The sequence below is a fragment of the Alteromonas sp. ASW11-130 genome, from assembly GCF_026183735.1.
Classification (GTDB): Bacteria; Pseudomonadota; Gammaproteobacteria; order Enterobacterales; family Alteromonadaceae; genus Alteromonas.
Window position 1 is genome coordinate 57,457 of record NZ_JAPFRE010000032.1, and the last position, 47,167, is coordinate 104,623.

At 43.8% G+C, this 47,167-nt stretch carries 43 protein-coding genes (1 of these 43 cut by a window edge); 28 read left to right on the forward strand and 15 right to left on the reverse strand.

The annotated features are described in order from the left end of the window. A protein-coding gene (locus tag OPS28_RS12145; RefSeq protein ID WP_265609732.1) for a DUF3336 domain-containing protein crosses the window boundary here: on the reverse strand, positions 1 to 72 show its 5' end (the start). 1,380 nt of this gene lie to the left of the window's left edge; only the first 72 of its 1,452 coding nucleotides appear in the window; the start codon lies at positions 70 to 72; the stop codon falls past the left edge of the window. 217 nt (positions 73 to 289) lie between these two features. Here OPS28_RS12145 and OPS28_RS12150 point away from each other — a divergent pair, with 217 nt between their 5' ends. From OPS28_RS12150 to OPS28_RS12160, 3 genes are read left to right on the forward strand one after another with little or no spacing between them, the layout of a single operon-like run. Then, on the forward strand, positions 290 to 1,498 hold the full coding sequence (locus OPS28_RS12150; RefSeq protein ID WP_265609733.1) for a DUF445 domain-containing protein: 1,209 nt from the start codon (positions 290 to 292) through the stop codon (positions 1,496 to 1,498). Beyond that, complete coding sequence (locus tag OPS28_RS12155; RefSeq protein WP_265609734.1) at positions 1,499 to 2,158, forward strand: TetR/AcrR family transcriptional regulator; 660 nt, start codon at positions 1,499 to 1,501, stop codon at positions 2,156 to 2,158. 11 nt (positions 2,159 to 2,169) lie between these two features. Further along, positions 2,170 to 3,609, forward strand: coding sequence for a wax ester/triacylglycerol synthase domain-containing protein (locus OPS28_RS12160; RefSeq protein ID WP_265609735.1), 1,440 nt, complete (start codon positions 2,170 to 2,172; stop codon positions 3,607 to 3,609). 386 nt (positions 3,610 to 3,995) lie between these two features. Here the strand turns inward: OPS28_RS12160 and OPS28_RS12165 are convergent, their stop codons facing one another. Together OPS28_RS12165 and OPS28_RS12170 are read right to left on the reverse strand one after the other, a co-directional pair. Next, complete coding sequence (locus OPS28_RS12165) at positions 3,996 to 4,763, reverse strand: PEP-CTERM sorting domain-containing protein (protein ID WP_265609736.1); 768 nt, start codon at positions 4,761 to 4,763, stop codon at positions 3,996 to 3,998. Positions 4,764 to 5,367: 604 nt separating this feature from the next. Then, complete coding sequence (locus OPS28_RS12170) at positions 5,368 to 6,096, reverse strand: DUF1439 domain-containing protein (RefSeq protein WP_265609737.1); 729 nt, start codon at positions 6,094 to 6,096, stop codon at positions 5,368 to 5,370. A gap of 133 nt (positions 6,097 to 6,229) precedes the next feature. Here OPS28_RS12170 and OPS28_RS12175 point away from each other — a divergent pair, with 133 nt between their 5' ends. Beyond that, positions 6,230 to 7,852: a GMC family oxidoreductase gene (locus OPS28_RS12175; protein ID WP_265609738.1), complete on the forward strand. Its 1,623-nt coding sequence runs from the start codon at positions 6,230 to 6,232 to the stop codon at positions 7,850 to 7,852. Between the two features lie 8 nt (positions 7,853 to 7,860). Here OPS28_RS12175 and OPS28_RS12180 read toward each other — a convergent pair whose 3' ends face one another. Further along, positions 7,861 to 8,469 (reverse strand): TetR/AcrR family transcriptional regulator, encoded by a 609-nt coding sequence (locus OPS28_RS12180; RefSeq protein ID WP_265609739.1) that lies wholly within the window; start codon positions 8,467 to 8,469, stop codon positions 7,861 to 7,863. A gap of 122 nt (positions 8,470 to 8,591) precedes the next feature. Between OPS28_RS12180 and OPS28_RS12185 the strand changes: the two genes are divergently transcribed. Beyond that, positions 8,592 to 10,631: an NADPH-dependent 2,4-dienoyl-CoA reductase gene (locus OPS28_RS12185; protein WP_265609740.1), complete on the forward strand. Its 2,040-nt coding sequence runs from the start codon at positions 8,592 to 8,594 to the stop codon at positions 10,629 to 10,631. A 44-nt stretch (positions 10,632 to 10,675) separates the two neighbouring features. On the opposite strand, the gene OPS28_RS12190 is transcribed toward OPS28_RS12185, so the two are convergent. The 5 genes from OPS28_RS12190 to OPS28_RS12210 all read right to left on the reverse strand — a co-directional run bounded on the left by OPS28_RS12190 (position 10,676) and on the right by OPS28_RS12210 (position 15,979). Then, complete coding sequence (locus OPS28_RS12190) at positions 10,676 to 12,379, reverse strand: serine hydrolase (RefSeq protein WP_265609741.1); 1,704 nt, start codon at positions 12,377 to 12,379, stop codon at positions 10,676 to 10,678. 673 nt (positions 12,380 to 13,052) lie between these two features. After that, complete coding sequence (locus OPS28_RS12195; protein ID WP_265609742.1) at positions 13,053 to 13,613, reverse strand: type 1 glutamine amidotransferase domain-containing protein; 561 nt, start codon at positions 13,611 to 13,613, stop codon at positions 13,053 to 13,055. Positions 13,614 to 13,711: 98 nt separating this feature from the next. Next, a complete protein-coding gene (locus tag OPS28_RS12200; RefSeq protein WP_265609743.1) occupies positions 13,712 to 14,821 on the reverse strand; it encodes a retropepsin-like aspartic protease family protein in 1,110 nt (369 codons plus the stop codon). Next, positions 14,821 to 15,279, reverse strand: a complete 459-nt coding sequence (locus OPS28_RS12205) for an acyl-CoA thioesterase (RefSeq protein WP_265609744.1) — start codon at positions 15,277 to 15,279, stop codon at positions 14,821 to 14,823. Before OPS28_RS12205 ends, OPS28_RS12200 begins: the two co-directional genes overlap by 1 nt. Next, a complete protein-coding gene (locus OPS28_RS12210; RefSeq protein ID WP_265609745.1) occupies positions 15,272 to 15,979 on the reverse strand; it encodes an FFLEELY motif protein in 708 nt (235 codons plus the stop codon). The genes OPS28_RS12205 and OPS28_RS12210 overlap by 8 nt, the downstream gene beginning before the upstream one ends. Before the next feature lie 120 nt (positions 15,980 to 16,099). On the opposite strand from OPS28_RS12210, the gene OPS28_RS12215 reads away from it, so the two are divergent. The 6 genes from OPS28_RS12215 to OPS28_RS12240 all read left to right on the forward strand — a co-directional run bounded on the left by OPS28_RS12215 (position 16,100) and on the right by OPS28_RS12240 (position 20,910). Then, positions 16,100 to 16,660, forward strand: a complete 561-nt coding sequence (locus tag OPS28_RS12215) for an elongation factor P hydroxylase (RefSeq protein WP_332017859.1) — start codon at positions 16,100 to 16,102, stop codon at positions 16,658 to 16,660. Then, positions 16,657 to 17,790 (forward strand): ATP-NAD kinase family protein, encoded by a 1,134-nt coding sequence (locus OPS28_RS12220; RefSeq protein ID WP_265609746.1) that lies wholly within the window; start codon positions 16,657 to 16,659, stop codon positions 17,788 to 17,790. The genes OPS28_RS12215 and OPS28_RS12220 overlap by 4 nt, the downstream gene beginning before the upstream one ends. Positions 17,791 to 17,811: 21 nt before the next feature. Then, positions 17,812 to 18,087, forward strand: a complete 276-nt coding sequence (locus tag OPS28_RS12225; protein WP_265609747.1) for a YfcL family protein — start codon at positions 17,812 to 17,814, stop codon at positions 18,085 to 18,087. Between the two features lie 223 nt (positions 18,088 to 18,310). Next, positions 18,311 to 18,928: a FlgO family outer membrane protein gene (locus tag OPS28_RS12230; RefSeq protein WP_442863995.1), complete on the forward strand. Its 618-nt coding sequence runs from the start codon at positions 18,311 to 18,313 to the stop codon at positions 18,926 to 18,928. A gap of 5 nt (positions 18,929 to 18,933) precedes the next feature. Further along, positions 18,934 to 19,773 (forward strand): FlgO family outer membrane protein, encoded by an 840-nt coding sequence (locus tag OPS28_RS12235; RefSeq protein ID WP_265609749.1) that lies wholly within the window; start codon positions 18,934 to 18,936, stop codon positions 19,771 to 19,773. Between the two features lie 15 nt (positions 19,774 to 19,788). Then, on the forward strand, positions 19,789 to 20,910 hold the full coding sequence (locus OPS28_RS12240; protein WP_265609750.1) for a FlgO family outer membrane protein: 1,122 nt from the start codon (positions 19,789 to 19,791) through the stop codon (positions 20,908 to 20,910). Positions 20,911 to 20,929: 19 nt separating this feature from the next. On the opposite strand, the gene mnmC is transcribed toward OPS28_RS12240, so the two are convergent. Further along, positions 20,930 to 22,894 (reverse strand): bifunctional tRNA (5-methylaminomethyl-2-thiouridine)(34)-methyltransferase MnmD/FAD-dependent 5-carboxymethylaminomethyl-2-thiouridine(34) oxidoreductase MnmC, encoded by a 1,965-nt coding sequence (mnmC, locus tag OPS28_RS12245; protein ID WP_265609751.1) that lies wholly within the window; start codon positions 22,892 to 22,894, stop codon positions 20,930 to 20,932. Positions 22,895 to 23,082: 188 nt separating this feature from the next. Between mnmC and fabB the strand changes: the two genes are divergently transcribed. From fabB to OPS28_RS12275, 6 genes are all read left to right on the forward strand, one after another. Then, positions 23,083 to 24,297, forward strand: a complete 1,215-nt coding sequence (gene fabB, locus OPS28_RS12250; RefSeq protein WP_265609752.1) for a beta-ketoacyl-ACP synthase I — start codon at positions 23,083 to 23,085, stop codon at positions 24,295 to 24,297. Between the two features lie 92 nt (positions 24,298 to 24,389). Then, on the forward strand, positions 24,390 to 25,541 hold the full coding sequence (locus tag OPS28_RS12255; protein WP_265609753.1) for a 4-phosphoerythronate dehydrogenase: 1,152 nt from the start codon (positions 24,390 to 24,392) through the stop codon (positions 25,539 to 25,541). Positions 25,542 to 25,600: 59 nt separating this feature from the next. Continuing rightward, entirely contained in the window at positions 25,601 to 26,617 is a 1,017-nt protein-coding gene (locus tag OPS28_RS12260; protein WP_265609754.1) for an aspartate-semialdehyde dehydrogenase, read from the forward strand. A 413-nt stretch (positions 26,618 to 27,030) separates the two neighbouring features. Next, complete coding sequence (locus OPS28_RS12265; RefSeq protein ID WP_265609755.1) at positions 27,031 to 31,116, forward strand: FimV/HubP family polar landmark protein; 4,086 nt, start codon at positions 27,031 to 27,033, stop codon at positions 31,114 to 31,116. Positions 31,117 to 31,167: 51 nt separating this feature from the next. Beyond that, entirely contained in the window at positions 31,168 to 31,752 is a 585-nt protein-coding gene (locus OPS28_RS12270; RefSeq protein WP_265609756.1) for a pyridoxine/pyridoxamine 5'-phosphate oxidase, read from the forward strand. 137 nt (positions 31,753 to 31,889) lie between these two features. Beyond that, the gene (locus OPS28_RS12275; protein ID WP_265609757.1) at positions 31,890 to 32,168 is read left to right on the forward strand and encodes an integrase core domain-containing protein; all 279 of its coding nucleotides are present in this window, start codon (positions 31,890 to 31,892) and stop codon (positions 32,166 to 32,168) included. A 140-nt stretch (positions 32,169 to 32,308) separates the two neighbouring features. Here the strand turns inward: OPS28_RS12275 and OPS28_RS12280 are convergent, their stop codons facing one another. Both OPS28_RS12280 and OPS28_RS12285 read right to left on the reverse strand, forming a co-directional pair. Continuing rightward, entirely contained in the window at positions 32,309 to 32,749 is a 441-nt protein-coding gene (locus OPS28_RS12280) for a hypothetical protein (protein ID WP_265609758.1), read from the reverse strand. A 60-nt stretch (positions 32,750 to 32,809) separates the two neighbouring features. Beyond that, entirely contained in the window at positions 32,810 to 33,307 is a 498-nt protein-coding gene (locus OPS28_RS12285; RefSeq protein WP_265609759.1) for a GNAT family N-acetyltransferase, read from the reverse strand. Between the two features lie 117 nt (positions 33,308 to 33,424). On the opposite strand from OPS28_RS12285, the gene truA reads away from it, so the two are divergent. From truA to purF, 6 genes are all read left to right on the forward strand, one after another. Continuing rightward, positions 33,425 to 34,219 (forward strand): tRNA pseudouridine(38-40) synthase TruA, encoded by a 795-nt coding sequence (truA, locus tag OPS28_RS12290; protein WP_265609760.1) that lies wholly within the window; start codon positions 33,425 to 33,427, stop codon positions 34,217 to 34,219. Between the two features lie 125 nt (positions 34,220 to 34,344). Continuing rightward, positions 34,345 to 35,190, forward strand: coding sequence for an acetyl-CoA carboxylase, carboxyltransferase subunit beta (gene accD, locus OPS28_RS12295; RefSeq protein ID WP_265609761.1), 846 nt, complete (start codon positions 34,345 to 34,347; stop codon positions 35,188 to 35,190). Then, positions 35,191 to 36,456: a bifunctional tetrahydrofolate synthase/dihydrofolate synthase gene (gene folC, locus OPS28_RS12300; RefSeq protein ID WP_265609762.1), complete on the forward strand. Its 1,266-nt coding sequence runs from the start codon at positions 35,191 to 35,193 to the stop codon at positions 36,454 to 36,456. A 21-nt stretch (positions 36,457 to 36,477) separates the two neighbouring features. Next, on the forward strand, positions 36,478 to 37,059 hold the full coding sequence (locus OPS28_RS12305; RefSeq protein WP_265609763.1) for an SPOR domain-containing protein: 582 nt from the start codon (positions 36,478 to 36,480) through the stop codon (positions 37,057 to 37,059). A gap of 169 nt (positions 37,060 to 37,228) precedes the next feature. Further along, the gene (locus OPS28_RS12310; RefSeq protein WP_265609764.1) at positions 37,229 to 37,717 is read left to right on the forward strand and encodes a CvpA family protein; all 489 of its coding nucleotides are present in this window, start codon (positions 37,229 to 37,231) and stop codon (positions 37,715 to 37,717) included. A gap of 15 nt (positions 37,718 to 37,732) precedes the next feature. Next, entirely contained in the window at positions 37,733 to 39,253 is a 1,521-nt protein-coding gene (gene purF, locus OPS28_RS12315) for an amidophosphoribosyltransferase (protein WP_265609765.1), read from the forward strand. Between the two features lie 84 nt (positions 39,254 to 39,337). On the opposite strand, the gene OPS28_RS12320 is transcribed toward purF, so the two are convergent. Next, the gene (locus tag OPS28_RS12320) at positions 39,338 to 39,937 is read right to left on the reverse strand and encodes a Yip1 family protein (protein WP_265609766.1); all 600 of its coding nucleotides are present in this window, start codon (positions 39,935 to 39,937) and stop codon (positions 39,338 to 39,340) included. Positions 39,938 to 40,156: 219 nt separating this feature from the next. Here OPS28_RS12320 and miaE point away from each other — a divergent pair, with 219 nt between their 5' ends. Together miaE and OPS28_RS12330 are read left to right on the forward strand one after the other, a co-directional pair. Further along, entirely contained in the window at positions 40,157 to 40,948 is a 792-nt protein-coding gene (miaE, locus tag OPS28_RS12325; protein WP_265609767.1) for a tRNA isopentenyl-2-thiomethyl-A-37 hydroxylase MiaE, read from the forward strand. 89 nt (positions 40,949 to 41,037) lie between these two features. Further along, positions 41,038 to 41,595: a hypothetical protein gene (locus OPS28_RS12330; protein ID WP_265609768.1), complete on the forward strand. Its 558-nt coding sequence runs from the start codon at positions 41,038 to 41,040 to the stop codon at positions 41,593 to 41,595. On the opposite strand, the gene lpxH is transcribed toward OPS28_RS12330, so the two are convergent. Continuing rightward, complete coding sequence (gene lpxH, locus OPS28_RS12335; RefSeq protein WP_265609769.1) at positions 41,579 to 42,319, reverse strand: UDP-2,3-diacylglucosamine diphosphatase; 741 nt, start codon at positions 42,317 to 42,319, stop codon at positions 41,579 to 41,581. The genes OPS28_RS12330 and lpxH overlap by 17 nt on opposite strands. Before the next feature lie 54 nt (positions 42,320 to 42,373). Further along, complete coding sequence (locus OPS28_RS12340; protein ID WP_265609770.1) at positions 42,374 to 42,871, reverse strand: peptidylprolyl isomerase; 498 nt, start codon at positions 42,869 to 42,871, stop codon at positions 42,374 to 42,376. Positions 42,872 to 43,021: 150 nt separating this feature from the next. On the opposite strand from OPS28_RS12340, the gene cysS reads away from it, so the two are divergent. The 3 genes from cysS to OPS28_RS12355 all read left to right on the forward strand — a co-directional run bounded on the left by cysS (position 43,022) and on the right by OPS28_RS12355 (position 46,567). Beyond that, the gene (cysS, locus tag OPS28_RS12345) at positions 43,022 to 44,398 is read left to right on the forward strand and encodes a cysteine--tRNA ligase (RefSeq protein WP_265609771.1); all 1,377 of its coding nucleotides are present in this window, start codon (positions 43,022 to 43,024) and stop codon (positions 44,396 to 44,398) included. Positions 44,399 to 44,455: 57 nt separating this feature from the next. Next, entirely contained in the window at positions 44,456 to 45,328 is an 873-nt protein-coding gene (locus OPS28_RS12350) for a hypothetical protein (protein WP_265609772.1), read from the forward strand. Positions 45,329 to 45,664: 336 nt separating this feature from the next. Beyond that, positions 45,665 to 46,567, forward strand: a complete 903-nt coding sequence (locus OPS28_RS12355) for a S1 family peptidase (RefSeq protein ID WP_265609773.1) — start codon at positions 45,665 to 45,667, stop codon at positions 46,565 to 46,567. Positions 46,568 to 47,167: the final 600 nt, after the last annotated feature.

Sequence of the window (47,167 nt, forward strand, 5' to 3'; positions counted from 1 at the left end):
GTACTCTGTATATGATTGTGCATTTTCAATAGCCGCTGCGATGCTGGCCAGGCGACGGTCAAATAATGCCATAAAATCCTCCTGATGCTTAGCGGGGATGCTGGGCGATCGCTAAGTGTAGGTAAACCTTTTAGAAACCACTATCTAATTCTAACATTTCTAATCAAATCGCCTGAATTCATGTTCTTGGTAACATTAAAGATTGATTATTGCTTACGCAGCCAGTAGCCTTCAGGATGAACTTATAAAATATTTATCATGCAATTACCTTTAAGTGACCTCGCTATAAATGGAATGGAATGTTGAAACACTGAGCCTGTTATCTATCCCGCTGATTAGCGCTATTGTCGGCTGGGGGACAAACTATCTTGCAGTAAAAATGATGTTTTATCCGATTGAATTTGTCGGTATTAAACCTGTCTTTGGCTGGCAAGGGTTGATCCCTGCCAAACGGCGGGAGATGGCAGAAATTGAAGTGGAGCTTGTGTTAGGCAAGCTTCTTAGCGTAGAAGAGCTAGCGCATCGAATTGAACCTGAAGCCCTGACGCACGCCATCGAGCGACGGTTGAATCAAGTTGTCAGGCGAGTAATTAACGACGTAATGCAAGAGTCTGCACCCCAACTGTGGGCATCACTACCGGTACAAGGCAAGAACTTAGTCTACAAACGAATCGAAAATGATTTGCCCCATGTGGTCTGTAAAATGGTGGAAGACTTCCAACATAATGTCAGGGAAATATTGGACATTAAAGAATTAGTCGTTCAGCAACTGGTAAGCAACCCTGAGTTAATTAATGAAATATTTTTAACCGCAGGCGCGCGTGAATTTCCTTTTATAGTCAAGTCGGGCTTTTATTTCGGATTTTTGTTCGGATTGCCCACTATGTTTTTGTGGCATTTTTATCAGGCTTGGTGGATATTGCCGTTAGGTGGCTTATTGGTGGGTTATCTAACGAATTGGATTGCCATCAAAATCATTTTTGAGCCGAAAAAACCTGTAAAAATAGGCCCTTTGACCATTCAAGGCATGTTTTTAAAACGCCAACGTGAAGTGTCCATTGTTTATTCAGATATTATTGAGCGCAAATTAATTACGCCTCACAATATCACTCAAATTATTTTGCGTGGGTCGGGTTCCGCGCAGCTTCTTGAGTTGATTGAATTACACGTGAATGACGCCATAGAACGTTATATAGCGGTCGCACAACCTTATTTTGCATTAGGGGTTGGGTCGGAGAATTTCTATAAAATGAAAGCGTTGGCAGTTCGCTTAATATTTGATAATTCTGAAAAATATCTACTTTATGCCTCTGATTATGCAAATGGTGCGATGCGTATAGGGGAAGATTTGAGCCAACGTATGCAGGCGCTTTCTGCCGCTGAATTTGAAGGGGTTTTACGTCCCGCCTATCAACAAGACGAATGGAAACTTATTGTAGTGGGGGCTCTATTGGGCATGATGGCAGGGTTTGCGCAGCTATATCTGGTGTTTATGTAAATGAAAACGGCAGAACGAATATTGCTAACGGCTTTAGAGCTGTTTAACGAGCACGGCGAAAATGCGGTAACCAGCGTCGATATAGCGCTGGAACTCGATATCAGCCCCGGGAATCTTTACTATCACTATAAGGGCAAAGAAGTCATTATTGATGCACTAATGGCGTTGCACAAAAAACAGCTTCTCGGTTCGCTTAATCGCTCTCTAGTAGAAGACCTCCACGCAGAAGATTTGTTCTATTATTTCTATATTCTGGTCGAGAAGCTGAGTTTATTTCGCTTTCTTTACCGCAGTCCGGCGGATATTGTTGAAAAATATCCTTCAATTCAATCCCCTCAACAACAATTATTAAAAGCACTGGAAAATCAGCTCGATGCGATTTTCAAAAAGCTGCAAAGCAGGGCTGAGATAATGCTTACAGGTTACGAACGCCCTTTGATGGTTGAATCGCTAATGCTATTAATGACACAGGTAGGTCAACGTCGCGCTTCATTAAAGCAACAAAGTACAGAGACAAAACTGTATCACGTGCTCTCTTTAATAATGGTTAACCTGTTGCCACGTCTAAAATTAAAAGAAGCCGCAATAAAACAAATTCTTGACGCGATTCAATCACACAGTGTGAGTAACATTAACTCTAATCTTCCAGACTTAAGGTAGGAGGCTCCCGAATGGGAAAGTCGCTTTCATTTTTGGACAAATCGTTTTGGTTAACCGAATCTGATGCCAATCCCAAACATGTTGGTTGTCTTCAGCTGTTAGCAATGCCTGAAGGGGTTGATGGAAAAAATTATCTTACGCAGCTCTACGGGGAGGTGAAAGCATTTTCCCGTGCATGCCCACCTTTCAATTGCAGGGTGAAGACCGTTTTAGGATACCCTATAGGCTTACAGCCAGTTAAGTCACTGCAAATGGATTACCATGTGCAATTGCACCAGGTAAATTCAATTGACGATAAAGTCGCGTTAGATAATTTTGTTGCACGTATTCACGAATCGCGACTCGATTCTGACAAACCTCTTTGGCAGTACCATTTTATCTACGATGGTAAAAGTAACCTGTTCGCTATTTATGCAAGGGTTCATCATTTGTATGGGGATGGGGCGACGTTAGTACGCTGGTTTCAGGGCGGTTATCTTCCTGAGGCGCAAAACGAAAGCTTCCTGCCTGTATGGGCCGTGAAACGTATGAGAAAGCGTAGACCGAAGGCTAAACTTTGGCGACGGGTGTTAGCAAGTATTAAGAACTTTTTACACATTACCATAGATCTCATCGTCATCTTTGTGCGGTTATTTCTAAAGATTATTCGTATCAATAGTCACTACATGCCTATACCCTTTACAGGTACAAATACGCTTTTAACGGGTCAAGTTAAAGCGGGAAGGGCCGTAGCAACCATGGATTTGGATTTTGAGCGGGTTAAGGCGGTGGCGAAAAGAACACGCTCATCAGCTAACGAGGTGCTGTTATGCGCGTTCGATATCGGCGTGCATCGTTTGTTGCAAGACAATGGCCATGTATTTAAAAAAGCACTGTTCACAAATATACCGATCAATCTAAGAAAACCAGGTGAAAAAACCTCTGGTAATAAGATTGCTATTGTACCGGTTCAATTGGCGCATGGTGAGCAAGATCCGTATCTAAGATTACGCCAAATCATCATTAACCACCGTATTGTCAAATACGCAGCGCAAAATGCTCATCCAGGCTCCTTTAGCGCCTACACTATTGTTATCCAGTCCATAGCGCTGGTATTTGAATTGCTGCGAATGTCCTCGGTAGTGAAACCAATAGCTAATGTATTGGTGTCTAATATCCCAGGCCCACGAGAAGTGCGATATCTAAAAGATAGTAAGTTGCTCGCGTGTTATCCCATTTCCACCATGACCCCGGGGGGCGGAGTTAATATTACATTGATGACCTATGCAGGAAAAGCCAATGTGGGAATGGTTTGCTGTAACAAAAACATCAAATCACTACAGCCTTTAGCAGATTATTTCGCAGAAGCTTTCTCCATGCTGGAAGCCAGTCTGGATGATCCGACGCTTAGTATTGAAGATATTGGCGAGCATAGTAATGATTCGCCCGTTTCTATTGTGAGTGATGAATAGAAAATTTTTAAACCTGCTGGCTTTTAACCGACTTAGGTAATCTCGTTTCGATTTATATGGTTAGTTTACTCAAGGGGTAATTCCCGACCATAAACCATGTGTGGCAAGAATCCCAGTGGGAGCGTGGTCCAGTCCAACCCTTTCCCAAACGAACGATTCTAATTCCGTTCACATATGCACCGCTCAGCCGTCCCAGACGTGTTTTATCAAAGTTGAAAAATCTTGAGCTAAGGAAAAATGGTTATCACGTGCGGGTCTCAAAAGACGAACGCTTTATAGCCATGTTATACAGGCCAGGCGTTAAAAAAAAAGGCATCACTTTAGAGGATGCCTTTTATAGCTTATTTGTTCCGTATGTGAAATGCAGATGGTTACTTTTAAATTACTTAACGTCGACGAACAGCCCGGACAGCTAGCAGACTAATTAGCATTAACATTAACGTTTCCGGTTCGGGAACGTCGGAATCACCGTTATCACCGTCATCAATATCGATATCTCCTACACCACCGAATCGGATATTGTCGATTGCAAACCCGAAAGGCTCTGAGCCAATTAGATCCAAAAATACTCCAGCAATACTAGCAGTGTCATCGTCTGTTACCAGACCAAGAAATTCAATACCGGTTCCCGTGTTGGACACAGATCCCAAAAGACCACCAGCTCGGTCAAATGCGGTAATGGCGGTAGATCCAGCGAGATCAAAGAAGCCACCGTCGAAGCCGACTCCAAATTGATCAGTGCTGAAAAGTATCGCGATAGGCCCACTAAAACGGGGTGTGCCACTTAATACTGGCGAAGTTGGATTCGAACCATCAGTGGTTATAAAGGTATCAGGTGACGAACCATCTAATGATAGCGGGCCTGTCGGAGTACCTACTACGCACGCCGTGGGAGCACTTCCGGGGCAATCCGTACCTGGCACTGTGCTTAGGCTTTGACCGGTAAACCAACCATCAAAAGACACATCAGGGTCCCCTGCTGCGCCCCCATAATCTATTGGTGTATAGAATGGATTTACCGTGCCAAGTGAATACTCGGAAAAAGTAATTAGGCCGGCTCCAGCATTAAAGTCACTCTCTGCAACACGAATGACATCCGCTGATGCTACTGAACATAGGCCTATAGATAGCAATAAGGCAGTTAAACGTTTCAAGGTAAGGTTCCTCCTTAAACTGATTAAGGTATAGTTGGGTTTCAAACTCCTACAACAAACGCAACTTGCATTTTTGTGCATATATAGTGCCCAGTTGTTAACTGGTTGATAGTGAGCATATTTGTCATCGTGATTTCGGAGCGGAAAATAAAGTTGTAAAGAGAATGAACAGTGTATATCGACCAATTCTATAATTAGCCGTGCCCCACTGTTTGTGCGCGTGATAGTACTGAATATCCTTCGCAGAGCATGCTACTGGCGGCCTGCGGCTCGCGGTTCGATGAATGGCTGGGCTTTGAGTCATCGTGAGCGAATACGTCATAATATAACTGTTAGAGGGAGGATTTATTAAAAATTTAGCTCGCCAATCAGAAGGCAAGTTGTAACAGAGCTTCGCGCTAGAGCAGGCTGTTAGTAGCATAGCTTCAACGACGTCGTATGACTGAGTATGTTAATTGGCGGAAGAGGGCCTCACAAAGTGGTTATAAAATCAGTTGTATTAGGTTATTTGCCACATAGACGTTTATATGGAAAAAAGTGTAAATAATGCTGACGTTCGGATCCCGACTATAGCTACCTGTTCGACATGCCACCGTGCTTAACCTTAAAAAAAGAACCTCATCTCTCCCTCGTCTACCGCAACACGTTTTCCCCACCGTTTAAAGACATATTCTCGCCAATGATCTTCGCGCATAGTGTATTGGGTAGGGTAGTTTGATAAGTTATTCAAAAGCGCTGTCTCGATATCCGGACGATGATAATCCAGTATTCGTTGTTTGCTGCCCTCCAAATATAAGTTGAAATAATTGCCAGCTAAGTCGCTCGTTCCACCCGTAACCATTCTGAGAGCGCCGAGAATAGGATTGCTGATCATGCGTCCCATGGCTTTAGGGAATATCAGTGGTAAAATCTTGTTCATTAGATTATGCGCATCCATGATTAGCGCATATTCGTCGTTCACAAGGTTAATACTGTCGATGCGAATTTGCTCTAGTCCGAGCATTGCGGTTTTCGGGTCATAGTTCGGTCTGGCGCTTATCGTTATCATAATATGAGCGCGATAAAGCGTCGAGGCCACGGCAGTTATCTGAATGGCTGCAAGTAACTGTAAGGTAATCCTTTCAGGTTGAGCTTTTAGTTTTATTCTGCCCTCTTGTAGTTCTACTTTTGCGTCCACAGCGGGCAAAGTCATTGGTACTTCAATTGGAAGTTGTTCGGGCAGAAAGTCGTTAAGTTCTTCTTCGGTGAACTTATCATAAGGCAATTTGCCCAGCTTAATTAGCAAGGCTGTCCCTATTACCTTGAACTTATCTTGCCAATTTAATGTTTTCATTGTGCACCATATGACTAAAAATGCTTGTGCAGCCTTCTGTTATCACAAAATACCTGTTCATCCATCTTTTCGCTACCTTGAATTGATGAAAATTTGCTAAAGTGGTACGAGCAGTTAGTAAGTGAGAAGACCTATGCAAGAGTCGGTTGAGCAATTTGATTACATCATCGTGGGTGGAGGGTCAGCAGGAGCGGTACTGGCGGCCAGGTTATCCGAAAACCCAGCAATGAAGGTATGCTTATTGGAAGCGGGGGGGAAAGATGCCAACCCGCTCATTCATATACCTTTTGGTCTATCTTTGCTTAGTCGTTTCGAAGGTATTGGATGGGGATATCATACCGAGCCACAAGAACACTTAAACGAACGAGAATTATTCTGGCCACGAGGAAAGACCTTAGGTGGCAGTAGTTCCATTAACGCGATGTGCTACATTCGCGGTCAAATGCAGGACTATGATCGCTGGGAAAAGGAGGGCGCAACGGGTTGGAATTTTAATTCTGTATTGCCTTATTTCAAACGTGCAGAGAATTACTTTGGGGGTAGCGATGAGTTTCATGGCGTAGGCGGCCCTTTGAGTGTTGAAGAACTACGCCATACCAGTGTGTTATCTGATGCTTTTGTAAAATCTGCTGAAGCTGTTTCGTTACCTATCGTAGAGGATTTTAACCGCACTGAACGTGAAGGACTCGGGTATTATCATGTTACCCAAAAAAAGGGGCAGCGCTGCTCGACCGCCAAAGGGTATTTGCAAGAAGCGCAGAAGCGTATCAACCTGACCATTCTGACCCAGGTAATGGCAGATAGAATTATTATTAAAAATGGTCGAGCTACGGGTGTTCAAATTCGGACAAAAAACGGTGTGAGCCGTATTCTGGCTCATCGAGAAGTACTCATATCCGGTGGCGCAGTAAACTCCCCTCATTTGCTAATGTTATCTGGCGTTGGACCGAAAGAAACTTTGATGGAGCATGGCATCCATGTTGCGGTAGACCTACCTGGAGTAGGGCAGAATTTGCAGGATCATTTAGATGCAATTGTGCAATATCGCTGTAAGGCGCACGAAGGTTACGCCATGGCATCATCAGCGCTACCTCGATATATCAAAGGTACATTCCAATATCTTTTTGCTCGTAAAGGGTTATTTTCTTCGAACATTGCTGAAGCCGGGGGCTTTGTCAGTTCATCGTTAGCGCAGCAGGGACCCGATATTCAATTCCATTTTTTGCCGGCGATTTTGAACGACCACGGACGTCGGTCGGTATATGGCTACGGTTTTGGTTTGCATGTATGTTGCTTGTATCCAAAAAGTAGAGGCTATATCGGTTTACATAGTAATCATCCTGCTGATCATCCTTTAATTGACCCCAATTATCTGGCTGACGATCATGACCAAAAAGTGATGATCGAAGCAGTGCGCATGGCGCGTAAAATTCTTCAGGCGGAGGCGTTTGCCCAATTTAAAGGAACAGAATGGTTACCAGGCAGCGCACTGCAGTCTGATGATGAAATTTTGTCATTTATTCGTGAGAAAGCGGAAACCATCTATCATCCTATTGGCACCTGCAAAATGGGTCATAAAGATGACCCAATGACCGTGGTTACTCCTGAATTGAAGGTTTGCGGAGTTGAAGGTTTGCGGGTGGTCGACGCTTCAGTCATGCCTTCATTGGTAGGCGGTAATACTAACGCCCCTACAGTGATGATTGCTGAGAAAGCGGTGGATCTGATCAAAGCAGAGCAGGCAGCTTTCGCATAGATCTACTTCTAGTTAAGGTTTTTCTGTTGCATAAATAACGCAGCAGCGCAATCGCACATTTCTTCAATATGCGACGCATCCGCGTAAATACCATCAATGATAAGCCGCGCTATTCCGTGTAGCGTACCCCATGTGACTTGTGCCAGCCTTAATGCCTGCTGATTTGTGGGGAGTAATTTTTTTTCCTGCAATAGTTTTGTCATCTTAACTTGATATTGAAAACTTGGATAAGCAACATCCCGCAGAGCCGCCGATGCTTTTCCTTCGCCCCACAACGTCTGGCCAAACATCAGCTCATAAATTTGCGGATGTTCAGTAGCAAACCCAATATAGGCATGAATAAAATCTTTTAATCGTTGTTCGGGCGGAATGCTATCGTTATCAAAAATGTCCACTGCTATTTGGTGCCATTGTTCAAATCCTTTTGCAGCAATAGCGCTTAGCAAAGCATTTTTATCTTTAAAGTGATGATACGGGGCGGTTCTACTCACTCCCACATCTTCCGCCAGTTTGCGCAACGACAACCCATCAATGCCGAATTTCTCCAACCGCGAACTGGCCGCGTCAATCAATGTACTGTGAAGGTCACCGTGGTGATATTGCGAAGAACTTGCCATGAATTTAAACCTGCAATGAATCTTGACAGTGTCAATTTAACCCTTTATCTTGACGCTGTCCAGTTTGAGTTTTAATTTGTATTTTATATCTGGATGAACCCCATTGATATATAGGAATTAGTATGACAGCACCTACTTCAATTCATCCACGTTACCCGCACCTTTTTCAGCCCCTTGATTTAGGTTTCACGCTGCTTAAGAACCGGGTATTAATGGGATCTATGCATACCGGCTTGGAGGAAATGCCTGGCGGCCATAAACGCATGGCGGCGTTTTATGCAGAGCGCGCGCGTGGGGGCGTTGGGCTAATTGTCACTGGCGGTATAGGGCCTAACGAAGAAGGCTCGACCCACCCCATGACCCGTCGTTTAGATAGCGATAAAGCGGTAGAACATCACAAAGAAGTCACTGCGGCTGTCCATGCAGAAGGCGGCAAAATTTGTATGCAAATATTGCATACAGGCCGGTACGCCTACACAGAAAAACTGGTCGCTCCCTCCGCGGTGCAAGCACCTATCAACAAATATAAGCCAAAGGCACTAAGTGAAGAAGAAATAGAACAACAAATTCAGGATTTTATCCATACCGCAAAGCAAGCCCAACGGGCTGGCTATGATGGCGTAGAAATCATGGGTTCAGAAGGTTATTTTCTTAATCAATTTATTGCCAAACGCACGAATCATCGTGATGACGAATGGGGTGGCGAATATGAAAAGCGTATACGTTTGCCTATTGAAGTGGTACGTCGAGTGCGCGAAGCCACGGGTGAGAACTTCATCATCATCTACCGCTTATCTATGCTAGATCTGGTAGAAGGTGGTTCAAGCCATGATGAGGTAGTGCGCTTGGGTAAGGAAATAGAAAAGGCGGGCGCGACCATTATTAATACTGGTATCGGCTGGCATGAAGCAAGAATCCCAACTATCGCCACCAAGGTACCTCGTGCTGCATTTACCTGGGTAACCGCTAAATTCAAAGAAGCGTTGTCCATCCCGGTAATCACATCAAACCGTATCAATACCCCTGAAGTGGCTGAGGAGGTTTTAGCCCGCGGCGATGCGGATATGGTATCCATGGCGCGTCCCTTTCTGGCTGATCCTGACTTCGTTATTAAAGCGCAGGATCAGCGCGCGGATGAAATAAATACCTGTATTGGATGCAATCAGGCGTGTCTCGACCATGTATTTAATGGAAAGTTAACGTCATGTTTGGTTAACCCACGGGCGTGTCATGAACTAGAGTTAGTGATTAAGCCTGCACAACAGGCTAAAAAGATAGCGGTGGTCGGCGCAGGTCCGGCGGGGCTTGCCGCTGCGACCACTGCCGCAAAGCGAGGGCATCAGGTTACATTGTTTGACGCTGAGAACAAAATCGGCGGTCAATTTAATATTGCAAAACAAATTCCGGGCAAAGAGGAGTTTTACGAAACCTTACGCTACTTTGCTAAACAAATTGAGGTCACCGGCGTTGAGCTCAAACTTTCGACCCGCTTGGATGCCGAGCAACTTAATCAAGCTGATTTTGACGAAGTGATTCTTGCCACGGGTATTTCGCCTCGTTTACCCACCATTGAAGGTATCGAACACGAAAAAGTATTGACCTATCTGGAGGTTATCAAAGAGAAAAAGCCAGTAGGACAGTCAGTAGCCATCATAGGTGCAGGTGGTATTGGTTTCGATACCGCTGAGTTTTTAGCGCATGGGAAATCTACTCCGAGTCAAGATATTCCTACCTTTATGAAAGAGTGGGGAATTGATATGACTTGGCAGGCCAGAGCTGGGGTAGAAGGCATGCAGCCACAGCCTGAACCATCGAGCCGCGAAATCTACTTGCTACAACGTAAAACCACCAAAGTAGGTGCGGGCCTAGGCAAAACGACTGGCTGGGCCCATCGAGTGGGCTTACAGATGAAAGGCATTAAGATGCTACCGGGCGTCGAATATCGCAAGGTTGATGAGGATGGTTTGCATATTAGCGTGGATGACGAAATGCAGATCTTACCGGTAGACAATGTGATCATATGTGCAGGCCAAGAGCCATTGCGAGCACTGGCAGAGGGATTGAAAAAACCTTATCACCTTATCGGTGGTGCACACGAAGCGCTAGAACTAGATGCTAAAAGAGCGATCGATCAGGGAACGCGACTGGCGGCAGAGCTTTAGTAAAACTTAAAGAGCCAGGGCTATGGCCTGGCTCACCTTAATTGTTATAAGCTATTTTCGTTAAAAATATGTGATGCTGCGTTAAATACGGGCGACTTTTCAATCTCGGCTTTATCCAGCGGGTTACCCCACCAAAGTCCTTCATTGTTCGCTAGCACTACTATCGTCATATCTCGCTCTGGAAATTTAAGATAAAGAGCGGTAAATCCTGCGTCCTCATCCCAACCTGAATGCCAGATTATTTTTTCACCCTCTACGTATTGAATATAACGGCCGTAGGCGTAAGGTATACTGGTGCCCTGCGCTGTCACGTAGGGTTGTTCGATTAACGCTTTAGTTTTATCCGAGAGAATCTTTCCAGCATTTAATGCTAAGTCAAATTTGACGATATCCCCCGCAGTAGTACTTACGCCCGCGCCGCCAGCCATATGTCGTTCAGGTTCAGGACGCATTACATACCGCTTGTTTTTGATGCCGTACCCTCGGGCTCTGCTAAAATATACACCCGTTCTGTTGTGATCCCATAATCCGGCAATAGAGTTATTCATCTCAGCGGGCTCGAGAATCCTACTGGTGATAACCTTGGCAAGCTCATTGTGTCGTCCTTTAGCCGCATCAATAGAGTTACCTCGTTTGGCCTCTAAAAAGCGCGATAAGCGTGAATAAAAAATTGAATTGTAGGAAAAAGCCGTATCCACTTTCTGGTTTACCACATGATTTAGCGCATGCTTTAGTTTAAATGTTTGATTACAGTTAAGGTTTTTACCGAAAATAATGCCGGAACCAGCTAGCCACTGACAATATTCCGTAAATTTAGGCATGTCACTGATCGCCTCATCTAAACTCAACTCTCCATTTTCTACCAGCGATAAGAAGGCGGTGCCGACGAAAAATTTGCTGACCGAAGCGATCCAAAACGGGGTTTCTGTGGTGACTGGGACGTCTCCTGAAATGTGCGATACACCCTGTGCTTTTTGGTAAACCATCTTACCATTTTTGCTAATGGCTACCGAGATGCCGGGAATAAAATGTTCTTTTTGGTATTCGAGCAAAAAGTTTTCAAATTCTTTAAGCTGTGACGACAGTTTACTTTCATCTAATTCGTTGGCATCAACGGTTGGACTGGTGAATATTGTAAATGCGGAAAGAAGTAATATAGGGGCAAAAGCGGAAGCATCTACGTGGCGTTTTTTACCGACAAATGGCACTGATAGCGGATAAAAATACTTTTGTGAGCGCAATACTGAAATCACGTTTGCCAGCATCACGCACATACTAAAAGGAATAACAGCAATAAAGAAATAGAATCCGTACCCCTGTATAGATATTAATGCGCCAAACGCTACGATATAGAGTAACGTCATGGTTATTTGAAAATTAATGACCGCTCGACCATGATTATCGTAAATAATATTGTCGTCTTTTTTGTGTATCCATAAAAATAATGGCAAGAATATATTTAGAAGCGGCAGCACAAATCCAATAAATGGCGACGCGTGAATGAGTAACAACCACTTTTTCTGAAGATTCTCTTCCCGGGGGTCATCAAGTTGTAATAAGTCATCTATTTCTATCTCTAGCGCGGCGGCAAGTAATTTTATTGTGCGCAATTGTGGTTGTACTGCACCTTTTTCTACCCGCTGTATTGTACGCACCGTAACATTAGTCATGTCGGCGAGTTTTTCTTGCGAGTAACCTTTCAATTTTCTTTGATAGATGAGCCTTTCTGCAAACACTTCATTTTTCATTTGTGGTTTTACTTTTTGTAGATAAGTGGGACAATAAAGTTACCCATTCAGGCGCGACATTGTTACGACATTCCTATGTCATGTATCTGTCATTTATAGCAAAATCATTAGTTTAATGGAAATTTGTATTGATGGAGGTGCAAAAACACTTGTTATGTTTTGGCAGACCATAGCCGATCAATTGAGTTCAAATTCACCCATAAACGCTCGCTCGTTAATATTGTCATCATGGCAGCTGGGTCATCCTGAAAGCATCTAATATTTACTTTTAATAGAGTAAATACAGCCGAAGAAAGAGGAATCAGTCTAATCAATATAGGGTGAGATAAGAGTGTTCTGGCATTTCAAATGAATGTAGCGCAGGGGAGAGAGATTTTATTTTTTTTGGCTTTTCGCTTTCAGGCTTCGACTTCGCACTTTAAACTTTTAAGTGGCGCGCCAACTGTTTAATTACGGCCGACTAAACCTTTCTTAAACGGCACATAAACAGTTGAAAACGTGCGCTCGGTTTCACTACACCTTATTGCGGATACATACTATCTTCACCTAGCGAGAGGGGTAAACGTAAGAACTAAACATATAGAAGAAATGCAAATCAGAAACTAGAGAGACTGTTAGTTCGTAAAATTCGAGGGCAACTTTCGTAGCCCTCGTTGCACCTGAACTATTCTAACTAAACAGTCTGTCTATCATGCTTACCTTCACGAATTTCTTCGATTACCTTTTTACAGAAAGCATCTAAGTCATCGGGATCACGGCTGGTCACCAACCCTTGATCAACCACCACCTCTTCGTCTACCCAGTTACCGCCAGCATTTTTAATATCAGTTTTGATGCTGGGGAAAGAAGTGAGTTTGCGATCTCTCACCACGTCTGCTTCTACCAATACCCACGGACCATGACAGATAGCAGCCACGGGCTTGTGCTGGGCAAAGAATTCGCGCACAAACTTAACGGCTTGGTCGTTGGTTCGTAGTGCATCTGGGTTGTGTACGCCGCCCGGCAGAATTAAGCCATTGTAATCGTCAGCAGAGACGTCATCGATGGTTTTATCTACAGAGAAGGTATCCGCTTTATCAGCGTGATTAAAGCCTTGAATTTGGCCGCTTTCCAGAGAAACGATATGGACTTCAGCTCCTTCATCTTTAACTGCTTGCATGGGGCGAGTTAACTCAACTTGTTCAAAGCCATCAGTTGCCAGGATCGCAACGCGTTTACCATCTAGTTTTGCCATAAATAAAGCTCCTTTATTGTCACTAATTGATTATGTGATACGCCAACTCATACGGAAGCAAAAAGATGAAGGTTTGGTGCGGATGGATTAAATATTTGTTACGAACGACTGTTGTTTAGTTTTAACCATAATAAGGAGCGCTGTTGATCAATTCGAAATTCAAAATGCCGTAGAACGTTCATGCCCAATAAACCATCAGCATGAGCCATCGAGCCGTTCGGTAGCGTCATAACATTCAGTTCAGGAAAACTAAAGTCACCCACAAGCACACCAAATACCTGATTCATTTCAGAATCAATCTCTCCCCCCGCAGTTCGCATATTGAATATGCCAATTCGAATGGTATCTTGTTGTTCGGCGATGGCGTCCATAACCTGTCGAGTAACGGAAGTGGTGCTGGCACCTGTGTCAATAATCAACTTAGTAGTAATGGGACCGAACGCAACATTAACCAAATAGTGGTCGCCGAGTCGTTGCAAAGGAATTGACTGATAAGTGGTTTGGTTGAAATCACCCATTTGCGGAAATTCTTCCGGTTGGGGTGTTTCAGTTTTTCGAAGCCGTTGTCGTAAAGATGTTGCCTGCGCATCTTGAGCGGAAAGTGCTGCCAGCGTGTCCTCCATTAACGTAAATTTTTGTTGTTGGCCGTACGCTTCAGCCAACGCGAGTACAATTTGTTTATTCGTAGGAAGTTGTTGGAATAAGGGTTCTAAAAATTGGGCGAGTAGTTCCCAGCTTTGTGTTTGTTCTAATTCATGAATCGTTTCTCGTAAAAGATGAACCACGCGCTGCTGAATTCTTTCTCTGATTTTATCGTCCAGTGGTCGCCGCAGCAGCGTATAATAGTGAAGCAGAGCTTCGTTCAGTGGCTCCGTTTTCATCATTAATTCGGCTTCGAGTAATAACAATTCTATATTATCGGGTTGCTCTCTTAATTTAAGTTGTAATTTATAACGGAGTTCACTTAATTTACCCTCGGCCAATAAGCTTTGAAGCGCTTCAACGTCTAGCCCATCCAATGAACTGGTATTCACACTCAGCTGCGTTGTATTTGCAGATGAATCGTCATCAAGGGGAGTGTGGCCCGGCCCTGAATTTACAAAGGGGGGAGCTACAGCCGTAGAAATAGCATTACCTTGCCACTGACGGTATAACCAGACATTAGCGGTGACCGAGATGATTAACGCCAGTATTAAAATGAATTTCATCAGCTCGCTTCTTTCTCAGCTATGCACGCATTGCCATAAATACGCTGAAACTTTTCCGGCATACGCTTGGGTGCGCCGGACGTCATGCTGACACAAATAAACTGGGTTTTCGCCGCAAACACCATTTTTGAGCGCCTAGGGCAGTAAAATTGAAACTCGCGGGTTAGCGATAACGCGCGTTCACAGGAGACAATCCAAGTTGCACACGCCAATTCGTCATCTAGATAACAGGGTGCAAGGTAATCTAGTTCGTGACGACGAATAACCATACCTCGATCTAATTCTGCGTAATCGGTAAAGTGCAGGCCGAGAAAGTTTGAATGAGCCCACGCCACTTTTTCCAACTGAGATAAATAGGCTACGTTGTTAACGTGCTGATAGTGATCTAAATGAGCCTGCGCAATCTGCCACTTCTCAATATAAGGAGAAGGGTATTTCCAAAAACCTATTTCAGACATGAGGAAGGGGGTTATTTTCTGGTAGCGTCGTTTCAGGGGCGAGCAACTTCTCCATTAGCTCTCTTTCCCGAGATACTACGGGATCAACAAAGCCATGAACATCACCAATTAACTTAAAGGACTGAAATCCACGCTCAAGAAACTCATGCAGGGTCAGTAAACCCGCAACTTTAGCGGGGCGGCGCGCAAGTTTTATTAACATGCCAATACCTTTAATTTTAATCACGTCATTTAATTGCATACCTAAATCGTAGATTAAGTCTAATTGTTTTTGTCTGTCTTCTTTTCGTCCGACTTTGCGGTAGGCGACAGCGTAACTGTCTCTATCTAAGGCTTGGCCTGCTAGCGCTTCTGTAACTTCCAAGTCTAAATCAAATGATAGTGCATTCAGGGCCAACGCGTCTTCCAGCGCAAACATTGCTTTATCAGGAAGTACTTTGGCTAATTTAGGGATAACTCGGGCGATATCAGCATCCCGTTGGCTGAAGTCTTTAGGCCCATACAACTCATCAACGAAAAATCCCATAGCATCCTGATAAGGCTGCTGTTGAGCTAAATCTTGATGGGACACAAGCAAGCGTTCACATTGCCATGCCTGTAGCTGGTGAATATTCTCTAATTGTCCCATACGCTCGACCAGTTCACGCTTCGCGTTAACTCGATGCAGATGTTTTATCAGGGGTTGTACTGACTGATTCAAACGATATCCTCTTGCTTACTTAGACCAATAGCGTCGACAGAAGTGACTCAACATGCCGGAATCTGTTAGACTTCGCAACCTGTTTTATTAGGTCAACATAGTAAAAAATTTAATCTTATTGTGAATATTTGCCAGCAAACTTCCAGTCATTTTGACGAAGAAGCCCATGCCGTTGATACGTTAATTGCATTGTTCGACAGCTTATTCTTTACCGCGTTTAATACTCGTCTCATTCGCGGCGAAAATGAGCCTGTTTACCTGCCTGCTAATAATTTAACGCCTTACAATCAAATTGTGTTTGCTCACGGTTATTTTTCAAGTGCACTACACGAAATTGCCCATTGGTGTATTGCCGGTGCAGCGCGTAGAAAACTGGAAGATTACGGCTATTGGTACTGTCCCGACGGGCGTAACGAACAACAGCAAAAAGAATTCGAACAAGTTGAAGTTAAACCTCAGGCAGTTGAACGCGCATTTACATTGGCGGCGGGAAGAAAATTCAGGGTGAGTACAGACAATTTGAACGGCGCTGAGCCAGATCGCGAAGCGTTTGAAGAATCGGTATTGCAACAATATGCCTTATACGAACAAAATGGTTTTCCGCCGCGCGCACAATTATTTATTGATGCGCTCAACGATACGTTTGGAGATATACTTGAACAACAGCGAGCGAATGCATGAGTGATCGCAAAATATTTCGTTTAGGCGTGTTGGTCAACCCCTTTGCCGGTATCGGAGGGGCGCTGGCTTTGAAAGGTAGTGACGGCGCCGCCATCCGAGAAAAGGCACTGGCCAATGGTGCAGAAAAAAAAGCTAACCAAAAAATGCGGCTGGCATTGGAGAAGCTAATACCTTTACGTTCTAATCTGGAGTTGTTCACTGCATCCGGCGACATGGGCGAGTCAGTGTGCCAAGAGACAGGTTTTAATTACACCGTACTATTTCACTCGAAACATACCCAAACCGAAGGTGAAGATTCGGAAAAAGCCGCGCTGGCTATGGTTGAGGCTGGGATAGACTTACTACTATTTGCTGGCGGGGATGGTACCGCGCGCAACGTCTATCATAGCGTTGCTGAACGAGTGCCTGTATTAGGTGTTCCCGCTGGCTGCAAAATTCATTCAGGAGTTTATGCTGTGACCCCCTCCGGTGCCGGGGAAATAGTCGCAAAGATGGTGCGGGGCGAATTGGTAAGTGCGCAAGATGGGGAGGTGCGCGATATTGATGAAAACGCATTCCGCGAAGGAAAGGTGCGTGCAAAACATTATGGAGAAATGCGTGTTCCCCATGATCTGGTTTATCTACAGTCAGTTAAAATGGGGGGCAAAGAAAGTGAGGAGTTAGTCTTACTGGACATCGCCGCCCATATTGCAGAGTGGATGGATAGCAACGAAGACACATATTTTGTGATGGGATCGGGGTCCACCGTAGCGGCAATTATGGATGAACTGGGATTGCCTAATACATTGCTGGGGGTAGATATTGTACAAAATAGAGCATTAGTTGCCAGCGATGTAAACGCGTCTGAATTATTAAAGATAACCGCTGATAAGGCCACCCAATTAATCATTACCGTCATTGGTGGACAGGGCCATTTATTCGGCCGAGGTAATCAACAGCTAAGCCCGACCTTTATCCGTCAGATAGGAAAGGATAATATTTTAGTTGTGGCAACGAAACATAAGTTAGAGAGTTTGGATGGCCGCCCACTTCGGCTTGATACCTCTAACCCTGATCTGGATAACGAACTAGCGGGCAGTTTTTCGGTCATTACGGGTTATCACGATAAAGTTTTTTACCCAGCCATTTGATAAGTAGCAGAGTAAACCAGTATGCCTAATCACTTAGAAAATAAGATTGAAGCAATAGAATCCCAATTAGACGCAGTTGTCGATAATGGCAGCGATGATGAACTATTTGTGGCCAGTTATTTGCGTGGACACTTTGACCTAGTGGCGTGTAAGCTGCTGGCACTACCACAGGCTGATACTGAAGCGCTAGATGATAATATCCGCTCAAGTTTACAGCGGGCGTTTACACAAGGCGAATTGGAATTACATGACCAGCAGAAAGTGGCTTCCTTGTGGGAGGCACTTATTGCGTCCTAATCGTTTTAAATAGCGGCAATTACCAGGCATAGGATTGCCGCTTCTTCTGGTAAACCTCCTACTTTTCCCTCGTAGTCACTATGGTACGTTTTTTGCCGTCATTCTTTTATGTGTCACAAAATTGACCTCCCGAAAACGCAATTTACGGTCAATATAAGAATTCAGGTTGTACATGGCAAATCAACACTTTCGTTTGAAGAAATTATGGTTAATCACTATCAGCATGTTAGGAATAGTTGTTCTTTCAGGCTGTACTTTGCTAGCGGGATCATCTGAAGCTGATACTAAATCAGGACCAAAACCAATCCAAAAAGTTGTTACAGCAACGGGCGAACCTTTATCCGCCCTGGGAAACGTTGAATATTATACTTTTACGTTAGCTAATGAGTTATTTGCTAACGTTCGTCCAAGCAGACAAGTGAGATATGCGGTAACTGGCTTCGTTCCTGTTACCTCCATGACGTATGACAATAATGATCAGCATCCATTAATGCTGCTAGGCCATCAATTGGAGCAGGGGTTAGTAACCGAAGCCACTAAGCGCGGATTCTTGGCGCAAGAATACAAACTGACCGACAATATTATTATGTCTGATCATGCCGAGCGTGTATTGACGCGCGATATCGAACAGCTGTCAGCTGTCGGCCGTGTGGATTACTACATAACTGGAACGGTAGTAAAGCAGGAATCTGGGGCCATGGTCAATGCAAGAATTATTGATGCAAACAGTAAAGAAATCATATCAGCCGCCACTCGCTTTTTCCCGGCCGAAGTATTTTGGCAGAAAGAGCATGTAACCACACGCAATGGCAGGCTGTACCGTAGTGAGATTAAGGGGTAACGGGAATGAACAAGCAATGTAAACTTGTGCTGGTAGGTATATGTGCAATGACGGTGACCACCGGCTGTACCGTGTTGGACAGAATTGAAGAGTGGGCGTTGGCAGGCAACGAAAGTTCCGAAGACGTTGTACATAACTCGTATACGCAGAATCCACAGACGTTGACAGAGCCTGTTGATGCGTCTAACCCTGCGCCCACCAATGTGGTTGATATTACAGCGGCAGATCGAAACTACCCAGGATATGAGAATGATTATAATGCTGACAGCGACGCCGACAAACAGGATAGCTTTGGAGCGATAAGTCAACCACGCCTGTATTCCAATGTACAAAGTTCATATAAGGGCCGACCGCTGACAAAGCATATTGGGGACTATGTTAAAAATATGGCCCAAGATCTCATCAGCAATATGGAATACGTTAGTGAAAAAACACCCGTTGCAGTAACACATTTTGCGTTGCTGGACTCAAATCTTAAAAGTACAAATTTACTTGGCCAGCAAATGGCCGAATCATTCATTCATGAGCTGCATAAGTTCAGAATACCTGTACTCGACTTTAAAACCACTGATTACATTCGTATTACTGAACATGGTGATTTCGCCTTATCCAGGGATTATCTGGAACTAAATAGTTCATTGCCTATCGAGTATGTCCTTACGGGGACTATGACGCGGCATCAAGGCGGTATGTTGGTCAATGCACGCATTATCGGTATGGATTCTCATGCTGTGGTTGCCAGTGCCCAAATGATGGTACCGTTTTATGTGGTAGATGCGCTTATACCTAGTGATGGCACCATGCCCAACGGTGGCAAGGATGGTGTCCGATTTACCCGCGGATAACAGGGTAGAGGATATATGATGAATTATAAACTACCAGCGTTGGTAAGCATGACATTGTTGCTTTCGGCCTGCGCAACTATAAAAGATACATTTGATGAAGGCATGGCTTTTTTATTCGACGAGCAGCCCGCAGAAACTGTACAGCAACCAGTTTCGAAAGAGGAGCATTCAAAATTTGAACAGCCACAAATGCGGCAACTTGCGCAAGACCGTCATGATAGGCAACAAGAACACCGAGTAAATGAATTTTCTGCTAAGGAGGTAGACAATGTATCGTCTACCCACCCGTCAAAAGAGTCAGAAATTACGGATCACAGTATCGACTCTTCGCCAGAAAGAACAGGAGTAAGTGAAACGTCTTCACACCAGGGCAAGGCATCTCAGGAGATCCAAAAGCCTTTAATAGCAAACAATACAGCAAACAATACACCAGATAAAAAACAACCTTCTAATCGCCAGAAACAACAAGAAAAAGCTCATCACCTCGAGCGGAAAAATAAAAGTGAGCCATTACGTAAACCAGAGGGAGACGTAGATAGACACGCTAAAAATGCAACGGCTAGCGAAAAGTCTTCAACGAACACAGTTCGACCTAAACAAACTGATCCAGAAAGTGACGAAGCATATTATGCTCAACGAGGATACCAGGACCCCCTAAGATATGGCTTTCAGCCGAGACAGACCCATAAAAAAGTGGTTGATTATGCATCACAGCTGGCCATGGAACTGGTGGACCGGGCGATGGGCTTAAGTACCAGTGAACTTGTTGGGGTGACCAGTTTTGTCAGGTTGAACACATCGTTATCTGACACTACAATTTTAGGTAACCAACTTTCCGAATACTTAATCAGTGAACTACAGGCATATGGTATTGGGGTTATCGACTTTAAAGTGACCGATGGCATAAAAGTCACCCCTCGGGGCGATATTGCGATGGACCGTAGTGGAAAAAGGTTAGTTGAGTCAGTGCGCTTAGATCATATTCTCACTGGTACTATGATTGAGGATGCGCGTGGCGTACGTGTAAATGCACGCATAGTAGCAGTCAAATCTAAACGTGTGGTAGCCAGTGCGAGCATCCATATACCCGCATTTGTGGTTACCTCACTTTATGCAGGCCAATCTTCTGCCCCTTGATTTGCCTTTTTGTTAACACTTAGGTCTGTTTAAGCGCTTTTAAAATAAAGCGTTGAGGGTGCAGTGCTTTGTATAAGGTCCGACCCAGGGGAAGGGGGCGGTTACACAGCTCGCTGGCTAAAGTTTCAGCTAATAGGGGGGCCGTAGTGAGCCCTCTTGAGCCCAATGCGCTGAATACGTGAATCCTTCGATGAGATATATGTTCTGGCACGTCCTCACTATGTTTACGCAATGTTTTATACCATTGCTGGTATTTGGCATAATCTGGTAAAGTGCCACATAAAGGTTGATGATCGGGCACTCCTAAACGAATGGCAGCCCGCGCTTTATCATCGTGGGTAAGTGCTGTTACCCAGTCGCAATCTTTTAAAGCCTGTTGATGCATGAGTAAATTTTGATGACTTTCTTCTGCTCTGACGTTTGTTGCGGTATCTCGTTTAATATACGTTGAACCAAGGGCGTGACGTTCGTCTAAGGCTGGAGTCAGGTAACCTTTGTGACATAATACAGTTTGGAGTTGGTTAAGCGGAGTTTGCGTGGGTATGGCTTCAACTTGCCCCCGTACAGGTCTTAACGGTAGTTTTTTACACTGTTCAAACGCCGTTAATTCGTGTCCAGTGGCGAGCACCACTTGTTGTGCGTCAGCACTGAGGCCGCTGGCAAAATTAAGTGAGACATACTGGTTGTGCTCAGTTATATCTGTTAGGCGTTGATGGGGGTGAATAGAAAGATTTCCTGTCGATGCTGCCAGTTGTAATAAGGAATTAATTAATGTGGGAGGATTTATCCAGCCACCAAGCGGTGTAAATAATCCAGGGTAGGGTACTGGGACCCCAGCGATCGCCTCTGCCATACTTTTATCAACAAAGCGTATAAGTTCTTGCGGCCAACAATTGTTTTTCGTCAAATTATTTTGACGCTGAACAACGTTGTCGTTAAAGCCTAATTGCAATACCCCACAAAAATCATGCTTAAATTCAGCACGTTCATTTATTTCCTCATAAAAGCGTCTGGCAAACAAAAAGGCATGAGCTTGGATTTCACTGGCAAGACTTGTTTGAGCATGAAGTTGGGGATAGAAGCCTCCTTGCGGGTTGCCCGACGCGCCGTCGGCAGGTTCGTTGGCACAATACAAAGTGGTGGCGACACCTTTTTGGCATAGGGCATAGGTCAATGTTGCGGCAGCTATTCCCCCACCAATTATCGCAATGTTATCAAATGTCGCTTTGCCTTTAGTGTTTTTTATATCTGACTCAGGTGAATACGTCGCAGTGATCATTTCTCGCTTACGGCCGAATCCTTTGCGTTTATTGACCGTGAACCCTGCTGCTTGTAGTCCTCGTTTAACTAAACCGGCAGCGGTGAAAGTAGCGCAAGTCGCAGCGGGTTTCGAACATCGCGCCATATTGGTGAAAAGCGTTTCAGACCACATTTGAGGGTTCTTGCTCGGCGCAAATCCGTCAAGAAACCACGCGTCAACGAGGCCTTCTGAAGGAATACGCCATTCTGCCATTGCCTCATGCACATCTGCGAACCATAAATCGACGGTAGTGTGAAAGGTGTCAAACAATAGTCGATGACAACCGTTAAGGCCGAAGGGGTATTGTTGTTGAAGGGCCAAAGCAGCTTCAGATAATGCAGGGAACTGCGACAGAACGCTAGTCATATCTTGCTGACTTAATGGGTATTTCTCGGTGGTAATAAAGTGTAGCCGAGTTAGCGGGTGGTCAGGGTTTGCGTGACGAAAATCGCGAAATGCTGTCATAACCACCAAAAGATTCAAACCCGTACCAAATCCGGTCTCTGCGATTACGAATGAAGAGCTACCCCATTCTTTCCAACGCTGGTTTAAATCGTTACCGGCTATAAAAACGTACCGAGTTTCATCCATGCCACTGTCATTGGAAAAATACACATCGTCAAAATTATCGGCTACTGGCGTTCCAGCTTGATTGAAATGCACTCTGGCGTAGGTAGACTTCACGTACTCTCTCTGGTTTCGCTTTACAGAAGTGGCAGATAATACCTATGCATGATAGTGGATGGTAGTCTTGGCAGGCAATCTTATGACGTAATATTAATTTTTGTTCAAAATTGGCTAAAAAGCTAAAGAGCAGACCAGTTTTGCGACTAAAATCGTTACCATAGGCGGCAGCAAAATAGGGGTAAATTATGAAAAGAGCAGTTATCACTGGTATGGGTATTGTTTCCAGCATCGGTGTCAACCAAGATGAAGTTCTGGCTTCCTTAAAGGCAGGTAAGTCAGGCATTACCTATTCAGAGCAATTCGCCGAAATGGGGCTACGCAGTCAAGTTTGGGGTGATATAGATCTGGATTTAAAAGAACATATTGACCGTAAAGCCATGCGTTTTATGGGGGATGCTGCAGGTTATGCGTATGTAGCCATGCAACAGGCCATTGCCGACGCAGGGTTGGAAGAGTCAGATATTTCTAATGAACGTACAGGCATTATTGCCGGTTCCGGTGGAGCCTCTTCTGAAAATCAGGTTTTATCCGCAGACATCCTACGCGAAAAAGGCGTTAAGCGGATGGGACCCTATATGGTTCCGCGGTGTATGTCTTCAACAGTTTCTGCCTGCCTTGCCACGCCATTTAAAATAAAGGGCATTAACTACTCTATAGCGTCTGCATGTGCAACTAGCGCGCATTGTATTGGTAATGCACTTGAACTTATCCAGTTAGGCAAACAGGATATGGTCTTTGCGGGTGGTGGAGAAGAATTGCATTGGTCTTTATCCAGCCAATTTGATGCCATGGGCGCATTATCCAGCAAATATAACGATAATCCATCAGTCGCTTCACGTACCTATGATGCTGACCGAGACGGATTTGTTAGCTCTGGGGGTGGCGGTATGGTTGTAGTTGAAGAACTGGAACATGCGTTAGCTCGCGGCGCCAAAATTTATGGTGAGGTAGTTGGCTATGGTGCCACGTCTGACGGTTTCGACATGGTTGCGCCGTCGGGTGAAGGTGCTATCCGTTGTATGAAAATGGCATTGCAGGGCGTCGAAGGTCCAATCGACTATCTAAATACCCATGGCACCTCAACCCCGGTGGGTGATGTTAAAGAGCTTGCAGCAATTCAGGAAGTTTTCGGTCAGTCTAACGTTCCAATTAGCTCTACAAAATCACTAACTGGGCATGCATTAGGGGCGGCAGGGGTTAACGAAGCCATCTATAGCATATTGATGATGAAGCATAACTTTATAGCGCCCTCGATCAATATAGATAACTTAGATGAAGCGGCTAAAGGTTTGGATATTGTCACCCAAACCCGCGAAGCAACCCTTAATCAGATAATGTCAAACAGTTTTGGATTTGGTGGTACAAACGCCACGTTAGTCATAAAACGTTATTCTGCGTAATAAAGACTTTATTTCTTCTGGCGCATATCCTCTGATATGCGCTAGCATTCCTTTCTTAAACTCATCCTACACGCACTGTTTTTATTTACGTAATGACCAAAATTTTATTTGAAGATAGTATACCGAAAGGGCACGAATATTTCGCGGACATAGGAAATGTATCGTCGTTTCCAGCGGGGCAACTTAAGCAATCTCACCTTCAGGATGTTTCTATACTGGTGGTACGTTCTACCACCCCAATCAATCGCAGTGTGTTAGGCGAAGATTCCCATATAAAATTTGTCACTACCGCCACAGCGGGTACCAATCACCTTGATAAGGGCTTTTTGGACCAAGCGAATATCCCCTGGGGTTCAGCCGCTGGGTGTAATGCTAGGGCCGTGGCAGAGTGGGTGATCAGTGCGCTATTAGTTGCAGATGAACAGAATCGACTTGACCTGTCTAACGCAACAGTGGGTATTGTTGGCGCAGGCAATGTCGGCAGCATGCTTGCTAGTTTGTTGGATGCGATGCACGTTAATTACAAGTTATGCGATCCGCCCCTGAAGAAAAGCGGTGATAAGCGAAATCTGTGCGCATTTTCCGATATTTTAAAATGCGATGTCATCTCATTGCATGTTCCCTATACCTCCTCCGGGGACGATCCTACTGAAAATTTAATCGGGCAGGAGGAGCTGCATCAAATGCATGGTCATCAGATTTTGATCAATGCTTGTCGAGGTGAAGTTATTGATGAACAAGCGTTAAAATTGCGTATGCAGCAGTCAAACCCGCCCGTTCTCATTTTAGACGTATTCGATCATGAGCCTGATATAGACACCGCGTTACTGCCATACTGTTTTCTCGCTACACCGCATATTGCGGGCCATACTGTTGAGGGAAAATTGCGCGGTACACAGATGGTTTATGAGCAAGTATGCGCCCACCTGGAACACCCTGTTACAAAAAGCTTAGACCATTTTTTAGCTGCAGTTCCACCTACAGAAATTATGGCTGGTGGGATCGGCGGTGAGAAATTATCCATGGCTTGTTGGCGCAGGTTATTGTTACCAATATATGATATCAGAGAAGATGATAAACATTTTCGCAAAAGCATGGCACAATCCAACCAGTTTGCTGCATTGCGAAAAACTTATCGTATAAGAAGAGAAATAATTTCATGTTCACTTCGTCTACACGATAAGCTAACTCCAAATACGCAAACCCAATTAGAGGCTATAGGTTTCAACATTGAATGTGCCTGACGTCGCATTCATTAATTCAGTTTCAAAAAAAGTAATCACTATTTAGGAGAATCAGATACATGTCACAAGCGTTTGATGTTGCCGTGTTAGGCGCCACCGGATTAGTTGGGCAAACCATGATAGAAATTCTGGAACAGCGAAAATTCCCGGTTAAAACGCTTTATCCTTTGGCAAGTGCTCGCTCTGCCGGTGGTTCGGTCACCTTCAAGGGTGAAGAAATAGAAGTGTTAGATGCAGATACATTTGATTGGTCAGAAGTACAGTTTGGCTTTTTTTCAGCGGGTGGTTCAGTTTCCGCTAAGTATGCTCCTCTGGCAGCAGAAGCGGGTTGTGTAGTGATAGATAATACCTCCCAGTTTCGTTACGAGCCCGATATCCCTTTAGTAGTACCTGAAGTAAACGCCCATGCTTTAGCTGATTTTCGCAACCGTAACATTATTGCTAATCCGAACTGCTCTACTATCCAGATGTTGGTTGCTTTACAACCAATACATGAAGCAGTTGGCATAGAGCGCATCAATGTGTCTACGTATCAGTCAGTTTCCGGCGCCGGAAAAAGTGCCATGGAAGAGTTAGCCAAACAAACGGCTGACTTGTTAAACGCTCGGGAAGTGAAATCTGAAGCGTTCAGTCGTCAGATAGCGTTTAACGTTATTCCACAAATTGATATGTTTCTAGATAACGATTACACCAAAGAAGAGATGAAAATGTCATGGGAAACCCAAAAAATTATGGGTGATGACAGCATTTTAGTGAATGCCACGGCTGTAAGAGTGCCAGTATTCTACGGGCATGGTGAAGCCTTGCACATAGAAACTCGACAACCAATTGATGCGGAAGAAGTAAGGCAAATATTGGCGAATGCACCGGGTGTTAAAGTATATGAATCCCGAGAGCAATTTCCTACTCAGGTCTCTAATGCCAGTGGCAATGATTGGGTCCATGTAGGGAGGATCCGCAATGATATTACTCATCCGAATGGATTAAATATGTGGGTCGTGTCTGATAATATTCGTAAAGGGGCCGCCACCAACAGTGTGCAGATTGCTGAAACTCTGCTCAAAGATTTTTATTAGTTCTGCCGATATTCTTTAATATACGTAAAAATGCCGCTAAGAAAGCGGCATTTCGTATTGTTTGATAATCGATTTAAAGAGAAAATGAGTGGTCACCTAGATTGGCGTCACTAAGTGGTTTATAGTTGGTTTGGTAACTATAAATTATCAAGCTGGATTATAAATTGCATTGTTTTCCTGTTGTTAGGTGAAAAGACAAGAAATTGTCACCTAAACAAAAAATTTGGTTGCCAGTAGATGACAACAAACTATAAATCAAAAATGTCAGGACAACGATGTTGAGAACGCGTGATAACCAACACGTCAAAATAACAACTATGCAGCCCACTCAGGAAGAAGTCATATTGAGTGAGGCCGCAAGATTGGGTAAGAGGCAAACTTACCCATGACGCTTGAGGGCATATAGGAACGCTATGAAATTGCATTTGACGGGCTTGCTGCTATTAACGCTGTTAATGTTGACGTTACCTTCCTTAGTCACCGGACAAGAACGGGAAACCCAGCTTAAAGGACCAAAAGACGCAACTAACCAGTTCTCTGGTGTAGTTTATGGGCCAATTGATGCGCAAGACACATTGTGGCGTATCGCTGATCGTTACCGTCAAAATCCTAATCTTAGTGTTTACCAGGTGATGGTGGCAATTTATGAGCTTAACCCCAATGCGTTCGAACAAAATAATCTGAATTTATTAATAGAAGGCGAAACCCTTAGGTTACCTGCCGAGCGCTATGTTGCCAGAATTGATAAAGAAAAAGCCCGGCAGCGTGCTGAGAACGACGATGCGGCTTTTGCCAGAATGCCCGACGTTCCGGGCAATAGTGTTCGTAACCTTAAGCCACCCGTACCCTTGGTCAATCAGGAAGATTTGAGCACCACAAAATCTGCGATAGAGGAAAAGATTACTCGGCTTGATGCGCAGCAATCTCGCCAGTTTGATGATTTGAGGCAACAGTTTGCCTCTTCTTTGGAGAGCGTGCGGTCAATTCTTGACGACAATCGCAAATTATATGAACGAGTAGAAAAAGTTAACGAAGATCTGCAGAATCTGCGTGACCAGGTGAAAGGCGACGTTCAAGCACAAATGGATGAGCAGCTTGCGCTCCAAAAACAGTTGCTAGAAATGATGCAGCAGCAAAAAGAGCAGCAGCCTGTTGTGCGTGCCGTTGAGCCCTCTAGTGGCTCTGATTCTACTATGCTGATTATTGGCTCCAGTCTTTTCACTCTGCTGCTATTAGGTGGATTAGGCTACTTCCTTCTGCGCAAACAACCTTCCGCCGAAGTTGCTCCTACTGTCACCACGCCGCCGCCAAAACAAAAGCCGGCCTCGGAACCGGATGATTCAGTACCATCTTTAGTAGACGATTTCGATGATGATGATGAATTAACTGAAGATGATTTATTTAACGATGATGATTTACTCGATGATGTGCTATCGAACGAGCTTGAAGATGCGCTTGATGATGAGCTAGAGAGTTTTGCTGACCTTGATGATGACATGTTGGTACCTGATGACGAAGATGATTTCGAAGAGGGTAACGATTCATTAGATCAAGATGAATTAGATAGTTTGTTTGATGAGGAAGACTTGAGTGGTTCCTCCATTGATGACGATTCTGATGATTCAGCGATCGATTTGTCAGAAGATGATATCGCTGACGAATTAAGTGAAGCTGGAGAAGAGGAAAGCAGCGAACTATTTGATGGTGAAGAAACTGAATCGGCAATAGACGAAAGTACTGGATCGGAATTTGAAACCACCGAAGAAGACAGCGCGGCCGATGACGTTCAGCAGCAATCACAGATTGAAGAAGACGAAAAGCCTGAAATAAGTATTGATGACTTACTCGAAGAACATAAAGAGCCTAGTTTTGAAGAGCAGTTAGGTGACGATGCGGTCGATGAGGAAATGCTGGATAAATTGGGCAAGGAGATTCACGAACAGAACCATGAGCTTGACCGCTTAACAGATGAAATAATGGGCGAAATCGAGCAAATTGAGATGATGGGGGATATGTCCGCCGACATGCTCGAAGACAGGGATGAAAGTGACGATGAAGAATTAGCAAAAACGCCTTCTCCTCAAGCTATTCAAGATCTGGACGCATTATCAGAAGACATAGAAGAAATTAATGTCGATGACATGGCAAATGCGGATGAATTCGACGATCCCCTATCTGACGATCTCATTGCTGAACTTCAGAATGAAGAAGGGCCGACGGAGAACGAAGCGTTATCGGAAGATCCGGCGCCTACTCAAGAGAAAGAAACCACCAACGAAGATGAGTTGGAGGACATTGACGATCCTTTATCAGAAGAGTTACTAGCTGAGTTACAGGCGGATAATGAAGTTGACGACGAGGAAGGTTTAAAAGCTGATAACGATGACCTTAATGATCCGCTTTCAGATGAGCTGCTTGCTGAGTTAGAAGCAGAAGACTCAGAATCTGAGAACAAAATGGACGCGCTTTCCGACGAATTGATGGCAGAGCTTGACGCAGAACAATCTGATGACTCTGCAGAAACTGAAGAAGAAAGCGTTTCCAAAGAGGAAATGCCGCAAGAAAAAGCACTAGCTGATAATGAAGCTGAACAAGAACAATCTGAAGCAAGTGCCGAAGAGCCTGCTTTAGAAGAACCTTCAGCCGATATAGAAGATGACGCTGGCGCAGAGGAAGAAAGTGTTGCAGTGACTGACACGCAGCAAAATGAAGAACCTCTAGCTGATAATGAAGCTGAACAAGAACAATCTGAAGCTAGTGACGAAGAGCCTGCTTTAGAAGAACCCCCAGCCGAAATAGAAGATGACGCTGACGCAGAAGAAGAAAGTGCTGCAGCGACTGACACGCAGCAAAATGAAGAACCTCTAGCTGATAACGAGGAAGAACAAGAACAATCTGAAGCAAGTGAAGAAGAGCCTGCTTTAGAAGAACCCCCAGCCGAAATAGAAGATGACGCTGACGCAGAAGAAGAAAGTGATGCAGCGACTGACATTCAGCAAAATGAAGAACCTCTAGCTGATAATGAAGAAGAACAAGAGCAATCTGAAGCAAGTGACGAAGAGCCAGCTTTAGAAGAAGCCTCAGCTGATAGAGATGATGACGCTGGCGCAGAGGAAGAAAGTGGTGCAGCGACTGACACGCAGCAAAATGAAAAACCTCTAGCTGATAATGAAGCTGAACAAGAGCAATCCGAAGCAAGTGCCCAAGAGCCAGCTTTAGAAGAACCCTCAGCCGAAATAGAAGATGACGCTGGCGCAGAGGAAGAAAGTGGTGCAGCGACTGACACGCAGCAAAATGAAGAACCTCTAGCTGATAACGAGGAAGAACAAGAGCGATCCGAAGCAAGTGCCCAAGAGCCAGCTTTAGAAGAACCTTCAGACGAAATAGAAGAGGACGCTGACGCAGAAGAAGAAAGTGATGCAGCGACTGACATTCAGCAAAATGAAGAACCTCTAGCTGATAATGAAGAAGAACAAGAGCAATCTGAAGCAAGTGACGAAGAGCCAGCTTTAGAAGAACCTTCAGACGAAATAGAAGAGGACGCTGACGCAGAGGAAGAAAGTGTTACAGCGACTGACACGCAGCAAAATGAAGAACCTCTAGCTGATAATGAAGCAGAACAAGAACAATCTGAAGCAAGTGACGAAGAGCCTGCTTTAGAAGAACCTTCGGACGAAGTAGAAGAAAGTGCTGACACAGAGACGAAAAGTGTAGCTGAGGATGATGAATCGCAGAATACACTAGCGAGTGATGAGATTGAAAGTACGGACCCTTTGGATGCAGCGTTAGAAGAGTTTGACCGTCAAATGATGGATGATATTCCATCAATTGCTGAGTCGAGTGAGACGAATAACGAGTTCGATGATAGTCTACTTGATAAAGCGTTATCAGATTTTGACGACTTTGAATTGGAGCAGGAACAGGACGGTGTGGTTCCTGAAAAGCCTTCAGCTAGTCAAGAAATAGACGAATTAGAAGATGTACCAGGGCTCGACGATTGGCTAATAGGTGATAAACAATCTGATCATGAAATTTTAGATGAACTTGAGAATTCTGAATTTGATGAATTACTCGGGTCGATGGAAAATGAAGAGGAAGATGACTCACAGCAATCGCTTAAATTAGACAACCCTGATCTTGATTTGGAAGCGTTACTTACCGATACTCCGGCAGAAGAGTCTGAGAGCGAAGAAAATGAAAGCAATTATGTGGATGTTGAAACCCTGCTTGACGAAAGCATGGAAGAAGATGAAGAAGGGATCAATGAACCACCACTTGATCTAAATGTCAGCTTGTCAGAATTCACCGGTGTAAATGACGACGATGACATTGTGGACATTGATAAAGACGCGGGCCAGAGCGCGAATCTTGATTTAGCAATGATGTATATTGAGATGGATGATATCCAACCCGCAAAAGAACTCCTTCAGGAGGTCATTGAGAAAGGGTCTCCTGCGCAAACAGAAGAAGCAAAATCTGTTCTTAAGTCATTAGGTTAGGCTATATCTAGCTTAACCTGATTAACTAACAAATTAATTTATAGTAAAAATATGATTACGGAAAATCCTATTACCAAATTTAATCAGTGGTGGAAACAAGCACTGACCAATAGCCCTTTAAAACAAAAAAGTGCAGTATGCGTGTCAACCATCGATGAAAATGGTTATCCCTCTTCACGTTTTGTTGACCTGAAAGCGGTAAATAGTGAAGGGTTTACTTTTTGTACCTATAGAGACTCACCAAAAGGTAACCACTTGAAATTGGACGCCAAAGTTGCTTTGACCGCTTGGTGGGATCACATGGGTTTGCAGGTAAGGGTAGTAGGAAAGGCGCAAAATACTTCCGACGAGATCTCTGACTGTTATTGGCTGCAAAGAAGCCATTCCGCTCAAGTTGCGACCCAGTGCTTTGAGCAAAGTCAACCAATAGCATCCGAATCCACGCTAAGAGCACAATTTGAGCAAGCCAGTGAAATGTATTCACACAAGCCTGTGCCCAGACCCCATAACTGGGGAGGCATAACTGTATCGCCTAAAAAAATCGAATTTTTAACGTTCCAACAAACTAGGTTGCATTTACGGGAAGCGTTTTACCTAAATAACGATAGCTGGGAGGTTACGTTGCTACAGCCTTAGCCCAAGGTACAGAAGCTTTTTTCCATCAACAAATGACTCGCTATGCCAATACCCTCACTAACCACCCGCGCACTTAATTTAAAATTAAATAAATATATCAAGCAAAGCCGGGAAAGGTTGCTAAGTTATGATTATGCATGGCGGGACAATGTGGCCTTAGTGTTTTCCTCACTCTTTTCGCCATTAGTGAAAGCACACAAAGGAAATCACTGCGTCTATGGAAAGTTGACATTATCATTGATGATCAGAATGGTAATACGTTTGTCGAAAGCTTTAATGGTAAATTCAAGCATCTGATAGAGGCAAGAGATATAATTGCGCAATGGCGTTTGGATTACAACTACCCAAGGCTAAATCACGCATTAGGACAGCTAACGCCAATGGAATGTAAAAATCTCCCACAATTGGTGTCTTAGTTTGAGCCGTAAAGGTGAGAACTGTGATATTAGGAAGCTTTACTATAATAAATGCGGAAGAAGGTGCTACTGATAGGCAGAGCAATAAGCGGGTGATGAATTCTATTTTTCCTCGCTATTTTAACAAGATAACGACATCTTTATGAATTTTCACTGGTGATATTTTTCTTAATTTGCGTTTCACCGTCCATAAATAAAGTAGGATCGCCTAGCAGTGTTTCTGCTTTTCTCATTATTTCTATTAACGATTCGCTACAAAATAATTTGTGATCAAGACCATGCTCTTTCAAAGCATGAGCAAATATCTTACCGGATGTATTTGACGTTAATATGAGTACTGCTTCACAATTACTCTTTAAAGCTTGTTTTAATAAATCCACCGCTTTTTCGGCTGCGGCAGGCGTAATACCTTTTGATTTATCCGGAATCGAAATTAAGACCCAGCTATCAAGTTGCTCAACCAGAGTATTAATTTTTTGCACACAACGTTTCACGGCGGTATCATCAAAGTATTTATTACCTATCTCAAAAACGACATTTTTGCGGCGAAAGATACGGGATTGTGGCAGGAAGTCCTTCATAAGAATCCTTTTAGGTTAATTTAATTAATAATGATAGTCTCGGATTGTCTTATGGAAAAGTTAATTTATCTTCGCAAAATGAATCTGCCAAAATCCTACATCCAGCCACTTTCCAAATTTAAAGCCCACCTCGCTAAAATGCCCGACTTTTTGCATACCCAGTTTCTCGTGTAATACAACGCTAGGCTCGTTAGGTAAAGTAATACAACCAATGGCTGAGCGAATCCCTTGCGATTTTAATTGTTCAAAAAGCGCTAGATAAAGTGCTGTGCCCAATCCTTTGCCTCGTGCTTGTGTATCAATATAAACAGTCACCTCGACAGCAAAACGGTAAGCGCTTCTTTCCTTAAGTTGGCTAGCATAGGTATAACCAACAATTTTGGAATCTTCCATAGCTACTAACCAGGGTAGGTTGGCAGCTTGAACTTTCTTCATTCTTTCTTGAATGCCAGAAGGTGTGATTAAAAATTCCTCAAACGTAGCTACGGAGTGTTGAATATAGTGATTGTAAATCTTCGCTATTGCAGGCGAATCGTCAAGTGAAGCAGTGCTGATCACGTTAGTACCATCTTTTAAAGCGTTACCTCTAGTTTACCTTTACTGCTTAAAAGTTTGAACTTAACTAGAAACTCATTAAACTTAGCCACCTTTCTCAGTAACAGGTAAGTAGTAGCGATGGGGCGAATTGCCTTAGGAGTTGAATACAACGGTGCTTCTCAATACGGCTGGCAGCGACAACGAGACGTCACCTCAGTGCAAGAGCACGTTGAAAAAGCGCTTTCGACAGTGGCAGCATGTCCAGTTGAAGTTATTTGTGCCGGACGAACCGATGCAGGCGTGCATGCGACGGGGCAGGTTATCCATTTCAATTGTGACACGGCCCGACCCATGCGCGCATGGACCTTGGGCGTAAATGCAAACTTACCTGACGAAATGGCTGTTACCTGGGCTAAAGAAGTAGCCGACGATTTTCACGCGCGTTTTAGCGCTATTTATCGTCGCTATCGCTATATCATTTATAACGATAGGCTTCGCCCGGCCATTTTGCATCAAGGTTTAACGCACGAACATCGTCCTCTGGACGCTGATAAAATGCATCAAGCTGCACAAGCACTTTTAGGTGAGAATGATTTTAGCTCGTTTCGCGCGGCTCTTTGTCAATCTAAGTCACCTTATCGCAACGTTACCCACGTTAAGGTTATGCGGCGCGAACGCTTCGTTATTATCGATATTCAAGCTAACGCGTTCGTTCACCATATGGTGCGTAATATTGCTGGATCGTTAATTGAAGTAGGATGCGGTTCGCAACCTGTAGGATGGATAAAAGACCTGTTAGCAGTGAAAGATCGTAGCCAAGCTGCAGCTACGGCAAAGCCAAACGGATTGTATTTGGTAGAAGTAGGGTATCCGCAGGAATTTGACTTACCAAAACATCAGATAGGCCCACTGTTTCTTCCAGATAACTTCTAAGACCAGTTTTGATTTTTGCATTTTTTTGTAATGTGGTCTAATAGCGCGCTATAGTGACGAGTTATTAAATAAAAAGTTTTTATTTGATTCGAAAAATTAGAGTCAGGTGGACTAAGGATTATTCAATGAGCTGGATTCAGAAGATTTTACCCCGCACGCAAACCTCTACCAAGGGCAATGTGCCGGAAGGTGTGTGGACAAAATGCTCTTCATGTCAGGCTGTACTGTACAAAACAGAATTAGAAAAGCTGTTAGAAGTTTGCCCCAAATGTGATCATCATATGCGCATAAGCGCCCGCCGTCGTATCGATAGTTTTTTAGATAAGAACGACAGAAAAGAACTGGGCGGTGATCTTGAGCCACAAGACGTATTGAAGTTTAAAGATTCCAAAAAATACAAAGACCGTATCGCATCTGCGCAAAAAAGCACGAATGAAAAAGACGCCTTAATAGTCATGCAAGGTAAACTTAAAGGCATGCCAGTGGTTGTTGCCAGCTTTGAATTTGCCTTTATGGGGGGGTCTATGGCTTCTGTTGTAGGCGCGCGTTTCGTAGCTGCGGTGAATGCCTGTATTGAAAATGATATGCCGTTGATATGTTTCTCCGCCAGTGGTGGGGCACGTATGCAAGAAGCGTTGATGTCGTTGATGCAAATGGCGAAAACGTCTGCTGCATTAGCCAAGCTGAGTGAAAAAGGGCTGCCTTATATATCAGTTATGACAGACCCTACTATGGGTGGAGTTTCAGCGAGTTTAGCGATGTTGGGCGATATCAACGTGGCAGAACCTAAAGCCTTGATTGGGTTTGCGGGCCCGCGTGTAATTGAACAAACCGTTCGTGAAACATTACCCCCAGGATTTCAGCGTAGTGAATTCTTAATAGAGAAAGGCGCAATCGATATGATTGTTGACCGTCGCGAAATGCGTGATAAATTACACGGCCTGTTAGGTAAACTACACCGTCCGAATTAAGTGAATACTACATTTTCAACCACTGCTTTGCCGAAAAGAACGCTAGAGCAGTGGCTTTCCTATCTTGAGTCCATCCATCCCAGTTCTATTGATATGGGGTTGGAACGAATAAAACGTGTGGCAGACAAGCTCTGTGTGGACTTCTCCAATGCAACGGTAATTACGGTTGCAGGGACCAACGGCAAAGGAACAACATGTCGCTTTATTGAAGCGTCGTTACTTTGCCAGAACAAAACCGTCGGCGTGTATAGCTCACCTCATCTAATCGACTACCGGGAACGGGTACGTGTAAATGGTGAGCTTAAGGCAGAACACGTTTACGTAGATGCACTTGAAAAAGTAGAAGCAGCCAGAGGTGAAACCAGCTTAACGTATTTCGAGTTTGGCACGCTTGCGGCACTTGTAATGATGCAACAGGAACAAGTTGATTACGCTATTTTAGAGGTGGGGTTAGGTGGACGCCTGGATGCGACGAATATAATTGATCCAGATATTGCTGTAGTAACGAGCATTGGCCTTGACCATCAGGATTGGTTAGGCGATACCCGCGAAAAGATTGCGTTAGAGAAAGCGGGGATAATGCGACACGATGCAATTGCAATTATTGGTGAGCCTGAACCGCCATATACCCTAACAGAGTACGTTAAAAAGCTAAACTGCAAGGCGTTATGGGCAGGCCAGGACTTCACCTATCAGGAGCAAGAGCAAAGCTGGCATTGGCGATGTGGCGAATTGCAGTTAGCTAGCTTATCTACTACCAGCTTTTTATATCAGAACGTTAGTACTGCGTTGGCTGTGCTCAAACAGTTGAACATGCTACCTGATATAGACGAATTGAATAGAATTTTAGAGACAGTAACCCTGCCGGGCAGGCGCCAGCGCATAGCAACCCAACCGGATATATATCTTGATGTGGGGCATAATCCACAAGCATCCCAAGCGATGAAAGATTGGTTAAAAAGTTTGCAGACAGAGCGTATCCATTTTGTTGTTGGTATGCTGAAAGATAAAGCCGTTGCCGATACATTACTACCGCTGGCGGCGCTAGGGGGGTGTTGGTATTGTGCCAGCTTACCGGGCCCAAGAGGCACTGAGGCGGAAACTCTGTATTCGGCATTGCCAAGGGATGCCCGAAATAATGCAAAATGTTTTGACAATGTAACCGATGCACTGACGTCTGCAATGGAAAAAGCCCAGCCAAAAGAAACAATTTTGGTGTTTGGCTCTTTTCTTACGGTGGCAGATGTATTAGCTTTGCAATCTTAAGTAGTATCTAAGGAGCACCAGGTGGCATCGGCACTGCAAAACAGACTTATCGGCACGATTATCGTGGTTGCCCTAGCGGTCATTTTTTTACCGGATTTTCTTGAAGGAAAGAAAGAACGAAAAAGTGAATCTTTCGCAGAAATTCCTGCGCCGCCAGCGCGTAAACCAATTGTAAACCCAGAAACATTTCCAACTGAAAGGGTAGAAAAAGCCGCTCAACGTCCGATAGAAATAGTTGACGATAAACCCGTTGATGAACCAGTCCAAATGGCTCATAAACTAGAACAAAACACAAATGGCGCTGAAACAAACGATTTAGCCCAACAAACGGTCGTCAATAGGTCACAAGCGAAAGAAGAAGACGCTGGGTGGGTTATTCAGCTGGGAAGCTTTCGTCATCAGAAGAATGTGCGCCAATTGCTTACCAAACTTGAAAAAGCTGGCTACCGAGCCTTTAGTCGTCCGATTAAAACCAGCTCGGGGCCTTTGACAAAAGTTTTTGTCGGACCTGATTTACAAAAAGCAAAATTGGAAAATGCTATCCCTCATTTACAAGAAGTAACAGGACTTAGGGGCAAAGTTACTCCTTTTAAGGTCGATTAGTTGTTTTTTGTCAAAGGCTTAAAAAACAAACCAATACTTACGATTGCGCTAGTTACAATATGTAACGCATTTCAAATTGGTAATACACCAAGCATCTGTTAGAATACGCGCCATCTCAATACAGGGCAGAAGGTTGTCGCATCAGTTTTGATGGCAGGCCAGGTAAAATATGAATTGGGTCGACTTTTCCATATTAGGCATAATTGCGGTTTCTACCTTGATCAGCTTAATGAGAGGCTTTGTAAAAGAAGCTATTTCACTGGTGGTCTGGTTTGCTGCTCTGTTTATTGCCAGTCAGTTCTATGCTGATTTAGCCGTCTATTTAACACGAATAGATGATCAATTATTAAGAAACGGCGCAGCGATCGCTGTTCTATTTATAACAACACTCATACTGGGCGGTTTAGTTAACGTCGCGCTTGGACAGCTTGTGCAAATGTCGGGACTAACCGGAACAGACCGCGCACTTGGACTTGTTTTTGGCGCATTACGCGGCGTACTCATCGTCAGTGCACTACTATTTTTCTTGGATACTTTTACACCAGCTGCCGAATCGCAGTGGTGGGGGCAATCAGTTCTGATCCCCGAATTTACAGTCATTGTTGAGTGGTTTTTCGAATTTATGAAGGATGGCTCGAGTTTTTTAACGTCGGTTTAAGTAGGTAGCGAAAAGATGTGTGGTATTGTTGGAATCGCGGGTAAGACCCCAGTAGCGCAGTCACTATATGATGGTTTGACTGTTCTTCAACACCGAGGCCAGGATGCTGCCGGTATCATTACCATTGACCAAAATATATTTAATTTACGCAAAGGTAATGGACTGGTAAGGGATGTTTTCCATACGCGTCATATGAAGCGATTGACCGGTAATCTGGGTATTGGTCATTGCCGATATCCTACTGCGGGCACATCAAGTTCAGCTGAAGCGCAACCTTTTTATGTCAACTCCCCCTTTGGAATCGCCTTTGCTCACAACGGAAACCTGACTAACTCCCACGACTTACAAGAAGAAGTGTTCCGTAATGCCCGTCGTCATATTAATACCACTTCAGATTCTGAATTGTTGTTAAATATCTTTGCCCATGAGCTACAAGCGTGTACCGAAATGACAGTATCGCCAGAAGATATTTTCAAAGTCGTCACGCGCGTTCATAATAAAACTCGCGGTGCATATGCGGTAGTGGCGGCAATTATCGGTCAAGGTTTAGTTGCGTTTAGAGATCCCAACGGTATTCGCCCTCTCGCATTGGGTAAACGTATTACTGAAATGGGGGAAGAATATATGGTCGCCTCCGAAAGTGTGGCGCTGGATGCCGTCGGGTTCACCTTTGTCCGCGATGTTGCGCCAGGCGAAGCAGTTTATATTACCGAGCAAGGCCATTTACATACCCATCAGTGTTATGAGAAGCCTAAAGCAACACCCTGTATTTTTGAGTTTGTTTATTTCGCTCGTCCTGATTCATTTATAGATGGAATTTCAGTTTATGCTTCGCGCGTAAACATGGGCCGCAAACTGGGCGAAAAAATCGCGCGAGAGTGGGCCGATAAAGACATCGACGTAGTGATACCTATTCCTGAAACATCTATGGATGTCGCTTTACAGATAGCCAATACCCTCAACCTTCCTTATCGACAGGGCTTTGTTAAGAACCGCTATATTGGGCGGACCTTTATCATGCCTGGGCAGACAATGCGAAAAAAATCAGTACGCAGAAAATTAAATGCTATTTCGTCCGAATTTAAAGGGAAGAATGTATTGTTGGTCGATGACTCAATCGTTCGTGGTACCACCTCTGGTCAAATTATTGAAATGGCCCGTGAATCGGGGGCGAATAAAGTCTATTTTGCATCCGCTGCCCCAGAGATACGTTTCCCCAACGTTTATGGTATCGACATGCCTTCTGCTAATGAACTTATCGCTTATGGCCGTGAGATCGATCAGATTGCCGACCTTATTCAGGCAGATGGATTAATTTTCCAAGACTTAAGCGATCTGGTAGAAGCTGTGCGGGAAGAAAACCCCACGATTACTCAGTTTGAAACGTCCGTATTTGACGGTAACTACATCACGGCGGATATCGATCAGCAATATTTGGAAAAAATTGATTTGGCTCGAAGCGAAAAAGCCAGACAAGCACCTGTTTTGCAAGCAGAGCTGAGTAATTTGGATATGCATAATATGGATAGCGATTAACCGATATTTACTGCACATGAAAGGCCGCAAGCATTTGCGGCCTTTTTTTATTGTGTGAGGAAAAATGTGTGATGCTGAGGTTACTTAATGTAGATAAACAGGGCCGAAACCCATGCTCCACAAAATGACTGAACTGGCCATTAGAATGACCAATAACACCAATCCGCAGGTAACAACTGAGCTAGAATAGATGAAACCTTTATCTTCTGGCATATGCATTAAAATGGGGACGCCGGAATAGAGCAGGTAAACCGAATATGAAAGGCCTACCAAGCCTATTGTCATAACGAACCATAAAACTGGATATAACGCAGCAAAACCCACCATGAACAAAGGGGTGGCGGTATAAGCAGCTAATTCGAGTGATTGGGTATAGGTTGGTTTGGCTTCAAATGCGTTGGCAAGCTCATGAATAAGAATAGCCAAGCCAATGACACCTACGATCAAACCAAAATATAAACTTACTGCCATTGTCAGAGCACTGGTCTCGGTCAGTTTGATAACATCACCAGCCCCAATTCGCCAGCCTAAGTGCGCTGAAGCATAATAGCCAACAAGCGCAGGGATTAGTGCAATGATAGCGATATGGCTTAATGCATAAAAATAACTTTCATGTTTTTTATCAATGGTTTGCCATTCTTCCTTGGGATGAGTGTAAATCCCAACTAGATGATTCAAAATCATAAATCTACCTCACAATATATGTACGACAATACGTCTATTTAATTATTGTTATCAAATTAACAAAATATTTACAATTAAATATGCAGCATAGTTGGTTAATCGTCAATCATTTTGTTTAAAAAGTCATCACATTGAAAGCTAAGCGTTTTTATAAACCAAATAGCTTCATCTGAGTAAATTAGGTAAAATAGTGGCCCATTTGAGCATGAGTCTTCCCAGATGCAAAAAGCCGCACTTGACCAATTGTTAACACCAATAAATTCATTTTTGTATTGTCAGACTCCACAAGCATGGCTAGATAAGGCACGTGAGCCAGAACAACTAGCCCCCTTACTCATTGATCACTGTAATTGTGAATTAAAAGCCGCTCAAACAGCCTTAATGCTCATTCGTCGCTACGTAGTGGATGCGAACAACGCTGCGGAATTGTTGGCATGGCTAAAGCCCTACGAAGATTATGTTTACCGGCAGATAGGTGATGGTAATTTCGACGGCAAGCACAACGGTTTGAAAAAGATGATTTCAGCAAACGGTGTGCATGATTTCGGTGATGATCTGGTAGAAAAAATGGTGTTGCTAATAAAAGAAGAGCTTCACCATTTTCAGCAAGTACTCGAGATAATGCAATCCCGCGATATCGCTTACACCAACGTATCGGCTGGCCGTTATGCCAGAGGGATGATGCGCTATGTTCGAACTTATGAACCGCAGGCATTGGTCGATAAGCTAATTTGCGGAGCATATATTGAAGCGCGTAGTTGTGAGCGCTTCGCAAGGCTCGCACCCTATCTGGATGATGAGTTGCAAAAATTCTATATCTCACTATTGCGTTCAGAAGCGCGTCATTATCAGGATTATTTAACGCTGGCTAGGCAGGTAGCAGGAGAAGATATTTCACCACGCGTGAGGTTCTTTGGCCAGAAAGAGGCTGAGTTAATTAACACGCCTGATGCTGATTTTAAGTTTCACAGTGGTATCCCCATTGAAGGGGTCTCAACCATAACTCAGTGACTATTAGCCTGCTATTAATTGCTGAAAATTGAACTTTCCACTACAAGCCAGCATACTGGATACAGTGAATGAGTTTGCAATAGGTGTGTATGTCATCGCCAAAGTTAGTTGCGCCACCGCGTAATTTTATTTGGGAGTTCTTGCTATTCTTTTGTACCGGCGGCTTGTATAGCATGCTTTGGTTTCGCCTGATTGCGAGAGATTGTAAACATATTTGCGGTAAGCCTGACAGCCCAATTTTATGGTTATTGGTTCCACTTATACCGCCTGCACAGCCTTTTGCCTTGCCACATCTTTTCGCTGCTATACGAGAGTGTGAAAAACAAATCAACATTCGCCCTTGGCCTGTCATTTTTGATTATGTTTGGATCGCAATCATGTTTACGTGTTCATTTTATTTTTGGGTATCTTTCTTTATTGAAACGCGTATAAAAATCGACTTGATTGTTTTGGTCCTCTGGATTGGGTGGCAAATGTTGCTTCACATAAGAATGAATCGAGTGCGCAAGCGTAGATTACATGAGCCGATGATGCCGAGGTATGTAGGGTTCAATGTAGTGGAGTGGGCAACAATCGGTTTGTTTTTACCTATTTTACTGACTTTGTTTTCATGGTTATTTTACTTCACTACTAACCAATCGATGTAGCAGCGAAAGAACGCTTTTCCAACTCGACGGCTAAGGCAGATACTTTAAGGATACTCCCTTGCTCGTACCAATCACCCAAAACGATTCGCGTAGCGGGTTTACCGTTTACTTCTAAGGTGTGAATATTTGGCCGATGAGTATGGCCATGAATTAACCTTTGCACCTGATGTTTTTCCATGACTTTAACCACTTCATCAGGTGTGACATCCATAATCTCCGTCGAAAGTTTTTGCTGCTTCTGCTGACTTTTTTGACGCCCATCTTCCGCTATTTTGCGTCTTAACCATAAAGGTAGAGAAAGCATTAAACGAGGCCACCACCAACCGCGAGATTTGCGGCGAAACTTTTGGTATTCCACGTCTAGCGTACATAGCTCGTCACCGTGGGTAAGCAACGTTTTCTCTCCATAAAGATCAATAACGCATTGCTCGGGTAATAAAGTCATGCCTGCTTTATCGGTCCAGCCTTCACGAATAGCAAAGTCGCGGTTACCGTGAATAAAGTAAACAGGTGTAACTTTACTTAATTTTTTGAACGCTGCCGCGATACTTTCATTAAATGGGGTAACATTGTCATCGCCAATCCAGACATCAAATAAATCACCAAGAACATAGAGGGCATCAGCTTCAGGGGCTTCAGATGAGAGAAATTCTATCAGACATTGGGTAATGTACGGATAGGCTTCACTAAGGTGAAGATCAGAAATAAAGTAAGTAAAATTCATTGCGACAGACACAAACAGCGGGGCGAGTCGCCCCTCAATTAAAGATAAGTTAGTTTACGCGTCTTTAATAGTCGCTTTTTCAATGATGACGGGTTCAACGGGAACATCTTGATGGTACCCGCTATTACCCGTTCTTACTTTGCGTATTTCGTCTACTACATCCATGCCTTCACTGACTTCTGCAAATACGCAATAGCCCCAGCCATTCATTGACTCACTGGAAAAGTTAAGAAAATCGTTATCTTTAACGTTGATAAAGAACTGGGCGGTTGCAGAATGCGGATCGTTTGTACGAGCCATAGCAAGGGTGCCACGGTTATTTGAAACGCCATTGTTTGCTTCGTTATCAATTGGGTCGTTAGTCGGCTTTTGCTCCATTTCAGCAGTAAAACCACCACCCTGGATCATAAAACCATCAATTACACGGTGAAAAATAGTGTTGTCGTAAAACCCTTCTTTTACATATTGAAGGAAGTTTTCTACTGTTTTCGGCGCTCTATCTTTAAACAGCGTAATAGTGATGTCACCGTAATTTGTCTCTAACGTAACCATAGATGGACCTGTAAATCAAAATAAAAGCCATATGTTAGCCTAAAACTGCAAGGAGATAAATTCGAAGAGCATAAATTGCGTATTTAATTGTGACCTGAAATACAGACAGTGATAAACTTCCTCGCAATTCAAATATAGAGGAAAATCACCATGCTACACCTTTACGACACCTTAACCCGTGAAAAAAAGCGCTTCGTGCCGCTGCAAGAAGGGAAGGTGGGGTTGTATGTGTGTGGTATCACCGTGTATGACGTGTGTCATATGGGACATGGCAGAACCTACTTAAGTTTTGACGTGTTGGTGCGTTATTTAATCCATTTAGGTTATGACGTTAATTATGTCAGAAACATTACTGACGTAGATGACAAAATCATTAATCGGGCAGCCGAGCAGGGGGTTACACCCTCAGAACTGACCGCAAAAACTATTGCTATGATGCACGAGGATTTTGAGTCGATAAACCTGTTAGAGCCCCGTGTTGAACCCACGGTAACCGGTCATATGCCCGAAATCATTGAGGTTATTCAAACCTTAATTGATAAAGGATACGCCTATCAGGCTAAAAATGGCGATGTATTGTTTGATGTCAGTAAATACGAGCAATATGGCGAGTTAAGCAAACAAAATCTTGAGCAGTTGCAATCGGGTGCGCGTGTGCAAGTCGCGGATGATAAAGATGACCCCATGGATTTTGTGCTGTGGAAATCAGCTAAACCTGACGAAATTTTTTGGCACTCACCCTGGGGGGATGGCCGTCCGGGGTGGCATATCGAATGCTCAGCAATGAACTCTAAGCATTTAGGACATCATTTTGACATACATGGTGGTGGTTCAGATTTGATATTTCCGCATCATGAAAATGAAATTGCGCAGTCATGCTGCGCATTTGATACTAAATATGTTAACTACTGGATGCATGGCGGTATGGTGCAGGTTAACGACGAGAAGATGTCGAAATCGTTAGGTAATTTCTTTACTTTGCGTGATGTGGTGAAGTTACACGATCCTGAAACTATACGCTTCTTCCTGCTAACAGCGCACTATCGTAGCCAATTAAATTACGATGACGAAAGCATTCATCAAGCAAGAGCTTCACTCGAACGTTTATATACGGCACTTCGGGGAGTAACGCCTGATGAAAATAGCGATCTTAGCTACGGTGGTTACTTGCAGCGTTTCGAAAAAGCAATGAATGACGACCTCAACGTTCCGGTCGCGATGGCCGTACTATTCGACGTGGCCCGTGAACTTAATAAGCAAAAAGCTGATGAAGCTGAGGCTGGTAAACTTGCTCGCGTTTTAGTAGGGCTTGGGTCTATACTAGGTATTCTTCAGTCTGCTCCAGATAATTTTCTACAGGCAGGTATTGAAGATGACGTTGTGGAAATTGAGGCGTTAATAAAACAGCGTAATGACGCCAGAGCAGCAAAAAACTGGGCGGCAGCTGATGCGGCACGCGATGCTCTTACCGCGAAAGGCGTTGTGTTGGAAGATGGCCCAGAGGGAACTATTTGGCGCCGTCAATAAGTTACGACAACGCGATACAAAATATTAGATCAAAAGGCGGTAGAGGAGAGTATTCGAATGCAACGTTTAGTCTTTTCACTGCTTTTTATTTTTTGTGCTGGTCTGCGCGCTGAACCCTTTCGCGCTGAACCCTTTGCTATAACCGTTGGTACCTACCAGGATCATCAACGTGCGATAGAAGCGGCCACTAAAGAAAATAACTGCCCCTTCATAAAAGACGTTAATTTAGGTGAGAATCAGGTACTGTCTGAGTATCTAATTTTTTGTAATGCACTTAAAGCGTCTTCTCAACACTATCAAATTTCACTTTTTTCTTACCCCAACAACAGCCGCATGCTGAATGATGTGGAAAATGGGCGTATTCTGGGAACCTCGGTTGGTATTTGGCGAAATGAATCGAGGGAAGACGCGCTGGCGATCTCATCGCCGCTTTTTCGTAGCAATGAATTCGAAAAAGGTTTGTATACAACAAAGGAAGTGTTAAGTCGTGTCTCTCACCTTAATCAGTTAAAAAATTCTGCGACTCTTCTCAATCATAATTGGTATCACGACAAGCGTATATTGGAATGCTCTGGCATGAAGTTACTTCATGTTGGTTTTTATGAACAGATGTTCAATATGATTAAATTAGGCAGAGGACAATTTGTTCCTATCACTTTTGGTCCAAAGGCCAACTTGGAACGCAATCAATTTGGTATTGCATTGTATCCTTTCCCCGGCTATAAAATGACGTTTCCAGACTCCACCCATTTTGTTATCAATACAAAATTGCAGTCGGGCAAGCAGTTGCTCAATGATTTGAACAAAGGCCTTCAAAAACTGCGTGAGAAAGGTGAGATTGAAACAGTTTACCAGCGTGTAGGAATTATTAATAAGGCCGTAGCGAACTGGGAACCACTTCATTGTGCGGATAGTCCTCTGATGTTTTAACAGGAGGCTGGATTAGCCTCTTGATGTAAGCTGGTGAAATTAAGATTCTCAACTCCAATCAATAAACCGTGTTCTCTTAAATAGTGCAGCAGCTTCTTAAGTGAACATCTACATAGTGTAAAAACACAATTTACTTCTGTTTACTTATCATGATGAAATTTCTACGGTCTATTCTGGCAAGACGAATTTACTCTCTTTTAGAATAAACGATCCTTCATAATTGTAGGCTATTGCATTTGCGAAGAACTCATACGTTACAATTGCTTACAACTGGTAACAGCTTTAAGTATAGATTGTGCATAGTATTATGGGTAACCAACTGAAGGACTTTATAAAATGGATGAGTTTGGAAAAATAAGAAAAGGCATACCTGATATTAAGTTACCTAAATTGAATAATGGAGTCAGCCAATTATTTATCTGGCTATTTTGCTTCTCTTTTAGTGGTCATGCCATTGTTGTTAGACATGATGTACCTGATGAAAGTTATCATGCAAAATCAACGGATTTTCCACCTTTAGCAACTCTGTACTCAGTTGGAGTTCACGGCACGTTAATCGACCCAGAGTGGGTCGTAACCGCTGCTCATGCGGTATTTTGCTTAAAACCAAAGCAGAATATACGAGTGGGTGAGGAAATTGTTTCTGTTGCCAACCGATACAGCCACCCAGACTATATTCTTGGCGAAGAGCATGATCTTGCGTTGATTAAGTTGGAAAACCCTGTGACGTCGGTTAAGCCTGCCACTCTATTCAGGGATAAAACAGAGAAAGACATTATTACCTGGTTCATTGGTGCAGGCGGAACGGGGACAGGCGATGATGGGGAAACCATTAGTTACAGCGATAATAAGGGTAAGCTCAGAAAGGCACATAATAAAATTATTGACGTGACTGATACTGACTTAGTTTATAAGTTCGAAAAAGGTGATAAAGGTTTGCCCTTAGAGGGGGTTTCAGGTAACGGCGATAGTGGTGGTCCGGCGTTTGTAAAAGGGGATTACGGGTATACATTGCTGGGTATTAGTTCTCGCATAGATTCATGGTTTTATGATGTAGGAGAGTACGGGGTAACTGAATTGTATACTCGCGTTTCAAGCTATACGGACTGGATTGAAAAGGTTATCACTGCTGAGAACGAGTCGTCACGAATGGATATGTCGACACAAGATCCGTTCTTGCAGCCGGGCATGCAGGCAAGGGATATGGGGGAGTTGTGTTCGTCAATTGAGGTGCAGTAGTTGGAGAGTTCACCAAAACGCTGTGACAGTGAGGTAAGTCAGAAAATCTATTATCGCATGATGTCGTTTTAAGTTCTCAGCATCATTTAGGAGATACCCTCTTTCGCTGGTATGACGGAAGATAGTTGCGAGATGATGGTATGACGTGATTAATTGAGTTTAATAGGCAGGGACATGGGGGAGTTGTGTTCGTCAATTGAGCTGCAGTAGTTGGTGAGTTCATCAAAACGCTGTCACAGTGAGGTAAGTCCGAAAATCTATTATCGCATGATGTCGTTTTTAAGTTCTCACCATCATTTAGGAGATACCATCTTTCGATGGTATGACGAGAGATAGTTGCGAGATGATGATATGACGTGATTAATTGAGTTTAATAGGCAGGGACATGGGGGAGTTGTGTTCGTCAATTGAGGTGCAGTAGTTGGAGAGTTCACCAAAACGCTGTCACAGTGAGGTAAGTCAGAAAATCTATTATCGCATGATGTCGTTTTAAGTTCTCAGCATCATTTAGGAGATACCCTCTTTCGCCGATGTATGGACTCCCTCCCCATGGGGGAGTAACGTAATAAGTGCCTAAACTTTTACTAAGAGTCCATACAT

Excerpts from the sequence above, each read along its gene's own strand:
- OPS28_RS12150 (WP_265609733.1), top strand. The coding sequence starts at position 290 with ATGGAATGGAATGTTGAAACACTGAGCCTGTTATCTATCCCGCTGATT.
- OPS28_RS12155 (WP_265609734.1), top strand. The coding sequence starts at position 1,499 with ATGAAAACGGCAGAACGAATATTGCTAACGGCTTTAGAGCTGTTTAAC.
- OPS28_RS12160 (WP_265609735.1), top strand. The coding sequence starts at position 2,170 with ATGGGAAAGTCGCTTTCATTTTTGGACAAATCGTTTTGGTTAACCGAA.
- OPS28_RS12170 (WP_265609737.1), bottom strand. The coding sequence starts at position 6,096 with ATGAAAACATTAAATTGGCAAGATAAGTTCAAGGTAATAGGGACAGCC.
- OPS28_RS12175 (WP_265609738.1), top strand. The coding sequence starts at position 6,230 with ATGCAAGAGTCGGTTGAGCAATTTGATTACATCATCGTGGGTGGAGGG.
- OPS28_RS12180 (WP_265609739.1), bottom strand. The coding sequence starts at position 8,469 with ATGGCAAGTTCTTCGCAATATCACCACGGTGACCTTCACAGTACATTG.
- OPS28_RS12185 (WP_265609740.1), top strand. The coding sequence starts at position 8,592 with ATGACAGCACCTACTTCAATTCATCCACGTTACCCGCACCTTTTTCAG.
- OPS28_RS12190 (WP_265609741.1), bottom strand. The coding sequence starts at position 12,379 with ATGAAAAATGAAGTGTTTGCAGAAAGGCTCATCTATCAAAGAAAATTG.
- OPS28_RS12195 (WP_265609742.1), bottom strand. The coding sequence starts at position 13,613 with ATGGCAAAACTAGATGGTAAACGCGTTGCGATCCTGGCAACTGATGGC.
- OPS28_RS12200 (WP_265609743.1), bottom strand. The coding sequence starts at position 14,821 with ATGAAATTCATTTTAATACTGGCGTTAATCATCTCGGTCACCGCTAAT.
- OPS28_RS12205 (WP_265609744.1), bottom strand. The coding sequence starts at position 15,279 with ATGTCTGAAATAGGTTTTTGGAAATACCCTTCTCCTTATATTGAGAAG.
- OPS28_RS12220 (WP_265609746.1), top strand. The coding sequence starts at position 16,657 with ATGAGTGATCGCAAAATATTTCGTTTAGGCGTGTTGGTCAACCCCTTT.
- OPS28_RS12225 (WP_265609747.1), top strand. The coding sequence starts at position 17,812 with ATGCCTAATCACTTAGAAAATAAGATTGAAGCAATAGAATCCCAATTA.
- OPS28_RS12230 (WP_442863995.1), top strand. The coding sequence starts at position 18,311 with ATGTTAGGAATAGTTGTTCTTTCAGGCTGTACTTTGCTAGCGGGATCA.
- OPS28_RS12235 (WP_265609749.1), top strand. The coding sequence starts at position 18,934 with ATGAACAAGCAATGTAAACTTGTGCTGGTAGGTATATGTGCAATGACG.
- OPS28_RS12240 (WP_265609750.1), top strand. The coding sequence starts at position 19,789 with ATGATGAATTATAAACTACCAGCGTTGGTAAGCATGACATTGTTGCTT.
- fabB (WP_265609752.1), top strand. The coding sequence starts at position 23,083 with ATGAAAAGAGCAGTTATCACTGGTATGGGTATTGTTTCCAGCATCGGT.
- OPS28_RS12255 (WP_265609753.1), top strand. The coding sequence starts at position 24,390 with ATGACCAAAATTTTATTTGAAGATAGTATACCGAAAGGGCACGAATAT.
- OPS28_RS12260 (WP_265609754.1), top strand. The coding sequence starts at position 25,601 with ATGTCACAAGCGTTTGATGTTGCCGTGTTAGGCGCCACCGGATTAGTT.
- OPS28_RS12265 (WP_265609755.1), top strand. The coding sequence starts at position 27,031 with ATGAAATTGCATTTGACGGGCTTGCTGCTATTAACGCTGTTAATGTTG.
- OPS28_RS12270 (WP_265609756.1), top strand. The coding sequence starts at position 31,168 with ATGATTACGGAAAATCCTATTACCAAATTTAATCAGTGGTGGAAACAA.
- OPS28_RS12275 (WP_265609757.1), top strand. The coding sequence starts at position 31,890 with ATGGCGGGACAATGTGGCCTTAGTGTTTTCCTCACTCTTTTCGCCATT.
- OPS28_RS12280 (WP_265609758.1), bottom strand. The coding sequence starts at position 32,749 with ATGAAGGACTTCCTGCCACAATCCCGTATCTTTCGCCGCAAAAATGTC.
- truA (WP_265609760.1), top strand. The coding sequence starts at position 33,425 with ATGGGGCGAATTGCCTTAGGAGTTGAATACAACGGTGCTTCTCAATAC.
- accD (WP_265609761.1), top strand. The coding sequence starts at position 34,345 with ATGAGCTGGATTCAGAAGATTTTACCCCGCACGCAAACCTCTACCAAG.
- OPS28_RS12310 (WP_265609764.1), top strand. The coding sequence starts at position 37,229 with ATGAATTGGGTCGACTTTTCCATATTAGGCATAATTGCGGTTTCTACC.
- purF (WP_265609765.1), top strand. The coding sequence starts at position 37,733 with ATGTGTGGTATTGTTGGAATCGCGGGTAAGACCCCAGTAGCGCAGTCA.
- OPS28_RS12320 (WP_265609766.1), bottom strand. The coding sequence starts at position 39,937 with ATGATTTTGAATCATCTAGTTGGGATTTACACTCATCCCAAGGAAGAA.
- miaE (WP_265609767.1), top strand. The coding sequence starts at position 40,157 with ATGCAAAAAGCCGCACTTGACCAATTGTTAACACCAATAAATTCATTT.
- OPS28_RS12330 (WP_265609768.1), top strand. The coding sequence starts at position 41,038 with ATGTCATCGCCAAAGTTAGTTGCGCCACCGCGTAATTTTATTTGGGAG.
- lpxH (WP_265609769.1), bottom strand. The coding sequence starts at position 42,319 with ATGAATTTTACTTACTTTATTTCTGATCTTCACCTTAGTGAAGCCTAT.
- OPS28_RS12340 (WP_265609770.1), bottom strand. The coding sequence starts at position 42,871 with ATGGTTACGTTAGAGACAAATTACGGTGACATCACTATTACGCTGTTT.
- cysS (WP_265609771.1), top strand. The coding sequence starts at position 43,022 with ATGCTACACCTTTACGACACCTTAACCCGTGAAAAAAAGCGCTTCGTG.
- OPS28_RS12350 (WP_265609772.1), top strand. The coding sequence starts at position 44,456 with ATGCAACGTTTAGTCTTTTCACTGCTTTTTATTTTTTGTGCTGGTCTG.
- OPS28_RS12355 (WP_265609773.1), top strand. The coding sequence starts at position 45,665 with ATGGATGAGTTTGGAAAAATAAGAAAAGGCATACCTGATATTAAGTTA.